Source organism: Polynucleobacter necessarius (genome assembly GCF_900095195.1).
Taxonomy (GTDB): Bacteria; Pseudomonadota; Gammaproteobacteria; order Burkholderiales; family Burkholderiaceae; genus Polynucleobacter; species Polynucleobacter necessarius_G.
Map to the genome: position 1 here is coordinate 1,133,882 of NZ_LT606950.1, position 57,266 is coordinate 1,191,147.

Genomic DNA, 57,266 nt, shown 5'->3' on the forward strand with positions numbered 1-57,266 from the left:
TCATTGATAGGGTCGAAGCCTGGGTTTTTATATAGCGCAGGATTAATTGCTTGCGCACTATTAATTGTGACCAGCAATGTGTACCCATCTTTTGGTGATCGCGCACACTCTGAGTGCCAATATTGCCACCTGCACCAGGTCGATTTTCAACCACAGCAGATGTCCCAATAGCATCCCCAAACGCTGGAGCGATTAAACGCGCGACAATATCATTGGTACCACCGGCGGCTTGGAGAACTACCAAAGCAATCAGTTTACTTGGATACGTTTGCCAAGACCACGGTCGAGAACAAAGCGCATGACAGAAATACCGCTTTAGCGGTTATTTTTTATACATAGTTGCCTCCGTTTATGAATATAAATGCTTTAAGCGTGCGCGTACATCTCCCACATGCTCCTTCAAGCCATACAATTCTTTTGAATCCATCATCGATACTTTGATCGTATTCACACGTCTCTCAATACCCTCAAGATCTTTAAAGTTACGATCCCTTAAATCAGGATTAATCGCATTTTCTCAATCTCTCTAAGTTCGGCATACACCTGCGCAAGCTTAAGTCGTAATAAAAAGTTTTTAGCGGAGGGAATATACGCAAACAATGGGATGAAGATTACTAACAGTGGAATAACAATTTTAACAAAACGCCCTACCCACAGGGCAGTCCAAAACGGAAGATGTCGATGTAAAAAAGATGGGCCATCTTTTAAATAAATCTCAGCATCAGTGTGCAGCGGGAAATCGATTCCCATGCTCGACGGAAATTCTCCAGGATTTTGCAGTCGAGAGTACGACTTCAAAATGTCATACGAGGCACTCAATAACAATGAAATCATGGCAGGACTAACATTATCTTGCGTTACCAAAGTTGCTGTTGGCGCAATCACCTGTATATCCTGACGTGGAACATCATGCCCAATACTGAGAAGGCCTCGCGGAACATTAACCTTTGATAGGTATGGTAAGTTTCGCGTGTAAGCATCTGCTTGATCAAAACTCATCAAACGAATACCCGGCACCTCATAAAACTTTTTTAAGATAGGTGTTTCAATGGCTGCAACAATAAATACGGCATCCAAATCTCCGCTACTCAGTTTGGCTAGCGCCTGATCAGGCTTCAATCTTTCTGCGCGAATCTCGCTTTCTGAAATACCGCTAATTTTTAATAACGAGTACTTAAGGGAGAGTACCGCTGCCCTCGTTGCCAATCGCTACACGCTTATTCTTTAGTTGATTTAATGCCTGAAGGTGGCCGCCATCATTTTTGAAGGCAGACTCGCGATACCAAACCCATAAGGTTTCATAAAACAGACCAGCAATGGATACTAAATTGGGATACTTTTCCATATCGCCAACACCACCTTGAACCATTGCAAACTTCACACCTGATTTTGGGTCGCCCAGTAACGCCAAATTATCAATGGTTCCACCTGTCGTTTTTACTTGTAATTCCACCCCATCCTGTATGAGCTCTTTCTTTAAACGCTCACCGAATTGGTAATATAACCCTGTTGGGAAACCAGTGGCCATTTAGATGGTTTTTGGCGGGGGTGGAACCAAAATCCAGAGAACCGCAAAGATCGAAATTAATAAAACACAAAAGCCAATCGCAATTGCATAAGGGTTGTAGATGTGTTTTTTTAGAGAATGCATATGACCTCTAGATTTTTCACATGGGACTTACATCGTCCCATCTTCTATTTATTACCGAACTTGGTTTACCAAAAGCTTCACTTGCGTCGCGCCAACCTGAACAGTTTGCATCGCAGATAAAAGGTCACCCACTTCCGCTTTTACCATACCTGTTTTGGATATTCTAGCTTCAATGGTCACTTCTGACAGCTTAGATATCAGATTGTTTGGATTCATCGCTAAAGCATCTGTCAGATTAAAACGTACCGGAAAATCCGTTGCGGGAACTTTTAATACTGCCACGGGCATCCGCTCGCCAGGCTGACGTGCAATAACCATCAACACATCACCTGGATGGATTTTAGATTTCAGATCGGATGACAGCTCAATGGTCCCACCAACACTCTTACCTAAAGGCATGGGGTTGACCGAGGAAGGGGGAGAACTTAAGCCACTTTTTGATTTCGCCTCTGCAATCGAACCCTCGATAGCACGAGCTTCCTCAGAGTTTGGCGGCAATTGTTGTGCAATTTTTTGCCAATTCTGCACCGCAGATTTGTAATTACCACCATTAAATGCTGCTGAGCCCGATAACCAGAGAGCCAATAAATTATTGGGGTCTAATTTCAGTGCTTGGTTTATCAACTGAAGCGGCTTACCTGAAAAATTACCATTCGCAACCGCAACCAAAGCATCTGCGTACTCAGCCAATAACTCTGGGGCATTATCGATAAATGTTCCAGCACGGCTATAGGCATTTGCAGCATCTGCGTAGCGCCCCAAAATTCGATAAGAACGGCCCAGCATTGCCCAACCCTGAAGGTTACTTGGGTCTTTCTCCATCTTTTGCGCAAAGTCAGACATCATCTGCTCAACGCCCGCCTGGGTCATCGGCTGTTGCTGTTTCTGTTGTGCAACGCGCGCAATATCACCCAAGTAAAAGTAAAGACCAGAGGATAGAAGAACTATAAAAATAGACAAGCCAATGATCACTTTTTTGGTTGAACCCATCACTGCTTTATCGTCTTCCTCATTCGTGTCTTGAAAAAGTCGTTGTCGCATTTCGGAGCGACTCATTTCGTACTCTTGAACATTAATTCTACCTGCGGCATGCTCAGCAGCCAACCTATCTAATTCATCACGATAAATCGCAGCATTCATCTGACGACGCGAAGTACCCCCTTCTTTGCCCAAGAAAATAAATGGTCTTAGCAATAAAACCAAAACCAAAACGAGCAATAGGAAGGCGGCAATGAAAAAACTAGCCATGCATTCCATCCCGCTCATTTTTATTGAGCATATTCAATAAGGCATCTATTTTTTGATTATCTTCAGCACTTAAGGTTTTAATTTGAGCAAGCGTGTTTCGGCGTCGCAAATATGAAAACAGAAAAGCAATTCCAATCAGCAGTATTACGAAGGGTCCGAGCCACAATAACCAAGTAATGGGCTTCACTGGTGGTCGATAGAGTACGAAATCCCCATAGCGTTCCACCATAAAAGCGCGAATTTGATCATCGCTCTTTCCCTCTTTAATCAGCTTCCGAATTTCTCTACGCAGATCATTCGCCAAATCTGACCGAGAGCCCGCTAAAGACTCATTTTGACAAACTAAGCAACGCATTTCTTCAGAGATACTAATTAAACGCTGCTCTGTTATTGGATCATCTACCAGTGGAGCGGCATCTTTTGCAAAAGCCGTATGCATGCAAAGTACAGAGGCAAGCGCTATCAAAATGCGTTTCATGATTTTTTAAGCTCTGACAACATTGGATAGATCTTTTGATTCAAAATCTCTAGCGTAATGGGGCCAATATGCTTGAACCGAATCACTCCAGTTTGATCAATCACATAGGTTTCGGGGACCCCATAAACACCATAATCGATACCTACGCGCCTATTTTCATCAAACGCGGAGAGCACATAAGGATTGCCTTGTCTATTTAGCATTGCTAGCGCATCTTCGCGCTTATCCTTGTAGTCCAAACCAATTAACGGTGCCTGCCCTGATTTGGCTAATTCAACCAATACCGGGTGCTCCTCACGGCATGCCACACACCAAGAAGCCCAAACATTCAAAATCCAAACCTGGCCTTTCATGCTGGCAGGCGAGAATGTTTTATTCGCTTGAGCCAACTGCGGAACCTCAAATGCTGGAGCAGCCTTATTAATCAGCGGTGAGGGCACTTCACGAGGGTCGCGATTGAGGCCAACAGCCAAAAAGCTAACCAACACTACAAACAGCACCAAGGGAATTAAAAATTTGGCTTTCATGAAACCGCCTTCTTTAATTTCATCCGATAACGCTTATCGGAAATAGCCAGAATACCGCCCAAAGCCATGAACAAACATCCGCCCCAAATCCAATCAACGAAGGGTTTGTAATAGACCCTGACTGCCCATGATCGATCGCCAAGCTCTTCACCGAGCGATACATAGATATCACGAGTCAATCCAGCATCAATTGCAGCCTCTGTCATCGGCATCGTCGATGAAAAATAGTTACGCTTTTCTGGGTAAAGAGTCGCTTGAGCATTGCCATTTTTCAACAATAAAAATGTGCCACGCATAGCTTCATAGTTCGGGCCTGGAACCTTAGAAACATCAATCAACTTGATTTGATACCCACCAACATTAACGGTGTCACCCGCAAGCATGCGCACATCTTTTTCTTCTTGGTAAGCGCCAACCATAGTAATGCCAATAACAAAAATGGCTATACCAAGATGAGCAAATTGCATACCCATAAATGAGCGGGTAGGTTTACCCTGCTTTACTTGTCGAAGAATTTGCAAGCATCCTGAGACAATGATCCAAAATGCTAATAAGAAACTTAATCCGGCCAGCCAAGTAAATTGCCCCATGATGAGCGGTATTGCGATTCCAGCGACCGCGGCTATAAAACCAGCGAGCCATAAGCGCTTGATGACAGAGCCTAAATCCGTATTTTTCCATTGGGCCAATGGACCTATCCCCATTAGCATTAAAAGCGGAACCATGATCGGAACAAACACACTATTAAAGTAAGGTGGCCCTACAGAAATTTTGCCAAGATGCAATGCGTCAATCAGTAGCGGGTAGAGAGTGCCCAGCAATACTGAACCCGCCGATACCACCAAGAAAACATTACCGAGCAAAATGAATATCTCTCTGGAACTTAAACTAAATTTACCCCCCAAGGTATTTTTGGGTGCGCGCCACGCATAGAGAACCAGCGAAGAACCCACAACAATTGTTAGCAAAATTAAGATAAAAATGCCGCGCCTGGGATCGGTAGCAAACGCATGTACTGAGGTCAACACACCAGAACGAACCAGAAATGTTCCCAATAAGGAAAAGGAGAACGCGGTAATCGCCAGCAAAACTGTCCAGCTTTTAAAGCCACCGCGCTTTTCAGTAACCGCCAAAGAATGTAGCAATGCCGTTCCGACCAACCAAGGAATGAACGAGGCATTTTCTACGGGGTCCCAAAACCACCAACCGCCCCAACCGAGTTCGCAATAAGCCCACCATGAGCCCAATGCGATACCGAGCGTTAAGAAAATCCAAGCGGCCGTAGTCCAAGGTCGCGACCAACGCGCCCAAGCAGCATCCAATCGCCCCGACAATAAGGAGGCGATAGCGAACGCAAACGCAACTGAGAAACCGACGTAACCCATATACAACATCGGCGGATGAAAAACCAATCCAGGATCTTGTAATAAAGGATTTAGTGATCGACCATCTTGAGCGGCCGGCAAAAGACGCTCAAACGGATTGGAAGTTGTTAAGATAAACAACAGCAGACCGTTAGTAACCAACCCGAGAACACCAATCACTCGGGCAACCATAAATTCATCTAATGCCTTGGAGAGTTGAGCAACCAGAATCGTCCAGGTGCTCAATAAGAAAATCCAGAGCAAGAGCGATCCCTCATGACCACCCCACACTGCACCCAAGCGATAAATTACTGGCAACTGCGAATTGGAGTGCTCGGCAACATAAAGGACTGAGAAATCATTAACGTAAAAACTCCACGCCAAAATGACAAATGCAAGCGCAATCAGCAAAAAAGAAACTTGGGCGGTTGGCCTTGCGATCACCAACAATTCACGACGACCATAATGCGCGCCGAGTAATGGCAATACCCCTTGAATCAATGCAATACAAAATGCCAATATCAGGGCGTAATGACCAAACTCAGGAATCATTTACCACTTTCATTTTTTGAGCTTACTCAAAAGCATGTTTCGCCTCAGGTGGCATGTAATTTTCATCGTGCTTAGCAAGAACTTCACTTGCTGTAAATTCACCGTTAGCATTCAAGCGTCCCTGAATAACTGCGCCCTTACCTTCCTTAAATAAGTCAGGCAAGATACCGGTATAAGAAACGGGAATGTCTTTTACAAGGTCGGTAATCACAAAATGTACGGTTAATCCATCGCGCTTTAATGAGCCATCTTTCACCATACCGCCAATTCGAAATGCCTGCCCCTGAGGTGCTTTACCAGCAGCCACGTCACTTGGCGTGACGTAAAGTGCAATATTGCTATTTAATGCATTCAGAATTAACGTTGCGGCAACCCCAATCACCACTAGGGCAGCAACAATAATCAATGCACGCTTATGTCTTGGCTTCACGGCTACTTTCCACATCAAACTGCTCAGCGATACGCTCTTGCTTTATTCTCTGAATAATCACTTTGTTGCGCATTCGTATGCTCAAAGGCTCAATCAATAAAACGAGTGCACAAACACCAAAACTGCTCCACACATAAAGTGCGTAGCCACCCATTGCAAAAAACTCTGCAGGACTATTCCACATCAGTTCTTTACCTCGTCCAATTGTCTCACCCAATCCGTATGTCCTTCACGCTCCAAAATAATGGTGCGTACTCGCATCAATCCGACTGCAATCGAATACATCCAGAAGCACAGGGCCATTAATAACATTCCTAGCAACATGGTCTGTGCCATAGCCGGTGCTTTTGTCAGCGATACGGAGGCGCCTTGATGGAGCGTATTCCACCATTTCACCGAGAAATAAATAATGGGCACATTCACGACGCCCACTAAAGCCAAAATAGCACCCGCCTTATCAGTACGACGTGGATTATCAATGGATGATTGGAGTGCGATAAATCCCAAGTAGAGAAACAGCAGAATGAGTTCGGAGGTAAGGCGCGCGTCCCATACCCACCAAGCGCCCCACATGGGCTTACCCCAAAACGCACCCGTCCATAGGGAAAGGAATGCCATCCATGCGCCAATCGGCGCTAGTGCCTGCGCCGTCATGGCCGATAATCGAGTGTTAAACACTAACCCAAAGCCCGCCCACATCGCCATCACCAAATAAATAAACATCGACATCCAAGATGCAGGCACGTGAATAAAGATAATGCGATAACCCTGTGCTTGAACAGCATCCACCGGGGCAACAAAAAAACTTACCCATAGGCCAGCAATACCGAAGGCAGCTGCCAACACCCAAAAAACAGGGATGAGTTTGCCCGCTACTGGATAAAAGGTGCTTGGGCTGGATAATTTAAACCAATTCACCGAACGATTTTTTGAAAATGTATTGTTATCTGTCATTCAATCGCAATCTTTACTGCCTGGGCACTGACCCAGGGTACAAATGCTAAAGCCAAAATCAATAAAGCGCCCAATACAGAAAAATGGCCACTGGCATCTAAACCCACACTAGTCGCGTACACTGCGCCTGCTCCAAAAATCAATACGGGAATATACAAAGGTAGTATTAATAAGCTTATCAACACGCTACCCCCGCGAACACCTAAAGTTAAGGCAGCGCCTATTGAACCCAGCAGCGATAAAACAGGTGTTCCCAATAACAAGGTTCCCATCAGCACATTCATAGCACTGCCATCTAAATCAAATTGAATGCCAATAATGGGTGCCAGTATGACTAGCGGAAGTCCACACACAATCCAGTGAGCAATGATTTTCCCAGCAATTAATAGTACGAAGGGTTGCGGCGATAGAAGCAACTGCTCTAGGGTGCCATCGGCGTAATCCGCAGCGAACATGCGATGCAACCCCAATAAAGTAGCTAGTAGAGCCGACACCCAAATGACTCCGGGGGCGATCTTACGTAGTAAAGCTGCGTCAGCTCCAATGCCAAGTGGAAACAAACTCGTTACGACAATAAAGAAAAATAAGGCAGTAAGCACTTCGCTCTTGCGGCGCATCACCAAGAGGAGATCTCGCTGAATCACAGCAAATAAAGCGCTCATAGATCCAGTTCTCGTAAGCCAGGCAGGTCAACAGGCTGATGGCTCGTCAATATCACCATACCTCCAACGGCAAGATGTCCCTCAATCAGCCCCTCTAACTCAGCAGAGGCATGAACATCCAATGCATTAAAAGGCTCATCCAAAATCCAAAGACGCGCACCACGTATCAACATACGCGCCATTAACACACGCCGTTTCTGCCCAGCAGATAAACAATGCACCGGCAAATACTCACGGCCACGCAAACCAAAACGTACTAAAGCAGCGATAGTAACCTCAAGAGGAAGTTGCACATCATCAATCGCCGCATACATTTGTAAATTCTCTAAAGCCGTTAACTCTTCTTTCAATGCATCGCGATGCCCCAAGAACAACAGCTCGCGATGATATGCCTTGATATCGGAAGAAATGGGTTGCTTACCCCAATGAATAGTGCCAAACTCCGGTTTCGATAGGCCAGACAAAAGACGTAACAGGCTTGTTTTACCAACTCCATTCTCGCCTCGCACATGCAAGCACTCGCCTGCATTAACCTCGAGATTCAAACCAGAAAATAAAGTGCGCTCGCCTCGCGCACAATTGAGTGCTTGAGCTTCAAGCTTTTGGCTGATCGGACTAAAGGAGGGAGAAATAGGGCTTGTCATCGGTGTTTTGGCATGAATCTAACCGCCAAACGCATTGGCCAAGAGCCCCCGAGGACTGTCAAACCAACGAAACCGGTTTTTTGAGAATATTCTCTTTAAATTCAATTGCTTACGAAATTATAGACCAGACGCTGACCAAACAAAAAAACCACCCGAAGGTGGTTTTCATGGACTTACTGCCCGCCTGGGAAATCTGACCACACTATTTGAGGTGGTTTGTGATTTCTGCAATACGTTGACCATACAGTCTGGCGGTCTCAAGGTCTCCGGGATTCACTTCATCCGCACTAGCATCAGATGGTGTTGTCATCATGGCACCCGAAGAGGATCCAACGTAATTCACATCGTCGCGTTTGGCGGTTTTTGAATTAGACGGCATTAAACCCGTTCCAACCCACAAGCCCGAATGTTGCATAGCCAGGGTGAAGAAATAATGCAAGGTGGAATGTTTATCGCCATTCATGGTTGCAGAATTAGTCAATCCGCCAAATACCTTATCTTTCCATTGCTGAGTAAACCATTGTTTTGAATTTGCATCAGCAAATTTTTTAAATTGCCCACTTACCGTTCCCATATACGTTGGTGAGCCAAACACAAATACCATCAAAACTGAACAACTTCCCCCTCGGTCATTGGGATGACCTTGATATTGCTACCCTTCATTGCCGCCTGGAATTCTGCCAAAGTACCTTTAGCCATTGGATTTGAGTTGTAGTGCATTGGGATCACCATCCTCGGCTTAATCCAAGTTTTCAATGCAAATGCCGCATCATCTGGAGCCATTGTGAAGTTGCCACCAATAGGAATTAATACCAAGTCTGGTTTGTAGTGTTCGCTGATAAATTTCATATCACTGAACAGGCCGGTGTCACCCATGTGCCAAATCTTGAAACTATTTTCCAACTCAATGATGTAACCCATCGCCTCACCGGCAGGATGAGCTTCCATTTTTTCTGTCGCAGGGTTTTTCCATACTAACAATGAGGAGTGCTCTGCTTGAACAGCAGTAACCTTGATACCAAGGCAGCGGGTTTACGCGACCTGTTTTGTTAAATCGCCAACCCAGATCGGCAGGCAAGATACCTAAAGTTGTTAACGGGGTCACCATGTCTGCAGGGCCATAGAGCTTAATGTTGTTGGACTTGGCAACAGTTGGTGCATCACCAATATGATCAGCATGTGCATGGGTTACCAAAAGGAGATCAATTGGGCCAATCGTGGTCAAGTCATTTTTGTATTGCGGTGGAGTCTTAGGGCCACCAGTAATCCAAGGGTCAATCAAAGTCATCTTGCCCTCAGGGGATTTGATCCGAAAGCCATCCTGGCCAAACCACAGAAGCTCTGTTTTTCCTTTTGCAGTGGCTGCAGCTGTAGATTGCGCTGACACATAAGCGCTTGAGGTTGCTAGAAATGCAAAGGAAAATGCGTAACTAATAGCACTTCTTAAAAATGTAGATTTCATATCCCCGTCTCCTGTAATTTATCTATTTAGTTGAAAAACGATTACTTCCAAAATAGCGAAATTTTTTGCGATGAATTCGCTTTTACGCTAATGAACCGTTGTTGACTGACGCCTTGATAGCTAGCGTCAATCACATACTTACCCGCATCAAGATTGATGAGCATGTAGGGACCATCTGCCTGAGCGTCAAATAAAAGTTGCCTCTTCCCATTCAGAATTTTGATTCTGACACCAAAAATCCAGACGCCTCTACCATTTTCAATTTGAGATAGCTCAAGCAATAAAGGCCATTGCTTTGCCTCAGCCAGGATCGCAACCGTCTCTTCCTCTCCAACCCCACCAGAGATATACGAGATTCCATTCGAGTGTTGGGTAGACGGAATTTGCGCCCAAGTAACCGCACCCAGCAAGAGGCAGGCTGCGGCGATTGACCATTTAATAAGTTTTTTCATTACTTGATTCTACTTGTCATAGTGCCGATAAAAAAGCCCCGCATCGCAGGGCTTCTGGCAAAGAGCGGGAAGCATTATGGGATCAGCACAATCGCTCCGGAGACTTGTCTAGCCTCTACTGAACGGTGCGCATCAGCGGCTTGCTCCAAGGGGAACTTTGCTCCGATCTCAATTTACCCGCCCTTTTGCAATCGCCCCAAAGACAGCCTTGACATTCTCTTGCAAAAGAGTATGCGTTGCATTGTGCGGGAAAACCGAAGGTCTGGTTAGGAACAAGCAACCCTTCTTATTCAAAATTTCAGGCTGAATCTCTGGAGCTGGCCCTGAAGCCGCACCAAAAAGCGCAACCGTACCAAACGGAGCAGCGCACTCCAAAGAACCTAAGAAGGTATCTTTTGCTACAGAATCACAGACAACATTTGCTTTTTTCCCGCCAGTCGCTTTGATAACTTCCTCAACCCAATTGGGTTGCGAATAATCTATGACGGCATCGCAACCAGCAGCCTTCGCTGCGACAACCTTAGCTTAGGAGCCCACGGTACCCACCACAAACGCACCAAGCGCTTTTGCTCAGCTGGCCAATATCTGACCCACGCCTCCAGCAGCTGCATGAACCAATACGATATCGCCAGCTTTTACCTTGTATGTTTTTTGAACTAAATATTGTGCTGTCATCGCTTTGAAGAAAGCGGCTGCCGCTACTTCATCAGAAATATTGCTAGGTACTGGGACAAATTTGTCTTCAGCAACATTGCGGGCACTTGCATATGCACCAATACCAGCATTCATGTACATGACGCGATCACCAATTTTTAAACCAGTAACACCTTCGCCTAGAGTATCAACTACGCCCACAGCCTCATGACCAAGTCCCGTTGAACTCTAAAGGGTAGACCCCAGAGCGTTGGTATATGTCGATGAAATTAAATCCAATTGCCGTTTGACGAAGCTGAACTTCACCCTTCGCTGGGGGTGGCAACTCTTCATCAACGATTTGGATACTAGAATGGTTGCATTCAATAAATCCGATTAATGGATAGGCCCTTGAAAGCGTTTTACTCTGATCATTTCGTTCTGCCGCTACCATCAGGGCATCGCTTTCCTATGGCAAAGTATTCACAACTGCGGGATTTGGTAGGCAAGCTTCCCAAGGTTGAGTTGCTTGAGGCCCCCCAGCCACGGATACCCAAATCCTGTTTGCTCACGATCCGAGTTATCTGCTGAAAGTCATTGAGGGCAAACTCAGTCCTGACGAACAAAAGGAAATTGGCTTTCCATGGAGTGAAAAAATGGTTGAACGGTCAAGACGCTCTGCCGGCGCAACAATCGCTGCTGCTAAAACGGCCATGCGAGAAGGTATCTCTGGAGATTTAGCAGGCGGCACGCACCATGCCTATCGCAATATTGGTAGTGGCTTCTGCGTATTTAATGACTCTGCAATTGCAGCGCGTAGCTTACAAAAAGAAATTAATGCCAAACTCAAGGTTGTTATTGTCGATCTCGATGTACACCAAGGCAACGGCACCGCGTCGATCCTGCAGCATGACTCCAGCATTTTTACGCTATCCATTCATGGCGAGAACGACTTTCCCTTTCAGAAAGAACATAGCGATCTCGATTTAGGTCTGGCTGATGGCTGTGATGACAAAACCTACCTAAAAGCACTAACAAATTCATTGGATCAACTGGAGTCACGTTTTCATCCAGACTTTGTTATTTACTTAGCGGGGGCAGATCCGCATGAGGGGGATCGCTTAGGTCGACTAAAAATCACTAAGGAGGGTATGAAATTGCGCGATGAAACAGTATTCCAATATGCGCTCGATCGACAGATCCCAGTAGCATTCTCCATGGCCGGCGGTTATGGCAAGGAAATGAAATCTACTGTTGAGATTCATTTCCAAACTATTCAGACCACCTTACATTTTCAAGGATGCTACTGAGGGCATGGTAACCTACCAAACCCTATCTCTTCTTAGAAGAGCTCTTACCAGACGTTAAATTTCCCACGCTTTCGACGCTTTTCTCAAAGTTCGCAAATGAATCTGCCATAGTAGCGCGAACTAATTCAAAATTTTGCAAAGCGTTATTAAACGATGTTTTAAAAATTGAGACGTAGGCTTCGCTACCCACTGGCGCGTTATCGGTCGCATCGTTTACAAAGTGGATAAATCCGCCTTTGAATCTTGAATCATGACTTCTGCAATATCGGATAACTCTTTATTGCCACTTTTTAATACATCGAGTAATTGCTGGTGATAATGCGCCACCTCTTTTGCGGCATCTTGAAGGACTTCTGCGTGCACATATTCAAATGCTGTCTTAGGGTCCTGAGTTTTCATGAGCTCGGAGACACGCTTCTGAATTAGCTCCGCAAAATCTTGAGCAGCTTTTTGATTGATTTGCGCAATGGCTTGAGCACTTCCCATAGCAACTCTACCAACCGCCCTGCTCGCATCTACTGCTTTTTGCTGATTATTAGATACAGACTCATTCAATGATTTTTTGCCCATAACAACCCCTTTCCAGATGAGATGTCGGGCTGGTATTGCCAGCCCCATGACATCAATCTACTCTCGTTATGAGGTGTTGCTATAGAGAAATACCAGTAGAGTCAAAATCATGACTCTACTGATTTATTTTGCAGGAGTGGATTTTTTGGGCAAGCTATTGAGAGTGCCCACAGCATTAAGCTGCTGATCCACTAAAAATAGTGCCCCGCCGTAATTTACTTGCAAGTCGTAGCCCGAGAGGCCAACGGTATAGAAGGTAATGCTGGGGTTAAATGAACGGATGGTTCCATCTGAACCCGCGGAGAAATTGGCTTCAACGTCTAGGCCGCCCTGCTCGCCATCAATTGAGGCCATCAAAAACTGATCGATTGCAGAGGTCGTTTTAAAGATGATGATTTGATATTGGGTCTGATAGCCTGCTCCTAAGCCTTCACCCGTTTTTACATCCTGCATAAAAACAGGCTCTTTTCGGCGCTTGTCATACAAAACACCTTCGCCACGTGCCACCCACCAATAAAACAGCATTCACATTGGTTGTATTAAAGACTGCGTACCAGCCGCTTTGTCGATTTCTTTTTTAACCTTGGGGGCCTGCTTAATCAATGCATCCAAACCGGTTTTGGCCATTTGAATAGTGGCTTCACGTTTTTGCATAATTTCTGCTTGCGTTAAGGGTTTGCCGTCTTTGCCGGTTGACTGACAGCCTGCTAGCACCAGAAGTACGCTGCCAAGAGCGACCGCAGTGCGAAGAAAAGTCATGAATATGGTGGTCATAAATGGGTTCTTTAGTGGCTACGTAAATTGTTCATTATGGTTATTTACCGTGATTATCCTGATTTCCAGCAGGCTCAGCATAATTATTGATTTTTTAGATTATTTACATCTAAATTATTCATTATACAAATAATTAGATAGTCCCTAGAATGGAATCCGTTGTCAAAACAATATTGAATAAATCAAATTCTATTAACCAACTTATTAGCGAAGGAGCACCATGTCCATCATTAACACTACCGTAGCCTCGTTTAAAACCGAAGCGTTCCATAACGGCAAATTTGTCACTGTTACCGATGAGAGCATCAAGGGTAAATGGTCCGTTTTCATTTTCATGCCAGCAGCATTCACATTTAACTGCCCAACCGAAATTGGAGACGCTGCTGATAACTATGCAGAATTCCAAAAGCTTGGCGCTGAAGTCTACATCGTGACAACCGATACACATTTCTCTCACAAAGTGTGGCACGAAACTTCACCAGCTGTTGGTAAGGCAAGGTTCCCATTGGTTGGCGATCCAACCCACACATTGACCAACGCATTTGGCGTACATATTCCAGAGGCTGGTTTGGCATTGCGTGGCACTTTTGTTATCAACCCAGAGGGCGTCATCAAAACTGCAGAAATTCACTCCAACGAAATCGCTCGTGACGTATCTGAAACATTGCGCAAACTCAAAGCTGCGCAATATACAGCCGCTCACCCAGGCGAAGTTTGCCCAGCAAAGTGGAAAGAAGGTGCTGCAACCTTAACCCCATCTTTGGACCTCGTAGGCAAGATCTAATAGATTCTCGCCTTACCCAATCAGACTCTCTTCGGAGAGTCTATTGGAGAAGACTGGATCCTGCCCAATAGACTCACAGAAATGAATGAAAAGGAAGTCATCATGTTAGATGCCAATATCAAAGCCCAATTAAAAACCTACTTCGAGAAAATCGTTTCACCTATTACGCTCACTGCAACATTGGATGAGAGTCCTGCCTCCGCCCAAATGCTCGAACTCTTAAATGAAGTGGCTGAGCGGTCAGACAAGATCACCGTTAAAACGGATGGAAATGCACAAAACGTACCAAGCTTTACTGTAAGCAAGAACGGCGAAGATTCATGCATTACGTTTGCTGGCTTGCTCATGGGCCATGAGATGACTTCGTTCATCTTAGCTATATTGCAAGCGAGCGGATATCCGCCTAGAATGGAACAGGGGATCATTGATCGCATACAAAAAAGTTGGATGGTAAGTTCCATTTTCAGACATTTATTTCTTTGTCTTGCCACAACTGCCCAGACGTTGTTCAAGCATTGAACCTAATGTCTGTCCTTAATCCAAATATTCAACATGAAATGATTGACGGCGCCCCCCTTCCAGGGCTTGGTTGATCAATATCAGATTATGGCTGTGCCAACCGTCATCCTGAATGGCGAATTTTGGCTCTGGTCGTATGAGTGTCGAGGAGATTATTGCCAAGTTAGATACTGGCAATACAGAAGAAGCTGCAAAGCTCAATGCCAAAGAGAGTTACGACATGTTGATTATCGGCGGCGGTCCAGCCGGTTCTGCGGCAGCAATCTATGCCGCTCGCAAAGGAATTCGCACGGGAATAGTGGCCGAGCGATTTGGTGGCCAAGTTATGGATACCTTGGGAATCGAAAACTTCATCTCTGTATCTCATACTGAATGGCCTAAGCTGGTTCAAGCATTGGAGCAGCACGTCAAAGACTACGAAGTAGACATCATGAATCTACAACGTGCTTAAGCCCTGCGTAAAACGAATAGCGGTATCGAGGTTGAAATAGCAAATGGCGGGGTATTAAAGAGCAAATCTGTCATCATCAGCACCGGTGCTCGTTGGAGAGAAATGAATGTTCCTGGTAAGCAAGAGTATCGCAACAAAGGAGAGTTGCCTATTGCCCACACTGCGATGGCCCTTTATTCAAGGGCAAGAGAGTCGCTGTGATTGGTGGTGGCAATTCTGGAGTAGAAGCTGCAATTGATTTAGCAGGCATTGTGAGTCATGTCACCCTGATCGAATTTGATAGCCATTTACGTGCGGACGCGGTGTTGCAATCAAAGTTATTTAGCCTGCCCAATGTCACGGTCATTAAGAGCGCATTAACCAAGGAGGTTTTAGGTGATGGCAGCAAAGTAAATGGCCTACGTTACGAGGATCGCACCACCAAAGCAGAGCACATAATTGAGCTTGAGGGAATCTTTGTCCAAATTGGCTTATTACCCAATACAGAATGGCTTAAAGACACCATCGATCTGTCGCCGCGTGGCGAGATCATTGTGGATGCAAAAGGCGAGACTTCTGTCCCTGGAATATTTGCCGCAGGCAACTGCACCACCGTACCCTACAAGCAAATTATTATTGCTATGGGCGAGGGTGCAAAAGCCTCACTCGGTGCATTTGATTACCCCATACGTCACTCGGTTCCGGAGGAAGAACCTAGCAAGATTGCTGCCTAATAAAACAGGAAAAGCAAACGTTATTGGAGCGCCCTAACGCTGCAATCAAGAACCCTAGAAAAATTTCTGGGGCTTTTGATTTCTCATGCTAGCGCTTATAAAAACTCAAAGTGACTTCGCCCAGATTAATACCAAATTTACTCATTTGGGCCTTATTGATTATCACTTTGGGGGTAACCAAATACATCCAATCGTCAAACTGCACATGGTAAATCGTGCCATCAACGGGAAGCGCTAAGGTATAAGCCCAATTGAGCGCATTACCTGCAGAGGCGCCATTAGATTCGCCCACGACATCATCCGCTTTCCCAATATATTTGCCGGGAGAAACCTCAGTCAATGTCCAGATACGCTTCTGCTTAGTGCCATCTGAATATTCAAAATTTCATCCAATGTACCAACTTTCTTGCCATCAATGGTTTTCCAATGGCATTGAATCAATACCGTGAACCGCTTGACAACCTCACCACTGCGATTGGTAAAGATTCCATAGGCATCAACCGTTCCAGAAAAATACTCACTCAAATCCAGAGCTGGTTTCTCATTGGCGTATTGCGATATGGTCGGACTCGAACATCCAAATAGCAGAATTGTCGATGCGAACAGTGTGATGAACTTAGCAATCAATTTACTCATGAACTACATACCTCTTGAAATATCGGTGGAGGGCAATGCATTCCCAACAATTGCTCTCGCAACTTTGGCGCACTGGTTTTAGGGTCTAACCAAATCCCAAAAAATGCCTTGGAAAAATCTGCTCCCGGAATTTGCGCAATAGCTTTACCATCGTAGTAGAACGTCGTTCCCTGCTTCGGAAGGTAGATTGCTGTAATGTTTTGACCAGGCTCAACATTGGGCAAAAATGAGGCTAATTCCTTGCCCCATATCTGAGCCTTGCTTTCGGGCACGCCCAATTTCTTCATCCCTTCGACTGTGCGTTCAGCAATAGCGTGTAAAGAAAAGTTTGGACGCATTGATGTGCTCTTTAATAATGCCGGTATAGGCGCGCCCGCAGTTCCCATGGAAGAGCTGACTTACGAACAATGGATGAATGTTGTCAATGCCAATTTATGTGGTGCATTTTTATGCTCACAAGAGGCGATGCAGATGATGAAAGCTCAATCCCCGCAAGGAGGTCGCATTATCAATAATGGTTCGATCTCTGCGCATGCACCTGGGCCAATGTCGGCACCCTACACCAGTACCAAGCATGCTATCTCAGGACTGACGAAATCGATTGCTTTAGATGGGCGGCCTTTCAATATTGCGTGCGGTCAAATTGGTATCGGCAACGCCGCTACTGAAATGACAGAACGTATGGCAGCCGGAATCATTCAAGCCGATCATTCCATCAAGGTTGAGCCCCGCATGGATGTGGATCATGTTGGTCAAGCGGTCCTGCACATGGCTCAGTTGCCACTCGAAAGCAATATTCTCAATATGACCATTATGGCTACAAAGATGCCATTTGTTGGTCGCGGTTAAAGCAGTTCGCTGATTTCGATTAAATTTTGATCGGGATCGCGAACATAGACTGAATTAATTTTTGCAGTCGCTCCCGTTCGAACGACAGGGCCCTCAACTATAGGCCAACGCTCCCGATCAAGAATGGCTATCACCTCGACTAGCGGGCGATCCGCGATAAAACAAAGATCCAATGATCCAGGCGTTGGAATGTTGGCCTTTGGCTCAAACTCCTTGCCTTTAATATGCAAGTTTATTTTTTGATTACCGAACTTAAAGGCTTTACGCTCTACCGGCGGAGTTCCACCAATAAAGGACTCAAGTTTCATTCCCAATACGCGAGTATAAAAATTAACGCAAGCCATCTCATCGGTTGTTGTTAATACCAAATGGTCTAAATGATCAATCATGTTCACCTCATCGAAGTTCATTAATCGAGGCTGGTGCTGGATGCAAATCACATGTTCGGCCTGCTTTAGCAACCTGCCCCGGAACAGCATGTCCAACAATAGTCGGCAACTCACGTGCCAATACCAACAATTTAGGGAGATCAATACCCGTGTCGTAACCCATTGCATCGAGCATATGAATCGCATCCTCACTGGAAATATTGCCGCTAGCGCCAGGTGCATACGGACAACCACCCAAACCGCCAAGCGAGCCATCAAACCGAACAATCCCTGCCTGCACAGCAGCCAACACATTGGCTAAGCCATACCTCTAGTATTGTGAAAATGCATTGTGAGCTGCGTTTGTGGAAATTTTTTCTGCAGCGATTCGGCAATACGTGTGACTTGGGCTGGGTTGGCCATGCCCGTGGTGTCACAAATGATCAGTCCTCGCACTCCCAAATTCACAAAACGTTGGGCAAACTGCTCCACCACTTCCTGCGAAACATCACCCTCCATCGGACATCCAAAACAAGTGGATAAGGAAACATTGATTGGCGCCCCACCATTGACATATTGAATAACTTCAGCCAAACCTGCAAAACTTTTTTCTCGTGTCATCCGAAGATTGGCAAGATTATGCGTTTCGGAAGTGGACATTACCAAATTGAACTCGTCTGCCTTTGACTCTAATGCGCGCTCTGCTCAGCGCAAATTGGGAACGAGAACGGTGTATTCAACGCCAGAAACTCGTCGTATTTTCCCCATGACTTCTTCCGCATCCCTCAGCATTGGAATAGCCTTTGGAGAGGTGAATGAAGCGACTTCAATTTTAGCAAAACCGCAGTCACTCAAACCATTAATCAGCCTAACCTTGTCTTCGGTAGGAATAAAGTTGGGCTCAATTTGAAAGCCGTCACGCGTTACTACGTCATTGAAATATATTCTAGTCATCATATTTTCTTATTGAGTAAATGCCACGCAACGGTCAAGGCATGGAGCTTTAAGAGTGGTTTAAGTTCACGCAGCAAGGTGATCATGCCGCCGGCATCATGGAAGTTCTCCATATAATGATCGCCTGATAGCTTAAGATCTAACAAGACAGGGGTTTCATCACCCATTTTGTCTAATGCATCGAGATCAATCTCTAGACCCATGCGACCCGCTATGGCAGCTAGGTGCACAATACCGTTAATAGCCAGTAAGACACGCATCGCATTCTCAAAAGCATCAGCAGTGAGAATCTTGTCAATCGTCAGACCATCCTTGGCCATCTGCACGGCCCTGGCGCCCGTCTCCTCTGCAACCCGAATACGATCAGCAGTCACTGCGGGCGGCGATGCACCACCTGGCACTGTCATTCCTAATGCTTCAGCAATACACGCCATCGTGCTGGCTGTTCCCATGACTGAACAGGTACCACACTGGCTACGAGTTGATCGTTCACTTCATCTTTTTCAACGTCATCAATTTCACCTGCGCGAAATTTTCCCCAATATCGACGACAGTCTGTACAGGCACCCACACGCTCAGAGCGATGTGATCCACATTATTTGCCCCTCCAACAAAAGAGCTATGAATTTGGCTATCGTTATAAGCAGTGGTTTGTGCCACTACATCAGCCAAGGCGCCCGTTGTTGATGGAGGCAACGGCGGCATTCTCCTAATAGCATCGGCTGGTTTTGCAAATTTCAGCCGATGTCTTTCAACCTACTGCCGAAACTGTGTGTATATATTTGGCATATTCTTCAAATCAAAAGGAAGATCGTGAGGATCCAACATGCTGGATTGCCAGAGATTGAGCACTTCAAATCCTGCTGCACCTAATTTTTTAATTTGCTCGACTTCTTCGGGGGCCTCTATTTGCTCGCACAAACTGCGGTCGAAGTTTTTCGAAGATTTCTAGAACATCCCCTTTAAATTCAACTAGCTCAGATCCCAATGCCTGAATCTGCGACCTCAAATCCTCAATCGATTCTTGCAAAAAGTTTCTTCGGTGCCGACTTACCCTCTCAAATCCCCACTGAGTTTTAGCCCCCAAGGCACTTTCGTGAATATAGATTGGCAATAACGATCCAGCATGCTGACAAGCCAACACCAATGCTGGATTATCTTCAATACGAAGATCATTTCTAAACCAATAAATGGCAGGAGTCATTAATTGTTAATTTCTGCGGAATTGATTATTGATTTACCATGGATTGGTATTACGCCCCTTTTATGTGATCCAGCTAGAGCTTGTCGCAGAATCTTATAAATATCAAAATCGAATTCCGCATCTCCAGACTCAGACAGCTCATAAAGTTCATCCTCATTAATGGCTGTTCCAAGATAACACCATTGATCCACAACAATCATCTCTCCGCCCTCTCTAATTGCGATCTGGCCTGAATATGGCCAAACCTGAACTTTAAAGAACTCTAGAGCAGTTTTTAATTGCAAGTTATGAAAGCTATCGGGGTTTGATTGATGCATGCGCCACCGCATTGCTTGACTTGGTATCCAAAGCAAGGTTTACCAATCACCCTCTTTTCAAACCCCAGAAGAGCCTCGCACAGATGATATTTCTTTGCAATTGCTTTTAAATATCGATGGGCCTCTCGCTTGCTATAAAAGAGTCCGTATAAGTTATCTTGCAGTCCAGGGGCCAATTGGTGATGCGTCACCAATGTAGGGACCAACACTTTAGCGTCACCCTCAACCAGACTCCAACCACAAAGATCCTTAGACCTTCGTAATTTAATATTCATACTGGGCATGCGCTCCTTAATCAGCCTAGACTCTAGTATCAGAGCACCCAATTCTCCACTAGTTTCAATCCAATCAATATCACGCACTTGCATAGAGAGCTTCATCTCTTTACGTTGAGTTAATGCCCCTTGAAAATGACCCATCACTCTACTACGCAAAGAAATGCTCTTACCGATATAAAGGGGGTTTTATTTTCTCCATAAAAAATGTAGCAACCAGGGCCATCGGGGATCGAATCAATGAGTTCTTTGTCAATATTTGGCGGCAAACTGGGATTTCCAACAAGGTGATCAATCGCCTCTACCAATCTCTTTTTTCCAAATTTTTCTGCGCAAACCTGCCAAAACTGATACAACAGGTCTGCGTCTCCAAGCGCTCGATGACGCGCATTGACCTGAAGTTTGTGCGCTTGAATAATGGTATCGAGATTATGGCAAGACTGCTCTGGAAAAAGCATTCTTGAAAGCTTTACAGTGCACAGCACCTTGGGCTTGAAATCAATGCCGATCCTTCTAAAGGAGGCCTTAATAAAGCCATAGTCAAATCGAGCATTATGGGCAACGAAGATTTTGCCCTCTAACTCACGTTTCAAATCTTCCGCAATCTCTTCAAAACTGGGCTGACGATCCACCATTTGAGGCGTGATGCCGGTAAGTCGTTAAATATTTTTCGGAATAAAGGTTTGCGGGTTAATTAGGCGTTCCCATGTATGAATTCCATTTTTTGAAAGCGTTTTTATGCCAATCTCAGTGATGCGATCACGATCAAAGTGAGAGCCCGTAGTTTCGATATCTACGAAAGCCAAATCAGAATATGGGGTGTTTTCCACAGAATTACGAAGTTTTATATGGGACGCCTAGAGATGAATCCCAATATTGACACAAGCAAAATAACTTTGCACATTCAATGGCTATTTAGGAGCTAAAACATTTAAGCTATAAATGTGTGAGGTACTCTAAAGACAAAACCCCCACCATTACTGATGAGGGTTTGTGCTTCTGGTGGGCCCACCAGGACTTGAACCTGGGACCAAAGGATTATGAGTCCTCTGCTCTAACCAACTGAGCTATAGGCCCGTTAGTCTTTGGTTCAACCTTCCTCAAGGAAGGTCTTGAGTTTATCGCTACGGCTTGGATGACGCATCTTGCGAAGAGCCTTCGCTTCAATCTGACGAATACGCTCACGAGTAACATCAAACTGTTTACCAACTTCTTCAAGAGTGTGGTCTGTGCTCATCTCAACACCGAAGCGCATCCGCAATACTTTTGCCTCGCGTGGCGTCAATGAATCCAAAACATCCTTCACCACATCGCGCATAGAGTCGTGCAATGCCGCTTCTGCTGGGGCCAAGGTGTTGCCATCCTCAATAAAGTCACCCAAATGGGAATCTTCATCATCGCCAATTGGCGTTTCCATAGAAATCGGCTCTTTCGCAATTTTCATGATCTTGCGAATCTTATCCTCAGGAATCTCCATCTTCAGCGCCAAGGTTGCAGCATCTGGCTCATGACCAGTTTCTTGCAGAATCTGACGGCTGATACGGTTCATCTTGTTGATGGTCTCAATCATGTGAACGGGGATGCGGATCGTACGTGCCTGATCAGCAATCGAGCGGGTAATTGCCTGACGGATCCACCATGTTGCATAGGTAGAGAACTTGTAACCACGACGGTATTCAAACTTATCTACCGCTTTCATCAAGCCGATATTGCCCTCTTGAATTAAGTCCAAGAACTGCAAACCACGATTGGTGTATTTCTTTGCAATCGAAATCACCAAGCGCAAGTTGGCTACGGTCATCTCACGCTTTGTTTCACGAGCCCGCTTCTCACCCGCAATCATTTGCTTGTTTACTTCTTTTAATTCCGGGAGCGGAATCACGACATTCTTTTGAAGATCAATTAATTTCTGTTGTAGCTCTTGAATTGCAGGTACATTGCGTTGCAAGAGAGCACTGTAAGGCTTGCTCTCTTTTAGCAACTTATCAGTCCACTCTAAATTCATGGACATCTTTGGGAAGTCTTTTAATACTTCATCACGATTCACGCCAACCTTATCCACTAACAAGCTAACAATGCCACGCTCTAGTTTCCATACTTGGTCTACTTGTGCGCGCATGGTGTCGCACAACTTCTCAACACTCTTCACAGTTAAGCGGAAACCGAGTAATTCAGCGCGAATGGCATTTTGTGCCTTGATGTAGGCGGGACTGTTATAACCATCCTTGTCAAAAGCGCGACGCATCTTATCAGCTTGGGTTCGTACGATGGCGAACTTTTGCAATGAGATTTGTTTCAACTCTTCAAGCTGTTTAGCATTTGCTGTTGCAGCGCCACCGCCGCCTTCGTCATCAGCCTTATCTTCGCCTTCATCGGCATCTTGGTCGATCTCTGGCTCATCGGGCCCAAGCTTGATGTCTTCCGCATTAGGATCGACAAGGCCATCAACAAATTGGTCGATCTCCAGCTCACCAGCAGCAATCTTGTCAACGTTACTGAGGATTTCCGCAATTGTTACTGGGCAAGCAGACAATGCCATCACCATATCTTTGAGGCCAGCCTCAATCTTCTTGGCAATAACGATTTCACCTTCACGCGTTAACAAATCAACAGTACCCATTTCGCGCATGTACATACGCACAGGGTCAGTAGTACGACCGAATTCAGAATCCACTGTTGAAAGAGCTGTTTCAGCCTCTTCCTCCGCTTCCTCTTCAGAAACTGCGGCTGCCGTGTTGTCTGACAAGATTAATGTTTCTGCGTCAGGAGCCTGTTCGTAAACCGTAATACCAATATCGTTTAACAAGCTAATCAGTGTTTCCAATGCATCAGCATCAGAAAGCTCATCTGACATCACGTCATTCATTTCGCCATGAGTCAGGTAACCCTTGGACATACCCATCTTGATCAATGTCTTCAGACGAGCACGACGCAATTCTTGTTGCTCTTCAGTACCCAACTGCTGAGCTGCGAACTCCTTTAAGAGCGCTTTTTCTTTCGCCTTACGCTCGCGAGCTTTTTGACGATCTGTTAATACCGGTTCAGGAGCATCTGCTGGGGCATCATCTGCCTTAGCTTTACGACCACGTTTTTTCTCTTCTTCAGGCGCCGCAACTACTTCTGCGACTTTACCTTTTTTGCCCTTTAAGTCTTTTGCGTCTTCAACCTTTACAGCAACCGCTTTGCCTTTTTTTACTGGCTCCACTTTTACTTCAGCTTTGGTGGCTTTCGCTGGCTTAGCCAACTCCTTAGCAACAACCTTTCCTTTTGGCGCAGGCTTCACAACTGCTTTGACAGTCTTAGCTGGAACTTTAGCTACTGCCTTTGCCTTTTGTACTAGCTTTGCAGTCACCTTAACGGATTTAGATGGTGTCTTTGCCTTTGGCGCTGGCTTTGCAGGAGCCTTGGCAACCACTTTTGTCTTTGGCGCAGGTTTGGCTGGTGCTTTCGCTTTTGTCACCGGCTTTGCAGGGGCCTTAGTTCTTGCAATAGGTTTGGCTGGAGCTTTAGCAACAGGCTTTGTCTTAGAAACCGGTTTTGCAGGCGCTTTTGCTTTTGCCTTAGCGACTGGCTTCGCAGGAGCTTTGGTTTTTGCAGCAGGCTTTGCAGGAGCTTTGGTTTTTGCAGCAGGCTTTGCAGGAGCTTTGGTTTTTGCAGCAGGCTTTGCAGGAGCCTTGGCAACGGTTTTTACTTTTGGAGCTGGTTTTTTGGTCTTGGAATTCGGCATTTATTAGCACTTACTCACATTACTGTTGTTGAACAGGACTGATCTGATTAAGCACAGCCCCGCAATTTACTTACCCTCTTACCCTGAATTTCAAGAAAATCAAGCGCAAGTGACTGAATTAATTCGTTTTTTTCTTGGGAAAAGAGGATTATAGTCGATTGCGACTTTTTAAGCCCCCAATTACCTAAAAATATGGGGTAATTTCAGCCGATTTCCAGGGATGTTTCAGTAAATTCTTAAGAGAATTTGAGTTTTTCGCCCAGTTCCCGATAGCGGGCTTTGTCTTGCTCAGTTACCGTGCTGCCCCCAATCTTTTGAGCAATTTCCGTCATTTCCTGTTTCAAGTTGGCAATCTCCAGCTTTTTAAATGCACCCTCTAGATCAGCCATTGCCACATCAAGATCCAGATCGGATCCCAAAATACGCTTTCGCAATACTTCATACATTGAAGCAAGATCACTGCGAGACAGTTGATCCTGGAATAACGCAAAAGCGCCAGCACCTACCGTTTCGGAATTGCTGTTGGCATCAGCAGACAATTCCACCTGATCACATTGCGCAAGCAAATCTTTCATCAAGGTAAGCGCATTAGCTGATCTCTGCTCTGCTGCCTTGAGCGCTAGGTTACGACGATGGCTGTCGAGCGCTTTACCTAAATGTGGAAACTGGATGAGCACTCGTAATAATTGTTCTGCTAAATCCATTGGCGCTTTTGGAGGCTCAATGTTTTGAGTTGCAACACGTTTGGCGGCCTGCCATGGCGCACCTTGTCTGTTACTAGTGTTGGCATGCGCTGTCTGTGCATTCATACCACTTTGCGATTTGACGGCTTTTGCTTGATAAGCCGCTTGAGGCGCAGGCACAACGGTTAAACCGCAAAATGCCTCAAGCTCTGCTGGTGTAGTGTTTGTGCGAATAGCGAGTTCACGAAGTATCTGGGTGCGTAGGGCAATCGGCGGCATCGACAGCAATAACGGCTTTGCGGCGTGATGGGTGTGGGCCCTGCCTTCTGGGGTGGTGAGGTCATGTCTATCGCTAGCCACTTTGAAGAAAAAACTCGAGATCGACATAGCCTCTTGAATAACTTTTTCAAAGGCTGTCTCGCCATACGCTCTGACATAACTATCGGGATCGTGTTCGGCAGGTAGGAATAAGAACCGAATTTCTTTATCGTCTGACATGAGCGGTAAGCATGCTTCAAGCGTACGTTGCGCAGCGCGCTGTCCCGCAGAGTCGCCATCAAATGAAAAAACGACCTTATCGGTTTGGCGCAAGAGCATGCGTACGTGGTTCGCAGTGCAAGCGGTGCCCAAAGTTGCTACTGCGTTTGGGAATCCCAATTGCGCCAGTGCAACCACATCCATGTAGCCCTCACAAACTAAGACATACTCTTTTGCACGAATCGCTTGGCGTGCCTCAAACAAACCGTAGAGAGTATTGCCTTTTGAAAAAAGCGGAGTCTCTGGAGAATTCAGATACTTTGGCTCACCTTGGTCTAAGATGCGACCCCCGAAGCCAATCGTTTGTCCCTTTGGATTACAAATCGGGAACATAATGCGATCTCGGAAACGGTCATAACGTTTCGCAGGAGCACCTTCAGCCTGCTCACCCTGAATCACCAGACCGCCTTCCACTAAGGCTTTCACCGCTTCGTCATTGGTATATGGCCCAAATACGGCCTCTAGACCCTGCCAGCCATCGGGGGCGTAACCAAGCGCGTAGCGTTTCGCAATCTCGCCAGTAAGGCCGCGCCCCTTTAAGTAACCAATTGCGCGCAGACTGTTTTTCAGTTGTTGGCGATACCAATCAGCTGCAGAACTCATCACTTCACTCAAAGCCATCGTCTGCTGTTTCTTGGCAATGTCATTAGCATTGCGCTCTTCACGCGGCACATCTAAACCAGCAGACTGCGCTAGCTCCTCAATTGCATCAACATAACCCAACCCGGAATATTCCATCAAAAAACTGATAGCCGATCCATGCGCGCCACATCCAAAGCAGTGATAGAACTGCTTGGTTGGCGAAACTGAAAATGACGGGGATTTTTCAGAATGAAAAGGGCACAAACCTTGATAGTTTGCACCTGCTTTTTTTAACTTTACGTGTTGCCCAACCACATCAACGATGTCAACCCGATTTAACAGATCGGCGATAAAGGATTGTGGGATGAGCGCCATAAAGCTAAGAGTATGCGAGGAGTTCTCTTATTTTGCGAGGGCAGCTTTTACCAAGCCGGATACCTTACCCATATCCGCCTTACCAACCAACTGACCCTTGAGAACACCAATCACTTTACCCATGCCTTGTGGGCCAGCTGCGCCAGTGGATGTCACCGCAGCTGCTACGGCAGCTTGTATTTCCGCATCTGACATTTGCGCCGGCATATACGCTTGCAAGATCACCATCTCGGCAGATTCCACAGCAACGAGATCATCGCGCCCAGCTTTTTTAAATTGGGAAATGGAATCTTTACGCTGCTTAATCATTTTTTCTATGGTGGAAATGATGGCAGCATCATCGATTACAATGCGATCATCCACTTCACGCTGTTTGATGGCAGCCAACAAAAGACGGATTGTGCCAAGTCGTGCAGTCTCTTTTGCACGCATAGCAGATTTCATATCTTCGGTAATTTGATCTTTCAGACTCATGGTGTGATCCTAGTTTTCTGATGTTGAATGTAGTCTAGCGACTAAAAAGCAAAAACCCGCTGCGTATCACCGTCAGCGGGTTTCAAAGCTTCTTCGGTGAAGAGAGCTTTAAATTTTTTAGTAAAGCTTCTTTGGCAACATTTGGCTGCGGATACGCTTATAGTGGCGCTTAGCTGCAGCAGCCTTTTTGCGCTTACGCTCAGCCGTTGGCTTCTCGTAAAACTCGCGGGCACGCAAGTCTGTCAAAAGACCATTTTTCTCAATGGTGCGCTTGAAACGGCGCAAAGCCACTTCAAATGGTTCGTTTTCGCGGAGGCGGACTGTAGTCATACTTATTTAACTCGTATATGCTCGATAGATATCGAAAAATTAACTGAATTGTAATTCTAGCACGACCAAGAAAAAAATGATTGTCTTAGGCATAGAAACCTCCTGTGACGAAACTGGGGTGGCTTTATACAACACAGCCCCCTGGGAAGCAGGAAAACCGGCATTTCAGGGTATTTTGGGCCAAGGGCTGCACTCTCAGATCGCCATGCACCGGGATTATGGCGGGGTGGTGCCCGAACTCGCTTCCAGAGACCATATTCGTCGCGTTTTACCCCTTTTGGACCAGTCTTTAGCCCAATCTGGCCTGAAATTGGCCAATATTGACGCGGTTGCCTTCACACAAGGACCTGGCTTGGCTGGAGCCCTCTTAGTCGGCAGTGCGTTTGCCAAATCTTTAGCCCAGGGTCTCAATTTACCCTCCATTGGGGTGCACCACCTTGAGGGGCACCTGTTATCCCCCCTGTTGGGTCAAACTGCGCCCCAATTTCCCTTTATCGCCCCCCTTGTGTCTGGTGGTCATACTCAGCTCATGAAAGTATCTGGCATTGGCCAATATGAACTATTGGGCGAGAGTTTGGATGATGCGGCGGGAGAGGCATTTGATAAAACCGCCAAATTACTCGGGTTGGATTATCCCGGTGGTGCCGCAATTTCTAAATTAGCCGAGCAGGGTAGATCGGGAGTATTTGATTTGCCAAGACCGATGCTTCATTCAGGCGATTTGGATTTTTCGTTTTCAGGATTGAAAACTGCGGTGCTGAATCAAGTAAAGAAATTTGAAGGATTAAACATTTCCGATCCTCAAGCGGTTGCTCAATTTCATGCAGATCTAGCACGAAGTTTTGTCGATGCAATTATTGCCGTCTTAGTTAGTAAGTCAGAAAAAGCGCTGAAGCAAACTGGCTGCAAACATCTGGTGCTTGCGGGTGGCGTTGGCGCAAATACGCAATTGCGTACCGCACTAAACGCCAGCGCTTTGCACAATCGCTTTGAGGTTCATTACCCACCCCTAGATCTGTGCACAGACAATGGCGTGATGATTGCCTTTGCTGGAGCACTACGCTTGTTAGCTAAAAATAATGGCGCCACGACTTCTGGCGCCTTCGACATTAAACCCCGCTGGGATTTGCAAAGTAATAATCTGATTTAGAGCTGATTAATGCCCTATTTTTGGTGGCTAATACGCGCAAATGCATGTGATTGCGAATAGATTCGAAGTTCTCCGCCTCGACCACAAAAACTGAATACGCTGATCTGCCTTGAGGTTGCCAGCGACGTCACGGACTAAATCCTCTACAAACTTTGGATTACTGTAGGAGTGCTCGGTAACCCATTTCTCATCCGGCCGATTGAGTAAACCCCAGAGTTCGCTAGAAGCTTCGCTCTCTGCTGCGGCAACTAAATCTTCTACGGTCATTTGCGTTTTGGAATCTAACGTGACAGTCATGGTGACATGTGAGCGTTGGTTGTGAGCGCCAAACTCAGAAATCTCTTTTGAGCAAAGGCAAAGACTCATTACTGGCACTTGCGCTCGCAAACCCAACTCTACTTCGGCACCACCGGAAGCATTTTGTTTGACATGCGCCATCCAAGTTACTTCGTAATCCATCAAACTTTCCACGCCTGAAACAGGGGCTGCTTTTTAACGAAGTGGGTATAGGTGAATTGAACATGACCTTCCTTAGCATCTAACAAAGGAAGCATTTCTTTTGCTAAGGCAACTACCGTGGCGCTATCAACCGCCTGATCTTGTTTTTGCAGGAGCGCCATGAAACGTGACATGTGCGTGCCCTTCACATGTGCAGTCCACCTTGGATGAGCGCGCATTGCCTATTGAGCAAGTCGGTATTCGTGGTGTGCGTCATCCGTTAATTATTCGTAGCGCAACCGGTAACTTTCCATCGGTCGGTACATTTGAGATGGATGTCGCCCTACCTGCACATCTGGCATAGCGCTTGCTTTGAGAAAGGCGGGGTTCATGTCATTCATAGCTCTATTTTCAAGCAAAACGATCTTATTTGCCTGAAATTACCGAATTTGCCATCAATACTGCCGGAAAACGCTTCTTAATCGAGTTGGTAATACCTTCGACATCCAGGCCACACTTGGTCATTAGTAATTGATAGTCGCCATGTTCAATGAATTCATCTGGAAGACCTAACTGCAGTAATGGCTTATAAATGCCCAATGATGAGAAGGCTTCAAGACAGGCGCTTCCGGCGCCACCAGCAATTGCACCATCTTCAATCGTCACAAAATAATCGTGCGTTTCCGCCAATGATTTAATGAGATCAACATCCAGCGGTTTTACAAAACGCATATTTGCAACTGTCACATCCACTCCCTCAGCAGCTTCTAATGCAGCGTATAACAAAGTACCGAACGCTAGAATTGCGACACGCTGTCCAGCAGGCGCGTTCGACTTGCGACGAATTTCCCCTTTACCTAACGGTAAAGTGCGCAACTCTGTGGATGGGGTAGCGCCTACACCAGAGCCGCGCGGATAACGAACGGCCGTTGGATGCGGTTGGTGAAATGCAGTAGTCAATAAATCTCGGCATTCCGCCTCATCCGCTGGCGTCATCACCAACATATTGGGAATACAACGCAAGAATGGAATATCGTATGCGCCCGCATGCGTTGCTCCGTCCGCACCCACTAAACCCGCGCGGTCGAGCGCAAACAAAACCGGTAAATCTTGCAGAGCCACATCATGAATCAATTGATCGTAAGCGCGCTGCAAGAATGTGGAATAGATCGCTACTACCGGCTTCATGCCCTCACACGCCATACCTGCCGCAAAGGTCACCGCATGCTGCTCAGCAATGCCAACGTCGTAATAGCGTTTCGGGAAATTTTTTTCAAACTCCACTAAGCCAGATCCCTCGCGCATTGCTGGAGTAATGCCAATGAGCATTGGATCAGCATGCGCCATGTCACAAAGCCATTCACCAAAAACTTGGGTGAAGGTTTTCTTGCTCGCCGCCGCTTTTTTCACACCCTCCTCTGGGTTGAATTTGCTGGGCCCGTGATACAACACAGGATCCGCTTCTGCTAACTCATATCCCTGCCCTTTTTTGGTTACAACATGCAAAAACTGCGGGCCGCGACCCTCTAATGCTAAGCGACGCACATTCTGTAACATTGGAATTAAGGCATCAAGATCATGGCCATCAATTGGGCCAAAGTAATTAAATCCAAACTCTTGGAAGATCGTGGAAGGTGACACCATGCCCTTAGCGTGATCCTCTAGACGCTTTGCAAACTCACGTAAGGGTGGTGCAATCGATAGTACGCTATCAATCCCTTTTTTAGTCGCTGAATAAATATTGCCGCTCAATAATCTCGCTAGATGTCGATTCAGCGCGCCCACCGCAGGAGAAATGGACATATCGTTGTCGTTCAAAATCACCACCAACGGTAGATCGTCATAGACGCCTGCATTGTTCATTGCCTCAAAGGCCATACCACCCGTCATCGCACTATCACCAATCACTGCGATCGCTACTTGTCGCTCACCCTTTGTCTGAAACGCGCGAGCCATACCCATCGCCGCAGAAATACTCGTCGATGAATGTCCTGTTCCAAAAGCATCAAATTCACTTTCCGCACGCTGAGGAAAGCCTGATAAACCTTTGAACTGTCGCAGAGTACTCATGCGCTCACGTCGACCAGTCAATATTTTATGAGGATAGCTTTGGTGTCCAACATCCCAAACAATACGATCTCGTGGTGTGTCAAAGACATAATGCAAGGCAATGGAGAGCTCTACCGTTCCCAAATTTGGGGATAAATGACCACCCGTTTTGGAGACAGAATCCAAAACAAATTCGCGCAACTCATCCGCAAGAGCAGGTAGCTCTTCGCGCGATAGTTTTTTGAGATCCTTAGGAGAGTGAACAGAAAGTAAAGTCATTGCATCTAAATTTGTGTCATTTACCTCGATTGACAACCAACAGGGCCAATTCTTTTAAGGCTTGTGCTTTTTCACCAAATCCATCAAGACTGCCAATGGCGGTTTCTTGCAACTCTTTTGCTTGTTTCTGCGCATAGTCTAACCCCAACAGGGTGACATAGGTTGGCTTGTTCGCGGCGGCATCTTTGCCTGCTGTTTTTCCAAGGGTTTGGCTATCGACCGTCGCATCCAATATGTCATCCACAATCTGAAATGCCAGGCCTAGTGCTGTGGAGTATTGATGCAATTGCAACATTTGAGTTGCATTGAGATTGGCGACAATTCCTCCAAGCTCTGCCGCGCGCGATAGCAAAGCACCGGTCTTCATCGCATGCATTTGCTGTAACCCAGCCAGATCCATTTTTTTGCCAACACTATATAGGTCGATCGCCTGGCCACCCGCCATACCTCGAGATCCTGAGGCTGATGCCAATGCACGAATCATGCGCAGTCGACTATTTGCATCACAGTCGGCATTCGCCAGCATTTCAAAAGCACGTGTTTGCAATGCATCGCCAACCAATAATGCAGTCGCCTCATCAAATGCTTTATGTACTGTTGGCCTACCACGACGAAAATCATCATCATCCATACAAGGAAGATCGTCGTGCACCAAGGAGTACGCATGAATGCATTCAATGGCGACCGCTGCACTATCAAATGCCTGGAAATGTTGATGGTTATTGCCTAAATGACCGGCTGCATAGACCAGTAATGGGCGTATGCGTTTGCCGCCACCTTGCGCTGCATAACGCATCGCTTCATGTAAACGGCTTGGTGTAGTTTGCGCAGAATCGAGTAACCGATCCAATGCTAGCTCGGTACGCTCAGAATGCTCAGAGAGCCAATCTTGAAAATGAAATACTGCACTCAAAATAATCCTTGATTAAGCCTCAAACACGCGTACTTGCTGCTCTACTTGTGCAAGAACGCCCTGACAATGTTTGAGCAAGGCTGCGCCGCGTTGATACGCCAATAAGGTTTCTTCCAAGGAAAATTTGCCAAACTCCATATCGGAAATGAGCTTTTCTAACTCTTTGACTGCTTGCTCATAACGAAGGTCTGGGTCGATCTGGACCTCAAGGCCATTTTTTTGACTCTCTGACTTTTTGGCTGGCATAAGCAATTCCTCGGTATTTCTCGCTCGAATAGCCCTACATATTAAAGCGAGAACCCCTTTTGGTGGGTACAACCCCCCCTTTTTTCTCCTTTCCAATATCGATCCGTCGATGGTTGGATTGGTTATTCCGCTTGGCTTCGGCTAACTTTTCGGGGGTGGGGAGAATGACTAATCTGGCTACCGCGCAGAAGCTTGCGCCGTCCAATCTACAACCGCCGGTTTCGGCATATTTTGACGTTGATTTGTATCAACGAGAAATTGAACTGCTTTTCAAGCAGGGGCCCGGCTATGTCGGTCATGAACTGATGGTGCCCGAAGTTGGCTCCTATCAAACGTTAAGCGCAGAAAATGAAGGTCGCATTTTAGTTCGCAACCAGTCGGGTGTCGAACTGCTTTCTAATGTCTGCCGTCACCGCCAAGCACTCATGCTCAATGGCAAAGGCAAGGCAGAGAACATTGTTTGCCCGTTACATCGTTGGACCCATGACTTGGGCGGTAATTTACTAGGAGCACCACACTTTGAAGATAAGCCCTGCTTAAATCCTGGCAAGTCTCCATTGCAAAATTGGCAGGGCTTGTTATTCGAGGGGCCGCGCGATGTTCGCGCTGATCTAGCGAAATTGGGCGTTGCTGATGACCTTCAATTTGATGGCTATGTTTTGGATCACGTTGAAGTGCATGATTGCAATTACAACTGGAAGACGTTTATCGAAGTCTATCTCGAGGACTACCACGTTGTGCCATTTCATCCAGGTCTAGGCAGATTTGTTTCCTGCGAAGATTTGCAGTGGGAATTTGGTGAATGGCATAGCGTACAAACAGTTGGTATTCACAAAGATCTCAAAACCCCAGGATCACCAACCTATCGCCACTGGCACGAAGCAGTCTTGCGCCAGTTTGACGGGCAAGCCCAGCGCCACGGCACTATTTGGCTCACCTACTACCCCAATGTGATGGTGGAGTGGTACCCAAGTGTATTGTGCGTCTCTACCTTGCATCCTCTGGGCGTCAACAAAATCGCAATATTGTGGAGTTTTACTACCCTGAAGAAATCGCTCTATTTGAACGCGAGTTTGTTGGGGCTGAACGCGCCGCCTACATGGAAACTTGCATTGAGGATGATGAGATCGCCGAGTGCATGGATCAAGAAAGAGCGGCGCTACTTGCCATAGGCGTCAATGAAGTTGGGCCATATCAGAGTCCGATGGAAGACGGCATGCAACATTTTCATGAATGGTACCGACGCGTCATGAACTTTCAGGGCGAATAATCTAGATTCGATATTGCGTTCTTATTCGCCACTAAAAAAGGAAGTGTTATGACTCCTCTAATTACCGCAAACCAGCTAGAAGAAATCTTCAACAGTGGCGAAGAGGTGTTGCTTTGTGATTGCCGCTTTGATTTAGTGGATCCACTTGCTGGCAAAAAGGCTTACGAAGAGAGTCATATTCCAGGTGCCATCTATGTCGACCTTGATCATGATTTATCTGGCCAAAAAAACGGTCGTAATGGTCGCCACCCCCTTCCCTCACCCGAAGACTGGGCGCAGACAAAAACACGCTTAGGCATCACACCCAACACACTGGTTGTTGCCTACGATAAACAAGGCTCCGTCTATGCCAGTCGCTTATGGTGGATGCTAAAAGCCACAGGCCACGCCAAGGTCCAAGTATTAGATGGAGGCCTTGATTCTTGGAATGGTCCAATGGGTACAGTGCTGCGCTTACCTAATCCCGCAGCAAAAGGCATTGAGCCTAGACCTTATGCAGGTCTTGTTTTAGTGGATGAGGTGGTGGGTAACTTACAAACCCAGAAATACACCATCATGGATGCTCGCGCCAATGATCGATTTCATGGCCAAAATGAAACACTCGATCCCGTAGGCGGCCATATCCCCGGCGCTCTCAATCGCTTTTTTAAAGACAATCTTTCGGCAACCGCATTCAAGTCCGCAGAACAACTCTTTCATGATTTTGTTGAACTATTAGGTCCCATCAAACCATCTGAGGTCATTCATCAATGCGGATCCAGTGTAACTGCTTGTCACAATCTTTTAGCAATGGAATTAGCTGGCCTTAAAGGCTCTCGACTCTATGCTGGCAGTTGGAGTGAATGGTGTTCAGACACCAGTAGGCCTATCGAAGCGTAACACCCAAAGAAGGATGCCTTACTTAAGGCTTAATGCAGCAGAGAAAGCAGGATCACAAATCCTACGCCGCAGGCAACCAATACCGTTTGACGCAGGGATTCCGCCCAATGTGGACGGCGGTGCATTTGTGGTATCAGATCACTCACTGCAATATAAATAAAACCACTCGAAGCAATCACTAGCAAATATGGCATGGCTGCGTGCGCTTTCTCGAGAAAGAAATACGCCAAGACTCCGCCAACTACCGCCGCCAATCCACAAATCAAGCTGTATAGCAATGCTCTAGCACGTGAAAAACCTGCATTGAGCAAGACGATGAAATCACCGATTTCTTGCGGAATCTCATGCGTAATGATGGCAATCGCGGTAAAGATGCCTACGTGATAGTCCGCCATAAAAGCTGCTGCAATCAATATGCCATCCACAAAATTGTGAATGCCATCACCCACCAAAATCATCCAACCACTACGCCCCGCATTTTCTGCATCATGCCCATGGTGATGGTGGTGGCCATCTCCTTCATGATGATGGTCATGACGCAACAGTGCTATTTTTTCCAGCAGAAAAAATCCAAGTAAACCCGCTAACAAAGTAGCAAATAGCAACTGGGGATTCGCACCAGGAATATTGAAAGCTTCTGGTAATGAGTGCAATAGGGCCGTTGCTAGCAGAATGCCTACCGACAAGCTGACCATGTTATTTACCATCTTGGACAACATCGCCAATGAACAACTGGCGGCCACCAACACACTAGCAGTACCTGCTAGTGCTGTAACCAAGAGAATGCTTTGTAATACTGACATTAATTAATTTCCGACTTCAGAACCAAAAGGAACGTTACTTTAGTGCGCCTCTTCCCAATTATCGCCAATCCCGACACTGACAACTAATGGCACCTTTAATTGCGCTACATTGCACATCAAATCCGGTAACTTTGCTTGCACAAGCACGATCTCATCGAGCGGCACATCCAATACCAACTCATCGTGGACTTGCAATAAGAGCTTGGTTTTTAATTGCTCCCGCTCAAGCCAACCCTCTACGGCAATCATAGCCAACTTAATCAGATCCGCTGCAGCACCTTGCATGGGCGCATTAATGGCAGCACGCTCCGCACCCTGTCGACGCGGGCCATTGGACCCCTTAATTTCAGGCAACCAAAGACGTCGACCAAACACCGTTTCGACATAGCCATTTTCTCTGGCCTCTAAGCGTATGCGCTCCATATATTGCGCCACACCGGGATAGCGATCAAAGTACTTTGCAATGTAGTTTTGCGCTGCTGAGCGCTCAATTCCCAAATTGCTCGCCAAGCCAAATACACTCATTCCATAAATTATGCCAAAGTTAATGACCTTGGCACAACGTCGCTGCTCAGAATTAACCTCACCCAATGGAATGCCAAAGATTTCCGCAGTTGTCGCTTGGTGTACATCTTTGCCTTCTCTGAACGCAGCCAAGAGATTTTCATCTTCGGCAATGTGCGCCATGATGCGTAATTCAATTTGTGAGTAGTCCGCTGACAATAACTTACAACCCTCAGCAGGAATAAATGCCTCACGAATACGACGCCCCTCTTCAGTACGGACGGGAATATTTTGTAAGTTTGGATCACTGGAGGCCAATCTTCCTGTAACGGCTGTCGCTTGGGAGAAGTTCGTATGTACGCGCCCGGTTCTGGGATCAGCCATACGAGGTAACTTCTCAATATAGGTCGACATTAGCTTGGCCAAGCTACGGTAGTCCAAAATCCGCGCTGGCAATGGATAATCCTCAGCCAACTTTTGCAAAACTTCTTCATCGGTTGATGGCGCACCCGATGGTGTTTTCTTAATCACTGGTAATTCTTGCTGCACAAACAGAATTTCGGCAATCTGCTTGGGTGACTGAATATTGAATGGCTGCCCAGCGAGCTGATGAATCTCGCCCTCCAACTCTAACAACCGTTTACCGACTTGCTGACCCTGTTGACCCAATAACGCCGAGTTGATTCGAATGCCGTTGCGTTCCATGATCCCCAGAACGCGCATGGCGGACATTTCGATCGTTTCATATACATAGCGCAGCCCAGGACTTTCCTGAATCTGTGGCCATAGCTCTAAATGAAGGCGCAAAGTAATGTCTGCATCCTCTGCTGCATAGTCTGTAGCAATCTTCAGATCCACCTGATCAAAGCCAATTTGATGAGCGCCTTTGCCGCAGACCTCTTCATAACGAATGGTCTTCATCCCCAAGTGGCGTTCAGCCAAACTGTCCATATTGTGCGAGAGATGCGACTCCAATACATAAGACTCCAGCAATGTATCGAATGCAACTCCACCAAATGTGATTCCATAATTAGCAAAGATATGAATGTCATACTTCAGGTTTTGACCCACCTTGAGATGCTTTTCACTTTCTAACCAGGGTCTTAATTTTTCAAGAACGACTTCGCGACGCAGCTGTTCTTCTCCATTGCGATGCGCAACAGGAATGTAACAAGCCTCTCCCGGCTTGACCGATAACGAAATACCAACCAACTCAGCCGCTAACGCATCAAGACTGGTTGTTTCGGTATCGACCGCAGTTAATTGGGCGCTTTCAATTTTTTTCAACCAACGATCTAAAGCAGCTTCATCCGTGATGCACTCATAGTGACGCTCAATCGCATCCTGCAACTTGCTCATCTCTTGAGATAGCGCTTTAGTCGGCGCACTTGCAACACTGCGCTTTTTATCGGCCCCAGACCCATCCAAATCCATAGTGGCGGGACTACTTACGAGGTCAAAATCAGGAGCCGCGGAAACAGTAGCATCTGAATTTGACAGCTGTTTTTCAACGTCGCGCAACCAAGTCTTAAATGCATAGCGCTCAAACAACTCTCTGAGAAGCGCCGTATCTTCAGACTTTGCATGCAAATCATCGAGGCCAGGTAAATGAGGCGATAAGTCGCAATCCGTTTTTACAGTAATGAGTTGACGGGCTTGTGGCAACCAATTAATTAAGGCGCGCAGATTTTCACCGACCACACCTTTTACTTGATCAGCATTAGCAATTAAGTTATCAAGATTGCCGAATTCAGCCAACCATTTATTTGCTGTCTTAGGCCCCGCTTTTGGAACTCCAGGAACATTGTCTACTGCGTCACCGATGATTGATAGGTAATCGACAATCAACTCTGGAGGCACGCCAAACTTTTCTTTGACGCCCTCAATGTCTAACTTCTCATTTGTCATCGTATTAATTAACGTGACAGACGAATTTACTAACTGAGCTAAATCTTTATCTCCAGTAGAAATGATGGTTTCCCAACCCGCTTGGGTTGCTTGAGATGCTAAGGTACCAATCACATCATCCGCCTCGACACCCGAAACCATTAACACTGGCCAACCCAATGCTTTGACCATGGCATGAATGGGCTCGATTTGCTTGACTAAATCCTCCGGCATTGGGGAGCGATGCGCCTTGTAATCGGAGTACATTTCATCGCGGAAGGTCTTGCCCTTGGCATCGAAAACACAGGCAATATGGTCGGCCTTGAGCTCGGACCGAGCCCGGCGCATCATATTAACCATGCCATAAATAGCCCCAGTGGGCTCTCCAGCCCCATTTCTGAGGTCTGGCATGGCGTGGAAGGCGCGATACAGGTAACTTGAGCCGTCCACCAACAAGAGTCTATATTTAGTCATACCGCAATCGTACAATCTAGTTAATAACTGCCTACAGGACTGGTTAAAAGAACCGCCCGAGAGTAGGCCAAAAAAGGTAAAATGATGCATGCTCTAACGAACTTAATCAGCCATACCTTCAGCCAAAGCCTTGCTTTTATGAGCGTTTTGATGATTTTTAGCGTATTTGGCACCACTTCGGCCATGGCTCAGAATACCAGCCAAGCGCTCAGCCAATCCGAACTGAACCGAATCAATAATCAACCGCTCTCTCCAACGGTAACCCCCGCCGGTGTAGTCGAAGGCCCCCAGTCACGTAAACCTAGCTTTCAACATAAAGAAGTCACTGGAACTGAGGTGACCGAATACAAAGACGCTAATAGCCCGACCTAAGTACAAGTCAAAACAAAATACACCACCTACGAAATGTCGCCACCGGATTCAGTTATGCCTGGTCCACCCTCTGGCGAAGGTTCTATGATTAGCGTTCCAAGTATTAGCATCCCTATTCAATAACATCATTGCAACTGTATGGCCGTATTCACGCCGATTGAACTGAGTGATATCGCAGAATGGATTTCACAAGATTTCAAGATTGGTGAAGCCACAGCTATTCGCGGCATCCATGGCGGCATCGAAAATTCCAATTTCTTTTTAGATACTTTGCAAGGTGGAACGAAACAGGAGTACGTTCTCACGATATTTGAACGGCTCTCTGCAGAACAGTTGCCCTACTACCTCGAGTTGATGCGCCACTTAGCAAATAAGGGAATCCCTGTTCCAAAACCGATTGAAAACCATCGTGGTGAAATTCTGTTTTTACTGAAGGGCAAACCTGCTGCAATCGTGACTAAACTTCCAGGCCTATCACGTATGCAGCCTGAGGCAAACCACTGCGCTATGGTTGGTGCCATGTTAGCCAAAATGCATTTAGCAGGTGGTGATTTTCAAAAGTCTCAAGAAAATCTGCGTAGCCTTGGTTGGTGGCAAAAAACAATTCCGCTGGTACTACCGCATTTAGATGCCACACAAAAAGATTTGCTCACGCATGAACTTGCTACGCAGGAAACCTTCTTTGCATCCAGAAACTATGATCTACTGCCACAAGGTGCAAGTCATTGCGATCTCTTTCGCGATAATGTTCTTTTTGATCCAAAAAATAATTCAGATACCAGCAATGATCAACTTGGTGGCTTCTTTGATTTCTACTTCGCTGGTACAGTAAAATGGCTATTTGATCTCGCAGTCACCGCAAACGATTGGTGTCTCGCTGAAAATAAACAAGATCTCGATCCTGGGCGACTGAATGCCCTGATGACTGCCTATCAATCTGTGCGCCTCTTGACCAAAGAGGAGCAAGTAAGTTGGCAGTTGATGCTGCGCGCTGCCGCACTGCGTTTCTGGGTATCCCGCTTATGGGACTTTTACCTGCCACGTGACGCAGAAATGCTAACCCCGCATGACCCAACCCATTTTGAACGTATTCTGCTTAGTCGACGTTGCTTATGAAACTCAACTCAGTCGCCCCAAAAGAAGGCTACACCTGGATTAGACAAGGCATTTGGCTCTTCAAGCAAAACCCCATCGGTTTTTTGATGTTGGTATTTATGTATGTTTTTGTAGCCCAACTTGCAGTCATCATTCCAGTCACCGGCGTCTTTGCAGCACTTCTCTTAACCCCAACCCTATCGGTTGGCTTCTTGACGGCATGTCGCCAGGCCATCCAAAAAGAACGTATTCGACCGCTGGTGTATTTAATAGCCCTGCAATCTGGCGAGGTGATTCGCAAACGGATGTTGCAATTGGGTCTGGTCTACGCAGCACTCATTTTGTTGCTCAGCTTTATTCTGAGCCTACTAGTAGATTTTGAAACACTGCTCCCACTGATGACGAATGATAAAGCTATCACACCAGAAGCGCTGCGCCAAGTTTACTTAGTACTTTTTTTTGGGGCAATTCTTTATATCCCCGTTGCCATGTTGATGTGGTTCTCACCCATTCTGGTTGCTTGGGCGGATATGTCTATTCCACAAGCACTCTTCTCAAGTTGGGTAGCCTGCTGGACTAATAAAGCTGCATTCTTTTATTACCTCGTCATCTGGAGCGCGATACTGATAGCCATTCCATTAACAATCGGTATGCTGTTTGATGCACTCAATTTTGGCCAAGCTGCTTCGTTCATTATTGCCCCCATTTCCATGGCGGGGCTAACCATCATGCATTGCTCTTTTTATGCCACTTGGAAGGCTTGCTTTACAGAAGACGAAATTATTCTGTAAGCCTTGCTACCCTGCTGCACCGCTCAATCAATCGCTGCAAGCTTTGCGATACTCAGCTGTAACCACTTCACTCCGTGACGCTTAAAGTTCACTTGCGCACGAGCATCCGCATCCACTCCTTCTAGCCTCGTAACACGACCCTCGCCAAACTTGGTGTGAAATACATTTTGACCGATTTTGAATGGGTAATCACCCCGCGGTGGCGAAGCCAATCGCTTAACTTCCATCGAGGCCGAACCTACCCGCTTCGCTGACCTTGGTCGCTCACTGCCAGAATCAAAAAAATCGTTTGACTCGCACTCCCGTTGACGCGTGTAGCCATCTTGCCAAGTTGAGTTAGCCCTTGAGCTGCCACCCCAACGCGCATCTTTTACTTTCGGGGTTAACCATTTCAATGAATCAGATGGCAACTCTTCTAAGAAACGTGATGGCATGTTGTAGCGCACTTGACCATGCAACATACGCGATTGTGTATGGGATAAATACAGGCGCTCTTTGGCGCGTGTGATTGCCACATACATCAAGCGCCGCTCTTCCTCAAGACCATTGTGCTCATTGATACTATTTTCATGAGGAAACAGCCCCTCTTCGAGACCAGTAATAAATACCGAGGTGAACTCCAAGCCTTTGGCTGAGTGCACCGTCATCAATTGCACAGCGTCTTGTCCCGCTTGTGCTTGATTGTCTCCCGCCTCTAACGAAGCATGCGCCAAGAAAGCAGCCAACGGGGAAATCTCCACCACTCCTGGACCGCCCTCATTTGGCAACATAGCGGCTACGGCATCTTGACCATAGCCATCCTCGGCAATGAAAGCGGTGGCTGCATTGATTAATTCTTGCAAGTTCTCTACGCGATCTTGCCCTTCACGCTCAGATAAGTAATGCTGAATCAATCCGCTGTGTTGAATCACGAATTCGACCGTCTCAGGAAGAGTATTGTGACGCGTTGCTTCACGCATGTGGTCCACTAGACGAATAAAGCCCCCGAGCGCTGCACCAGCTTTTCCCTCCAAAGACGACGCAGCGGTATAGAGAGAGCATTGCTGAATTCGAGCGGCATCTTGCAATGCCTCAATGGATCTTGCGCCTATACCGCGCGTTGGGAAATTGACAACACGAGAAAATGAGGTGTCATCGTTTGGATTTTCAAGCAAGCGAAGATATGCCAAAGCATGCTTAATTTCAGCGCGTTCGAAGAATCGCAAACCCCCATAAACACGATACGGAATGCCTGCGGAGAATAATGCGTGTTCAATAATGCGTGACTGAGCATTACTGCGATAGAGCAGTGCCACCTCAGTCTTTTTGATACCGCTATTAATGAGCGCTTTTATTTCATCTACCAGCCAAGCAGCCTCAGCATGATCACTAGGCGCCTCATAAATCCGAACTGGCTCCCCATGTCCGGCATCGGTTCGTAAATTTTTTCCAAGCCGCCCTGAATTATTCGCAATAAGGTGATTAGCGGTATCCAGAATATATCCGTGCGAACGATAGTTTCGCTCTAGTTTGACTAAGAGTGGATGAAATTGCTTTTCATAAAGACGCATGTTTTTGACATCTGCGCCACGAAATGCATAGATACTTTGGTCATCGTCGCCTACTGCAAACACTGAACTACTGCCCATACCACTCACATTGACTTTGCTTGCATCATGTCCAGAAAGCAGCTTAAGCCAAGCGTATTGCAAGGCATTGGTATCCTGGAACTCATCAATCAGGATGTGACGAAAGCGTTCTTGATAATGCATACGAATAGGTTCGCTATGTTTGAGTAATTCGTAGCTACGCAGCAAAAGTTCTGCAAAATCTATTACGCCCTCACGCTGACATTGTTCATCGTAAGCTGCGTAGAGCTGTGCCAGCTTTGCCTGAAAGTCATCACCGACTGATAAATCTTTAGCGCGCTGACCACGCTCTTTGGCATGGGCAATGAAATACTGTAATTGCTTGGGCGGATACTTTTCATCATCGACTTTCAGTCCTTTTAAAAGTCGCTTTATGACGGACAACTGATCTTGGGTATCCAAGATCTGAAAGGTCGATGGCAAGCCCGCCTCTTTATGGTGAGCGAGCAACAGTCGGTTACAAAGACCATGGAATGTTCCAATCCACATTCCCCGAGTGTTAATCGGCAACATAGCACTCAAGCGCACCATCATCTCTTTGGCGGCTTTATTGGTAAAGGTCACTGCTAAGACGCCGATTGGCGATACCTGACCAGTTTGGATCAGCCAAGCAATACGGGTTGTTAAAACACGGGTCTTACCACTACCAGCACCAGCCAAGATTAAGGCGGATTGGGCGTGGCCATTGGCAGCAACAGGCGGGAGGGTTACTGCCTCGCGCTGTTCGGGATTAAGGTTCGCGAGCAAGTCTGAGTACACCACCCCAATTATAATTTGCCTCTTATGCCAAACGCCTCAAATATTCCTAATTCACCAGCCACCAGTTCAATCGATGAACTAGCTAAATCCTATGAGCCAGCCCCAATAGAAGCCTATTGGGGTCCAGAGTGGGAACGCAGAGGCATTGCCGATGCCAGCATGGATGGGGGTAAGAGCGACTTCTCCATTCAATTGCCACCACCAAATGTCACTGGCACTCTACATATGGGGCATGCTTTCAACCAAACCATTATGGATGGATTGGTTCGCCATGCCCGCATGTCTGGAAAAAATACCTTGTGGGTTCCGGGAACGGATCATGCTGGGATCGCTACACAGATTGTTGTAGAGCGTCAGCTCGATGCGCAAAAAGTATCGCGCCATGATTTAGGTCGCGAAAAGTTTCTCGAAAAAATTTGGGAGTGGAAAGAAACTTCTGGCAATACCATCACCCGTCAAATTCGCCGTCTTGGTGCATCCATTGATTGGGGTAAAGAATATTTCACGATGGACAGCAAAATGTCCAAAGCCGTGGTTGAGGTGTTTGTTCGACTGCACGAACAAGGTTTAATCTATCGCGGCAAACGATTGGTAAATTGGGACCCCGTTCTGGGTACTGCCGTTTCTGATCTAGAAGTGGTGAGCGAAGAAGAAGATGGCTCTATGTGGCATATCCGCTATCCATTGGCGGATGGCTCTGGTCACCTCACAGTCGCCACCACTCGTCCTGAAACCTTGTTGGGTGACGTCGCGGTGATGGTGAACCCAGAAGATGAGCGCTACAAACACCTGATTGGTCAATCTGTTCATCTCCCCTTATGCGATCGTCAAATACCGATCATTGCAGATGAGTATGTGGATTTGAATTTTGGAACCGGGGTTGTAAAAGTCACCCCCGCACATGACTTTAACGACTACTCAGTTGGACAACGCCATCAATTACCGTTAATCAACATCCTTACCTTGGATGCCAAGATTAATGAAAATGCGCCTGCCGCTTATCAGGGCATGGAACGTTTTGCTGCGCGCAAACAGATCGTTGCTGACCTAGATGCCGCTGGTCTACTCGAAAAAGTACAACCACATAAATTAATGGTGCCACGTGGTGATCGTACGCAAACGATTATTGAGCCCATGCTGACTGACCAGTGGTTTGTGGCGATGTCTAAGCCAAGTACAGATAATCAATATCAACCAGGCTCTTCTATTGCCGGCGCAGCGTTAGATGCTGTTACTAAAGGCGATATCAAGTTAGTCCCCAAAAACTGGATCAATACTTACACCCAATGGCTGAAAAACATTCAGGACTGGTGCATCTCTCGTCAGCTTTGGTGGGGACATCAAATTCCCGCATGGTACGGGGATGATGGGCAGATTTTTGTGGCACGCTCGGAGGAAGAAGCCAAAGCTGCGGCAACTGGCTATGCTGGCCAACTCCATCGCGATCCAGATGTACTCGATACTTGGTTTAGCTCGGCACTGGTACCATTTAGTTCCTTAGGCTGGCCTGACAAGATAGCTGCTCTAGATCACTTTTTGCCATCCTCGGTATTGGTGACAGGCTTTGACATCATCTTCTTTTGGGTGGCACGCATGGTCATGATGACTTGCCACTTCACAGGTAAAGTGCCGTTTCATACCGTCTATGTTCATGGATTGGTGCGTGATGCAGAAGGTCAGAAAATGAGCAAATCCAAAGGTAACACCTTGGATCCAATTGATCTGATTGATGGCATCAAGATTGAAGAGTTGGTAGAGAAACGCACTACTGGCCTCATGAACCCAAAGCAAGCGGAAAGCATTAGCAAGAAAACCAAAAAAGAATTTCCGGAAGGCATTCCTGCTTTTGGCACCGATGCACTGCGTTTTACATTTGCATCGCTTGCGTCATTAGGCCGCAATATCAATTTTGATCAAAAACGTTGCGAAGGCTATCGTAATTTCTGCAACAAACTGTGGAATGCTACCCGCTTTGTTCTCATGAACTGCCCCGGTGGAGATGAAGACAATGGTTTAGCCCCCTGCGACAACCAATATGGCCCAGAAGGTTATTTGGATTTCTCACCGGCAGATCGCTGGATTGTGTCTCAACTGCAACGCACCGAGGCTGAGGTTGCTAAAGGCTTCCAAAACTATCGCTTTGATAACATTGCCAGCAACATCTATCAATTTGCATGGGACGAATACTGCGACTGGTATCTCGAGCTCGCCAAAGTTCAACTGCAAACAGGTACGCCCGCCCAGCAGCGCGCTACCCGCCGAACATTATTACGCGTCTTGGAAACCATTTTGCGTCTTGCTCATCCACTTATTCCATTTATCACCGAAACATTGTGGCAAACGGTTGGACCAAAGTCTGGCAAAGAGCTCGCTAAACAAGCTAAACAAACAATCGCCTTGCAACCCTATCCTGTTTCTCAACCCGAAAAGATCGATGAGCAGAGCGAAGTGTGGGTTGCACAAGTAAAAGCGATTGTGGATGCCTGCAGAAACTTACGCGGTGAGATGCAAGTCCCTCCTGGCCAAAAAGTTCCCCTCTGGATTTATGGCCCAGATGCCTTCTTACAAAAAGCAACGCCCCACCTACTTGCTCTGGCTAAATTGAGCGAAGTCAAAATCTATAGCGATGAATCTGCTCTAGAAAAAGATGCGCCTGGTGCGCCAATTGCTTTAGTTGGTGATATCAAGCTACTCTTGAAGATCGAGGTGGACATTGCAGCAGAGCGCGTTCGCTTTGTCAAGGAAATTGAGCGCCTAGCAAATGAAATTACCAAAGCAAAGGGTAAATTGAGCAATGAAAGCTTTGTGGCTCGCGCCCCAGCAGAGGTGGTAGCTCAAGAAAAACAACGCCTTGCAGGATTCGAGCAAAATCATGAGAAGCTTGTTGCACAATTAGAGCGTCTTAAATAAAGATTGGATTATTGATGCCATTAACCACGAAAGCCGTTACCAAAGCCGTCTTCCCTGTTGCTGGTCTAGGCACGCGCTTTTTGCCTGCTACGAAAGCAAGCCCCAAAGAGATGCTCAATGTGGTTGATAAGCCCCTGATTCAATATGCTGTTGAAGAGGCTATTGCGGCTGGCATTACTGAAATGATCTTTGTTACTGGGCGTAGCAAACGTGCCATTGAGGATCATTTTGATAAAGCGTATGAGCTCGAAGCCGAACTGGAAGCCAAAAATAAACAGGCCTTGCTGGAGATAGTGCGTAGCGTAAAACCCAGTCACGTAGATTGTGTTTATGTTCGCCAACCCGAAGTGCTTGGACTTGGCCATGCTGTATTGTGCGCAGAGAAATTAGTCCGCGACGAGCCTTTCGCCATCATCTTAGCGGATGACTTATTAGATGGTCAGCCACCTGTGCTCAAGCAGATGCTCAATGTTTTTAATGAACATAATGGTTCGGTCATTGCAGTTGAGAAAATTGATCCGGCCAAAAGTAGTTCATACGGAATCGTTGCCGGTACCGAAGCTGCTAAAGGGATTCATCGCCTCAATGGCATTGTGGAAAAACCGCAACCAAAAGATGCGCCATCAAACCTAGCGGTCGTTGGTCGTTACGTTCTCTCGTCCGACATCTTCAGGCACATTCGCAACCTTAAGCCAGGCGCTGGGGGTGAGATACAGCTGACTGACGCAATTGCCACCTTGCTGAAAGAGGAACCCGTCTTTGCCTATGAGTACGATGGCGTGCGCTACGACTGTGGTAGCAAACTTGGCTATCTCAAAGCATCCGTTGAATTTGCTTTACGCCACCCCGAGGTATCGGGCGATTTCGCTGCTTACCTGAAAAGTCGTTCCCTCACTTAAATTACTAGCGAGATAAAATAAAAAGGCGGGTATCTCTCTCGCCTTTTTGTTTGCACTTCAGATCTCACTCAGCTGTATTGTTTATCTTCTTTTTAGAAAGAAAACCAACACATCACCTTCAGTGGTGCTAGCAATCAGTTCGTTGCCAGTCTGCTTCGCGAACGCAGGAAAATCTCGAGCAGCCCCGGAATCGGTTGCTTTAATTTTGAGAACCTCACCGGATTGCATGGTTGCCAACGCTTTTTTGGTCCGCAAAATTGGCAAAGGGCAATTCATTCCAATCGCATCGACTTCGGCATTGAAAGTAATATTCGCTACTTCGCTCATTTACTTGCAACCCAATCTTTTACGCCAGCTAAGGCAGCGCTCAATTTAGCAGGATCATTACCACCAGCCATTGCCATTTCTGGTTTTCCGCCCCCTTTACCACCCACCTGTTGGGCGACAAAGTTCACAAGTTCATCAGCCTTTATCTTGCCAACCGAATCCGCAGTCACGCCAGCAATTAGACTGACCTTATCACCCTGAACTGAGGCTAATACGATGGCGGCTGTTTTGAGCTTAGCTTTCAACGCGTCCATCGTCTCACGCAATACGCCAGCATCAGCGGTATCAAGACGAGCAGCCAATACTTTCAAGCCATTAACGTCAATAGCTTGTCCAGCCAGTTCATCGCCTTGGCTTGCCGCTAATTTTGAGTTCACCTTCTCCAACTCGCGTTCTGCTTGGCGCAGACTCTCTTGCAATTGCACAACCCGATTTACTAAGTCTCCAGGATGCGTTTTGAGAATCGCTGCGGCCTTATTGATTCGATCTTCTAAGCCTTGCAAAAATTGGAAAGCATTGTTACCAGTAACTGCCTCAACACGGCGAATGCCTGCCGCAACACCGCCCTCGGAGACAATCTTCAAACTACCGATATCACCAGTACGTGACACATGAGTGCCACCACATAATTCTTTCGAGCTACCAATCTCCAGAACCCGTACTTCGTCGCCGTATTTCTCGCCAAATAGCATCATCGCCCCCGTCTTTTGAGCATCCTCAAGGGACATTACCTTTCCAGAGGTTGTGGTATTAACCAAAATCTCAGCGTTAACAATATCTTCGATGCGACGAATTTGTTCAGCAGTAATAGGGGCATTATACGTAAAGTCAAAACGGGTCTTAGTTGCATCAACCAGCGAGCCCTTTTGCTGCACATGATCCCCCAGTACTTCACGTAAGGCTTTATGCAAGATATGGGTAGCACTGTGGTTGCGCATGGTCTCGGTTCTTTGCTGAACGTCAACCAAAGCATTCAAGGAATCACCAACTTTCAGTTCGCCTTCAATAAGCTCACCCTGATGACCAAACACATCCGCCTGAATCTTGAAGGTGTCTTCTACAGCAAATCGAACGGTTTCATTGCGTAACTCGCCTTTGTCGCCAACTTGACCGCCAGACTCCGCATAAAAAGGAGTGTTATCCAACACAACTACTGCGGCGTCGCCAGCCTTCACCACAGCCACTTCAGAGCCATCCACATACAGCGCAGTCACTTTAGCGCCCTCATGCTTTAAGGTGTCATAACCATGAAATTGGGTAGGCTTGCCTTTGTACTCTAGGCCTTGTGCCACCTTAAATTTCCCCGCAGCTCGCGCCTGATCGCGTTGCTTTTGCATTGCCACTTCAAAACCATCGGCATCCACTGTCACGCCGCGTTCGCGACACACGTCCGCAGTTAAATCCAATGGGAAGCCAAAAGTGTCATGCAAGCGGAATGCTGTTTCGCCATCCACCATTTTTGCGCCACCTGCTAATGCGCCGTCCAAAATTTCCATGCCATTTGCAATGGTCTGAAAAAAACGCTTTTCTTCCTGTTTTAGAATTTCACTCACTTTATCTTGTGCAGCACGCAACTCTGGATACGCATCGCCCATTTCTTTTACAAGCGCAGGCACTAACCGATAGAAGAATGGTTTGCGCGCTCCCAACTTATAGCCATGACGAATCGCACGGCGTGCAATACGACGCAAAACACAACCTCTTCCTGCGTTACCAGGGATCACACCGTCTACAACAATAAAACTGCAGGCGCGAATATGGTCTGCAATCACCTTCAGCGATGGGCTATCAGGATCACAATCCCCGCCACCAGCAGCTTCCACGGCATCCTTGGAAGCCTTGAGTAAATTGACGAAGAGATCGATCTCGTAATTGGAATGGACGTTTTGCAGGACGGCTGCAATTCGCTCAAGGCCCATGCCGGTATCGACGCTGGGCTTGGGTAACAAATGCATCACCCCAGCTTCATCGCGATTAAATTGCATGAACACGTTATTCCAGATTTCGATAAAACGATCGCCATCCCCTTCTGGGCTGCCGGGAGGGCCGCCAGGAATATGATCACCGTGATCATAAAAAATTTCGGTACAAGGTCCACATGGCCCCGTGTCGCCCATCATCCAAAAATTATCGGATGCGTAGCGAGCGCCTTTGTTATCTCCAATTCGAATAATGCGACCAGCCGGAACGCCGATCTGATCCTTCCAAATTGCATAGGCCTCATCATCTTCTGCGTAGACCGTAACCAGAAGCTTTTCTTTCGGCAATTTAAATACTTGGGTTAATAGATCCCATGCGTATTGAATGGCATCCCTTTTGAAATAGTCGCCAAACGAGAAGTTGCCCAACATTTCGAAAAAGGTGTGGTGACGCGTGGTATAGCCTACGTTATCCAAATCATTGTGCTTGCCACCCGCACGAATACATTTTTGGGCAGTGGTTGCTCGGGTGTAAGGGCGCTTATCAAAGCCCAAAAATACGTCCTTAAATTGGTTCATACCCGCGTTTGTAAAGAGCAAAGTTGGGTCATCTCCAGGAACTACAGGGCTGGAGGGGATAATTTGGTGGCCCTTTTGGGCAAAGAAATCCAGGTAAGCCTGGCGAATTTGGGAGACTTTCATGCTAATAATTATCGCATTGGCACTACACTAGGGCAAACGCTAAACCACTAGACCCTAACCTAGCTTACAATCCCACAACATCAATAAAAATCGGCATTTAAGCCGACAAGCAAGGAGAGCAACTTGAAAATTCGCAATCAACGGGATTTTGGGGCAGGGATCATGTATATGGTCATTGGCCTCTTCTCCACTATTGTGGCCACCCAATACCCAATGGGAACTGCCGCCAAAATGGGTCCTGGTTACTTCCCCTTCTATTTAGGCATCTTAATGTTCCTATTAGGACTGCTTGTAGCAGTTAAGGCATTTGGAGCCAAAGCTGCCATTGAAAGCATTCCTAAATTCAATTGGAGAATCATGGCTCAGATTACGGGTGCAGTGGTCTTGTACGGCCTACTGCTTCCTCGTTTTGGATTTTTGATAGCGGTTGTGGTTTTGGTTTTTGTTGCAGCAAGTGCAAGCAGAGAATTCACCTGGAAAGGCACAGCTATTAATGCTGCATTTTTGGTGACATTCACTTATTCAGTATTTGTGGTGGGTCTGAAACTTCAGTTCCCCCAACTTCCAGCGTTTTTACAACAATAAAAGACGAGACAAAAAATGGATTTATTTACTAACTTAGGTCTCGGCTTTGAGACCGCATTTACCCTACAAAATCTCTTATATTGCTTAATCGGCTGCATCCTAGGAACCTTGATTGGCGTCCTTCCTGGCCTTGGCCCTATCGCTACGATTGCAATGCTATTACCAGCCACGTATGCACTACCCCCCATTGCTGCATTAATTATGTTGGCGGGTATTTACTACGGCTCACAGTACGGCGGCTCTACCACCGCTATTTTGCTCAATATTCCCGGGGAGACGTCGTCAGTTGTGACAGCAATTGATGGCTATCAAATGGCCCGTAATGGTCGAGCTGGGGTTGCGTTATTTACAGCTGGTTCAGCCTCATTTTTTGCCGGGTGTGTAGCTACTTTGGTTTTAGCAGCCTTTGCTGCCCCATTGTCGCAATTAGCATTTAAATTTGGGCCTGCAGAATATTTTTCATTAATGGTTTTGGGTCTTATTGGTGCGGTGGTCTTAGCATCAGGCTCATTAATCAAAGCAATCGGAATGATCATCCTTGGCCTCTTGATGGGCTTAATTGGTACCGATGTGAACTCGGGTGTGTCTCGTTATGCGTTTGACATCCCAGAATTAAGTGACGGTATCGGCTTCGTTGCAGTAGCAATGGGTGTTTTTGGTTTTGCCGAAATCATGAGCAACCTTGAAAAGCAAAGCGACGATGAAGGCTTTCTCAACAAGTTGACTAGCATGGTCCCAAGTAAGAATGATGTGAAACGCATGATTCCATCGATCCTGCGCGGCACAACCATTGGCTCCATTCTGGGAATTCTGCCGGGCGGCGGCGCGGCTCTTGCAGCGTTTGGTGCGTACTCTGTTGAAAAAAAATCCTCAAGGCATAGCGCTGAATTTAGTAAGGGTGCGATTGAGGGTGTCGCAGGTCCTGAAGCTGCTAACAATGCTGCGGCACAAACCTCATTCATCCCCTTGCTGACTCTAGGTATTCCACCAAATGCTGTTATGGCATTGATGGTGGGTGCGATGGCGATTCATAACATCCAGCCAGGCCCACAAGTGATGACTAGCAACCCAGCCCTATTCTGGGGTCTGATTGCTTCCATGTGGATTGGTAACGTCATGCTGATTCTCTTGAACTTGCCCCTGATTGGTATTTGGGTCAAGCTTTTGAAGATTCCATATCGCTTCTTGTACCCAGCCATTTTGGTGTTCTGCTGCATCGGCGTCTATACCGTGAACAACACCGTATTCGATGTTTACGTAACCGCTGGCTTTGGCTTAATTGGCTACCTCTTCTTTAAACTGGGTTGCGAACCCCCTCCATTACTTTTGGGTTTCGTACTCGGACCCATGATGGAAGAGAACTTCCGTCGTGCTTTATTGCTGTCTCGCGGCGATTTCTCAATCCTTGTCACTCGCCCACTATCACTGGGATTGCTCATCGCGGCAGCCTTGTTGGTTGTGATTGTGGCTCTTCCAGCTGTGAAAAAGACCCGCGAAGAGGCGTTCGTCGAAGACTGATTGCCATAAACCAAAACAGATCGAGCCCGCAGCAGTTTGCGGGCTTTTTCTTTATGGCTTGAGGGTTTTCTCTACAATGTGGCTATGTCCCAAGATAGCAAATCAACTAAGTCAGCCGCTGGGGCGGTTGCCGAACCATCCAATTTTCTGCGCCAAATCATTGATCAAGATTTGGCGAGCGGCAAATTCTCACAGCGCACCAATTTAGCGGGTGAACCCATTCCATCCATCATCACGCGTTTCCCGCCAGAACCAAATGGCTATTTGCATATTGGTCACGCCAAGAGTATTTGCTTGAACTTTGGTTTAGCCGCGGATTACAACCAGCAAGTGGGCGGTGCACGTTGCAATATGCGTCTTGATGACACCAATCCCGTTAAAGAGGATGTGGAATATGCCGACAGTATTTTGGATGCTATCAAATGGCTTGGCTTTGATTGGGGAACACATCTTTATCACGCAAGTGACTACTTCGACAAACTCTATGAGTTTGCTGAAATTTTGATTCAGAATGGCAAGGCATACGTCGATAGTCAAAGCGCCGATGATATTCATACTAATCGTGGCAACTTTGGCCAACCAGGAAAAAACAGCCCGTATCGTGATCGCAGCCCAGAGGAGAATCTGGCCCTCTTTCGTGAAATGCGTGACGGTAAATTCAAGGATGGTGAACATGTTCTGCGCTTAAAGATCGATATGGCTCACCCGAATATCGTGATGCGCGATCCTGTGGTGTACCGTATACGCCACACCGATCATCACCGCACAGGCAGCAAATGGTGCATTTACCCCCTGTATGACTTTACCCATTGCATCTCGGATGCCTTGGAAAACGTATCGCACTCTATCTGCACACTCGAATTTGAAAATAATCGCCTCTTGTATGACTGGATCGTGAATGCGTTGAGAGAGCTAGGCGTCTTTAAGGAGCCTGTTCCGCATCAGTATGAGTTTGCTCGCCTCAACTTGACCTACGCCATCGCCAGTAAGCGCAAACTTTTGCAATTGGTAAAAGAGAAACATGTTGATGGCTGGGATGATCCTCGCATGCCAACCATTGTTGGCATTCGTCGCCGCGGTTACACACCCGAGAGCATTCGTTTATTTTGCGAGCGTATTGGCGTTTCTAAAGCTGATAGCTGGATTGACATGAGCACTTTAGATCAAGCCTTACGCGATGATCTTGAAACAAAGGCGCCACGCGCAACTGCAGTATTAAAACCGCTCAAACTGGCGGTTCAAAATTTTGATGCTACCGCCAAAGAACCCTGCTCAGCTCCACGTCATCCGCAACATCCTGAGTGGGGCAACCGCGAATTTCATTTCACGCGCGAACTGTGGATTGAAGCGGATGACTTTATGAAAGAGCCGATCAAAGGTTTCTTTAGGCTTTATCCACCGATCGGCGATCAACCCGGCAGTCGCGTACGTCTGCGCCATGGTTTTGTAGTGGAATGTACCGGCTTTGAAACTGACGCTCAAGGTAATGTGACTCAAGTGAACGTGACACACTTCCCAGATAGCAAAAGCGGTACTCCTGGCTCTAATAATTACAAGGTGAAGGGTAATATTCACTGGATCAGCGCTGCAGAGGCCATCCCCACGGAAGTGCGCCTCTATGATCATCTATTCACCGACCCCCACCCAGATAGTGGCGATAAGAACTTCTTGGATTCCATCAATCCGAACTCCAAAGAAGTGATTACTGCCTACTTAGAGCCTTGTATGAGCGATGTAAAAGCAGAAGATCGCTTTCAGTTTGAGCGTCACGGCTATTTTGTTGCTGACACGAGAGACTCGAAACCTGGCAAACCGGTTTTCAACCGAACCGTTGGGCTTAAAGATTCTTGGAAATAGTCTTTAAAAAATCTGCTACGCTCGGATAGCGAAGTGGAGTTTTTAATTCGTGCAATCGAGTATTCGTGACTCGTCTAGATTCCCGCATAAAAGACCTTAGCATTGGGCTGACTAATTTTTGCAATTCCCTTGCTGGCATGCGGGGCGGTTTATCCAGGCCAAATGCACTAGCGACCTCATCAAAGTAATCCCCCATCTTGGTCTCGCTACCATCGCAGGCGTTGATGACTCTTTGAGGTTTGCCGTGATAAACCGCGGCACATACTAAGCGCGCTAAATCGTCGCTGTGAATATGATTGGAATAAGCATCTTCTTCAGGCAATAGTGCTGGGGTTTTAGACTGCAAGCGATCAATCGGTAATCGATCGAGTGCGTAGATCCCCGGTACTCGCAAAATAGTCACCGTCACTCCATGAGCTGGCCCCCACAATCGTAGAGTCCGCTCTGCATCCACCCTTCTCTGTGCCCTCTCGCTTTGCGGGTTCATCGGCGTTACCTCACTCACCCTAGCGCCACGATGATCGCCATAGACACCCGTAGTACTGATATAAATCAGACGCCTGACGATACCAGAGCCTTGGGCTAAAATTCGCAATAGGTTGCGGGTTCGGCAATCACGATTTCCTTGGTTTTGAGGTGGTGCCAAATGGATTACGGTTTGGGCTAATCCACCAAGACGCCATAACGACTCTGGATGATCCAGATCTCCAAGAATTGGAATCGCGCCGGCCTCCCTCAACTCCTGAAAACGATTTTGCGAAGAGGCTAGCGCAAAAACGCGGTGACTTCGGAAAAGCTGTTTTGCCACCCGAAGACCAATATCGCCGCAGCCAATGATCAGGATTGAAGGTTTACCAAAAGATTGCATAAGTAACATCGTAACGATTTATTGAAAGGAATGAGAGTGTCTTATCAGGTCACGCTCAAAACGAGTGGCAAACAATTCTCTGTAAGTCAGGATGAAACCGTTTTGGAAGCCGCCCTTCGTCATGGCATTAACCTTCCTTATGGCTGTAAAAATGGTGCGTGCGGATCCTGCAAGGGTAAAGTTCTTGAGGGTCAAATTACCCACGGTCAGCATAGCGAAAATGCTCTCAGCAAGGCCGATGAAACTGCGGGAGGCATTTTATTTTGCTGCTCCCATCCCCAGACCGATCTTGTCGTCGAAGCACGTGAAGTTCAAGGCGCCGGGGATATTGCGATTCGCAAGGTGCCGTGTCGCGTAAACACCATCCTCAAACCGAGCAACGATGTTGCTATCCTAAAACTTCAACTACCCGCCGCAGAACGCTTTCAGTTTTTAGCTGGCCAGTACATCGAATTTCTCCTAAAAGATGGACAACGGCGCGCTTACTCAATTGCTAACCCACCCGAGCAAGAGGGTCCGCTGGAACTTCACATTCGTCATCTACCCGGCGGCTTATTTACCGACTTTGTTTTTGGTGCAGTTTCGCCAGCCCTGGAAGAAAAAGATATTTTGCGTTTTGAGGGTCCACTAGGTAACTTCTTCCTGAGAGAAGACTCCAAAAAACCGATCATTTTCTTGGCTGCTGGCACAGGTTTTGCACCGATTAAATCGATCATTGAGCAAATGCAGGCAAAAAAAATCACTCGTTCGATAGAGCTATATTGGGGTGGTCGCTGTCCAAGCGACCTCTATCTTAATGAATTATGTAAACGCTGGGAACAAGAAATTCCAGACTTCAAGTACATCCCCGTAATTTCCGATGGACTTCCTGAAGATGTTTGGCAGGGTAGAACGGGTTTTGTCCATCAAGCGGTTATTGAAGACCATCCTGACCTTAAGGACTTTCAGGTCTACGCTTGCGGTGCACCGGTTATGGTGAACGCCGCTAGAAATGAATTTTCATCTAAATGTCATCTTCCCGAGGAAGAATTCTTTGCCGACTCATTTACCAGCGCAGCAGATTTAGTTGCAAGCTAACACGCATAAAGCTTGATAATAGAAACCAGAATAACCCCTAATTACCTTAACAGAGCATGAATACGCCACCCCCTATCGACACCCACTCAGTCATGTTTATCACCCAACGTCCAGATGTTGTGATGGTTGAGGGGAGTGGCTCGTGGTTAACCGATAACAATGGCAAACGGTATTTGGATTTCTTGCAAGGCTGGGCGGTTAATTGTTTAGGTCATGGTAATCCTGGAATGATTACAGCGCTCAATGCACAAGCCAAGAAACTAATTAACCCAAGTCCTGCGTTTTACAACGAACCAATGATTGGTTTGTCCAATCTGTTGACTGCCAATAGCTGCTTTAACAAAGTGTTTTTTGCGAATAGCGGAGCAGAAGCAAATGAGGGCGCCATTAAGTTAGCGCGCAAATGGGGTCAGCTCAATAAAAATGGTGCGTTTGAAATCATTACCTTTGATCATAGCTTTCATGGTCGCACCCTAGCGACGATGAGTGCCTCTGGAAAGCAAAACTGGGACACCATGTTTGCTCCACAAGTGCCGGGTTTTCCAAAGGCGGATTTAAACGACTTGGAGTCGGTTAAAAAACTCGTCACCGATAAAACGGTTGCAGTGATGCTTGAGCCCGTTCAAGGCGAAGGCGGCGTGATTCCGACAACCAAAGAATTTATGCGCGAACTCCGTCAGTTCACCAAGGAAAATAATATCCTGCTGATTGCTGATGAGGTCCAGGCAGGCTGTGGTCGTACTGGCACTTTATTCGCCTATCAACAATACGGTATTGAGCCTGACATCATGACTTTAGGAAAAGGTATTGGAGGAGGCGTCCCATTAGCAGCGTTGCTCGCCACCGATACTGTTGCTTGCTTTGTTCCTGGAGATCAAGGCGGAACTTATAACGGCAACCCTCTAATGACTGCCGTAGGTATTAGCGTAATTGAGCAATTACTTGCCCCTGGCTTTTTGGAGAATGTAAAAGCAAAAGGTGAGCTACTCAAATCGGAACTCCTCAAACTCAGCGCTGAATTCAATCTTGAGGGTGAGCGCGGAGAAGGTTTATTGCGCGTTCTGATGTTGGGCAAAGATATTGGTCCCAAGCTCGTTGAGCTAGCGCGTGAGCGGGGTCCAGAAGGGTTGCTGCTGAATTCTCCAAGACTCAACCTACTGCGTTTTATGCCAGCCCTCAACATAGCTGATGACGAGATTCATCAGATGTGCAATATGCTGCGCGAACTATTGAAGCAAACTGCTTAAACAATTCTCTGAAGAGTTCCCTATCCACCTAAATAGGCTGCACGCACTCTCGGGTCTTGTAGCAACTCCTGACCTGAGCCAGCGAGTGTGGTGAGCCCACCTTCCATCACATAGACACGATCTGCCATTTGCAATGCAAGGCGAGCATTTTGCTCGATCAAAAGAATGGTCATGCCATTTTTTGAGAGGTTACCAATCACCTCAAATATCGTTTCCACCATGATCGGGGATAAGCCCATCGATGGCTCATCCAGCAGTAAAAGCTTGGGCTCAGCCATCATGGCTCTACCCATGGCAACCATTTGCTGTTCACCACCTGATAAGGTGCCAG

At 46.7% G+C, this 57,266-nt stretch carries 54 protein-coding genes, 1 tRNA gene and 11 pseudogenes (2 of these 66 running past the window's edge); 18 read left to right on the forward strand and 48 right to left on the reverse strand.

Going from position 1 to position 57,266, the window contains the following annotated elements:
• From BQ1619_RS09305 to BQ1619_RS10720, 18 genes and pseudogenes are all read right to left on the reverse strand, one after another.
• Positions 1–77 (reverse strand): annotated as a pseudogene (locus tag BQ1619_RS09305) (tripartite tricarboxylate transporter substrate-binding protein) (it extends 925 nt beyond the left edge of the window).
• A 415-nt stretch (positions 78–492) separates the two neighbouring features.
• Positions 493–1,206 (reverse strand): TAXI family TRAP transporter solute-binding subunit, encoded by a 714-nt coding sequence (locus tag BQ1619_RS06400; RefSeq protein WP_269460084.1) that lies wholly within the window; start codon positions 1,204–1,206, stop codon positions 493–495.
• On the reverse strand, positions 1,175–1,528 hold the full coding sequence (locus tag BQ1619_RS10340; protein WP_269460085.1) for a TAXI family TRAP transporter solute-binding subunit: 354 nt from the start codon (positions 1,526–1,528) through the stop codon (positions 1,175–1,177). Before BQ1619_RS10340 ends, BQ1619_RS06400 begins: the two co-directional genes overlap by 32 nt.
• Before the next feature lie 174 nt (positions 1,529–1,702).
• Positions 1,703–2,899, reverse strand: a complete 1,197-nt coding sequence (gene ccmI / locus BQ1619_RS06405) for a c-type cytochrome biogenesis protein CcmI (protein WP_114662925.1) — start codon at positions 2,897–2,899, stop codon at positions 1,703–1,705.
• The gene (locus tag BQ1619_RS06410) at positions 2,892–3,377 is read right to left on the reverse strand and encodes a cytochrome c-type biogenesis protein (protein WP_174222101.1); all 486 of its coding nucleotides are present in this window, start codon (positions 3,375–3,377) and stop codon (positions 2,892–2,894) included. The genes ccmI and BQ1619_RS06410 overlap by 8 nt, the downstream gene beginning before the upstream one ends.
• The gene (locus tag BQ1619_RS06415; RefSeq protein WP_114662929.1) at positions 3,374–3,904 is read right to left on the reverse strand and encodes a DsbE family thiol:disulfide interchange protein; all 531 of its coding nucleotides are present in this window, start codon (positions 3,902–3,904) and stop codon (positions 3,374–3,376) included. The genes BQ1619_RS06410 and BQ1619_RS06415 overlap by 4 nt, the downstream gene beginning before the upstream one ends.
• The gene (locus tag BQ1619_RS06420; RefSeq protein ID WP_114662930.1) at positions 3,901–5,820 is read right to left on the reverse strand and encodes a heme lyase CcmF/NrfE family subunit; all 1,920 of its coding nucleotides are present in this window, start codon (positions 5,818–5,820) and stop codon (positions 3,901–3,903) included. The genes BQ1619_RS06415 and BQ1619_RS06420 overlap by 4 nt, the downstream gene beginning before the upstream one ends.
• Positions 5,817–6,250 (reverse strand): annotated as a pseudogene (gene ccmE / locus BQ1619_RS06425) (cytochrome c maturation protein CcmE). The gene BQ1619_RS06420 and the pseudogene ccmE overlap by 4 nt, the downstream one beginning before the upstream one ends.
• Entirely contained in the window at positions 6,234–6,467 is a 234-nt protein-coding gene (gene ccmD, locus BQ1619_RS06430) for a heme exporter protein CcmD (RefSeq protein ID WP_231968566.1), read from the reverse strand. The pseudogene ccmE and the gene ccmD overlap by 17 nt, the downstream one beginning before the upstream one ends.
• Complete coding sequence (gene ccmC, locus BQ1619_RS06435) at positions 6,434–7,204, reverse strand: heme ABC transporter permease CcmC (protein ID WP_114662933.1); 771 nt, start codon at positions 7,202–7,204, stop codon at positions 6,434–6,436. Before ccmC ends, ccmD begins: the two co-directional genes overlap by 34 nt.
• Positions 7,201–7,866 (reverse strand): heme exporter protein CcmB, encoded by a 666-nt coding sequence (gene ccmB, locus BQ1619_RS06440; protein ID WP_114662935.1) that lies wholly within the window; start codon positions 7,864–7,866, stop codon positions 7,201–7,203. Before ccmB ends, ccmC begins: the two co-directional genes overlap by 4 nt.
• Positions 7,863–8,510, reverse strand: a complete 648-nt coding sequence (gene ccmA, locus BQ1619_RS06445) for a cytochrome c biogenesis heme-transporting ATPase CcmA (protein ID WP_114662936.1) — start codon at positions 8,508–8,510, stop codon at positions 7,863–7,865. The genes ccmB and ccmA overlap by 4 nt, the downstream gene beginning before the upstream one ends.
• Positions 8,511–8,712: 202 nt before the next feature.
• Positions 8,713–9,105, reverse strand: a pseudogene (locus tag BQ1619_RS06450) (flavodoxin family protein); the annotation flags it as partial.
• A gap of 8 nt (positions 9,106–9,113) precedes the next feature.
• Entirely contained in the window at positions 9,114–9,491 is a 378-nt protein-coding gene (locus BQ1619_RS10345; protein ID WP_269460086.1) for an MBL fold metallo-hydrolase, read from the reverse strand.
• A complete protein-coding gene (locus tag BQ1619_RS10350; protein ID WP_269460087.1) occupies positions 9,436–9,972 on the reverse strand; it encodes an MBL fold metallo-hydrolase in 537 nt (178 codons plus the stop codon). The genes BQ1619_RS10345 and BQ1619_RS10350 overlap by 56 nt, the downstream gene beginning before the upstream one ends.
• A 41-nt stretch (positions 9,973–10,013) precedes the next feature.
• A complete protein-coding gene (locus tag BQ1619_RS06460) occupies positions 10,014–10,424 on the reverse strand; it encodes a carboxypeptidase regulatory-like domain-containing protein (protein WP_114662938.1) in 411 nt (136 codons plus the stop codon).
• Positions 10,425–10,592: 168 nt separating this feature from the next.
• Positions 10,593–10,907 carry a zinc-binding dehydrogenase gene (locus BQ1619_RS10715; protein WP_415066273.1) on the reverse strand — a complete coding sequence of 105 codons (315 nt, stop codon included), beginning with the start codon at positions 10,905–10,907 and terminating at the stop codon, positions 10,593–10,595.
• A gap of 87 nt (positions 10,908–10,994) precedes the next feature.
• A complete protein-coding gene (locus BQ1619_RS10720) occupies positions 10,995–11,279 on the reverse strand; it encodes an MDR/zinc-dependent alcohol dehydrogenase-like family protein (RefSeq protein WP_415066117.1) in 285 nt (94 codons plus the stop codon).
• Positions 11,280–11,468: 189 nt separating this feature from the next.
• Between BQ1619_RS10720 and BQ1619_RS06470 the strand changes: the two are divergent.
• Positions 11,469–12,367, forward strand: a pseudogene (locus BQ1619_RS06470) (histone deacetylase family protein).
• A gap of 213 nt (positions 12,368–12,580) precedes the next feature.
• On the opposite strand, the gene BQ1619_RS06475 reads toward BQ1619_RS06470, so the two are convergent.
• The 3 genes from BQ1619_RS06475 to BQ1619_RS10000 all read right to left on the reverse strand — a co-directional run bounded on the left by BQ1619_RS06475 (position 12,581) and on the right by BQ1619_RS10000 (position 13,711).
• Positions 12,581–12,937 (reverse strand): phasin family protein, encoded by a 357-nt coding sequence (locus BQ1619_RS06475; RefSeq protein WP_231968567.1) that lies wholly within the window; start codon positions 12,935–12,937, stop codon positions 12,581–12,583.
• Between the two features lie 123 nt (positions 12,938–13,060).
• Positions 13,061–13,462 carry a lipid-binding SYLF domain-containing protein gene (locus BQ1619_RS09995; RefSeq protein WP_231968568.1) on the reverse strand — a complete coding sequence of 134 codons (402 nt, stop codon included), beginning with the start codon at positions 13,460–13,462 and terminating at the stop codon, positions 13,061–13,063.
• Positions 13,463–13,711 carry a hypothetical protein gene (locus tag BQ1619_RS10000; RefSeq protein WP_231968569.1) on the reverse strand — a complete coding sequence of 83 codons (249 nt, stop codon included), beginning with the start codon at positions 13,709–13,711 and terminating at the stop codon, positions 13,463–13,465. It abuts the gene before it with no gap.
• 220 nt (positions 13,712–13,931) lie between these two features.
• Here BQ1619_RS10000 and ahpC point away from each other — a divergent pair, with 220 nt between their 5' ends.
• Together ahpC and ahpF are read left to right on the forward strand one after the other, a co-directional pair.
• Positions 13,932–14,495, forward strand: a complete 564-nt coding sequence (gene ahpC, locus BQ1619_RS06485; protein WP_114662940.1) for an alkyl hydroperoxide reductase subunit C — start codon at positions 13,932–13,934, stop codon at positions 14,493–14,495.
• Between the two features lie 102 nt (positions 14,496–14,597).
• A pseudogene (ahpF, locus tag BQ1619_RS06490) lies at positions 14,598–16,178 on the forward strand (alkyl hydroperoxide reductase subunit F).
• An 88-nt stretch (positions 16,179–16,266) separates the two neighbouring features.
• Here the strand turns inward: ahpF and BQ1619_RS06495 are convergent.
• Positions 16,267–16,814, reverse strand: a pseudogene (locus BQ1619_RS06495) (DUF3833 domain-containing protein).
• A complete protein-coding gene (locus BQ1619_RS06500) occupies positions 16,811–17,200 on the reverse strand; it encodes a chalcone isomerase family protein (RefSeq protein ID WP_331851900.1) in 390 nt (129 codons plus the stop codon). The pseudogene BQ1619_RS06495 and the gene BQ1619_RS06500 overlap by 4 nt, the downstream one beginning before the upstream one ends.
• On the opposite strand from BQ1619_RS06500, the pseudogene BQ1619_RS06505 reads away from it, so the two are divergent.
• Positions 17,142–17,663: pseudogene (locus BQ1619_RS06505) on the forward strand (SDR family oxidoreductase); the annotation flags it as partial. The gene BQ1619_RS06500 and the pseudogene BQ1619_RS06505 overlap by 59 nt on opposite strands.
• Here the strand turns inward: BQ1619_RS06505 and BQ1619_RS06510 are convergent.
• From BQ1619_RS06510 to rpsU, 14 genes and pseudogenes are all read right to left on the reverse strand, one after another.
• The gene (locus tag BQ1619_RS06510) at positions 17,660–18,052 is read right to left on the reverse strand and encodes a VOC family protein (RefSeq protein ID WP_114663561.1); all 393 of its coding nucleotides are present in this window, start codon (positions 18,050–18,052) and stop codon (positions 17,660–17,662) included. The pseudogene BQ1619_RS06505 and the gene BQ1619_RS06510 overlap by 4 nt on opposite strands.
• Before the next feature lie 7 nt (positions 18,053–18,059).
• Positions 18,060–18,985 (reverse strand): annotated as a pseudogene (locus BQ1619_RS06515) (hydroxymethylglutaryl-CoA lyase).
• A gap of 2 nt (positions 18,986–18,987) precedes the next feature.
• Positions 18,988–19,577: pseudogene (locus BQ1619_RS06520) on the reverse strand (dihydroxy-acid dehydratase domain-containing protein); the annotation flags it as partial.
• Entirely contained in the window at positions 19,475–19,690 is a 216-nt protein-coding gene (locus tag BQ1619_RS08725) for a hypothetical protein (protein ID WP_162784615.1), read from the reverse strand. The gene BQ1619_RS08725 and the pseudogene BQ1619_RS06520, both read right to left, overlap by 103 nt.
• Positions 19,691–19,741: 51 nt before the next feature.
• Positions 19,742–19,906 (reverse strand): hypothetical protein, encoded by a 165-nt coding sequence (locus BQ1619_RS08730; RefSeq protein ID WP_162784553.1) that lies wholly within the window; start codon positions 19,904–19,906, stop codon positions 19,742–19,744.
• Positions 19,863–20,189 (reverse strand): deoxyribodipyrimidine photo-lyase, encoded by a 327-nt coding sequence (locus tag BQ1619_RS10725; RefSeq protein ID WP_114662942.1) that lies wholly within the window; start codon positions 20,187–20,189, stop codon positions 19,863–19,865. Before BQ1619_RS10725 ends, BQ1619_RS08730 begins: the two co-directional genes overlap by 44 nt.
• Complete coding sequence (locus tag BQ1619_RS10005; RefSeq protein ID WP_231968571.1) at positions 20,189–20,473, reverse strand: hypothetical protein; 285 nt, start codon at positions 20,471–20,473, stop codon at positions 20,189–20,191. The genes BQ1619_RS10725 and BQ1619_RS10005 overlap by 1 nt, the downstream gene beginning before the upstream one ends.
• Positions 20,464–20,925, reverse strand: coding sequence for a hypothetical protein (locus tag BQ1619_RS10010; protein WP_231968572.1), 462 nt, complete (start codon positions 20,923–20,925; stop codon positions 20,464–20,466). The genes BQ1619_RS10005 and BQ1619_RS10010 overlap by 10 nt, the downstream gene beginning before the upstream one ends.
• Positions 20,925–21,416, reverse strand: a complete 492-nt coding sequence (locus BQ1619_RS10015; protein WP_231968573.1) for a 3'-5' exonuclease — start codon at positions 21,414–21,416, stop codon at positions 20,925–20,927. The genes BQ1619_RS10010 and BQ1619_RS10015 overlap by 1 nt, the downstream gene beginning before the upstream one ends.
• A 365-nt stretch (positions 21,417–21,781) precedes the next feature.
• Positions 21,782–21,858: transfer RNA gene (locus BQ1619_RS06535), tRNA-Ile, on the reverse strand.
• A 13-nt stretch (positions 21,859–21,871) separates the two neighbouring features.
• Positions 21,872–24,508 (reverse strand): RNA polymerase sigma factor RpoD, encoded by a 2,637-nt coding sequence (rpoD, locus tag BQ1619_RS06540; protein ID WP_114662944.1) that lies wholly within the window; start codon positions 24,506–24,508, stop codon positions 21,872–21,874.
• 236 nt (positions 24,509–24,744) lie between these two features.
• A complete protein-coding gene (dnaG, locus tag BQ1619_RS06545; RefSeq protein WP_114662946.1) occupies positions 24,745–26,685 on the reverse strand; it encodes a DNA primase in 1,941 nt (646 codons plus the stop codon).
• Between the two features lie 27 nt (positions 26,686–26,712).
• On the reverse strand, positions 26,713–27,159 hold the full coding sequence (locus BQ1619_RS06550; RefSeq protein ID WP_114662948.1) for a GatB/YqeY domain-containing protein: 447 nt from the start codon (positions 27,157–27,159) through the stop codon (positions 26,713–26,715).
• 117 nt (positions 27,160–27,276) lie between these two features.
• Complete coding sequence (gene rpsU / locus BQ1619_RS06555) at positions 27,277–27,489, reverse strand: 30S ribosomal protein S21 (RefSeq protein ID WP_011903537.1); 213 nt, start codon at positions 27,487–27,489, stop codon at positions 27,277–27,279.
• Positions 27,490–27,565: 76 nt separating this feature from the next.
• Here rpsU and tsaD point away from each other — a divergent pair, with 76 nt between their 5' ends.
• A complete protein-coding gene (gene tsaD / locus BQ1619_RS06560) occupies positions 27,566–28,639 on the forward strand; it encodes a tRNA (adenosine(37)-N6)-threonylcarbamoyltransferase complex transferase subunit TsaD (protein WP_114662950.1) in 1,074 nt (357 codons plus the stop codon).
• Positions 28,640–28,666: 27 nt separating this feature from the next.
• Here the strand turns inward: tsaD and BQ1619_RS10020 are convergent.
• A pseudogene (locus tag BQ1619_RS10020) lies at positions 28,667–29,316 on the reverse strand (GTP cyclohydrolase, FolE2/MptA family).
• On the opposite strand from BQ1619_RS10020, the gene BQ1619_RS10030 reads away from it, so the two are divergent.
• Positions 29,265–29,441 (forward strand): GTP cyclohydrolase, FolE2/MptA family, encoded by a 177-nt coding sequence (locus tag BQ1619_RS10030; protein ID WP_231968574.1) that lies wholly within the window; start codon positions 29,265–29,267, stop codon positions 29,439–29,441. The pseudogene BQ1619_RS10020 and the gene BQ1619_RS10030 sit on opposite strands and share 52 nt — an antisense overlap.
• Before the next feature lie 62 nt (positions 29,442–29,503).
• Here BQ1619_RS10030 and dxs read toward each other — a convergent pair whose 3' ends face one another.
• Genes dxs through xseB form a run of 3 tightly spaced genes read right to left on the reverse strand, consistent with a single transcriptional unit; the run spans position 29,504 to position 32,564 of the window.
• Positions 29,504–31,405 carry a 1-deoxy-D-xylulose-5-phosphate synthase gene (gene dxs / locus BQ1619_RS06575; protein WP_114663563.1) on the reverse strand — a complete coding sequence of 634 codons (1,902 nt, stop codon included), beginning with the start codon at positions 31,403–31,405 and terminating at the stop codon, positions 29,504–29,506.
• A 16-nt stretch (positions 31,406–31,421) separates the two neighbouring features.
• Positions 31,422–32,318 carry a polyprenyl synthetase family protein gene (locus tag BQ1619_RS06580; RefSeq protein WP_114662952.1) on the reverse strand — a complete coding sequence of 299 codons (897 nt, stop codon included), beginning with the start codon at positions 32,316–32,318 and terminating at the stop codon, positions 31,422–31,424.
• Positions 32,319–32,330: 12 nt separating this feature from the next.
• Positions 32,331–32,564: an exodeoxyribonuclease VII small subunit gene (gene xseB / locus BQ1619_RS06585; RefSeq protein WP_114662954.1), complete on the reverse strand. Its 234-nt coding sequence runs from the start codon at positions 32,562–32,564 to the stop codon at positions 32,331–32,333.
• A gap of 164 nt (positions 32,565–32,728) precedes the next feature.
• Here xseB and BQ1619_RS06590 point away from each other — a divergent pair.
• Together BQ1619_RS06590 and BQ1619_RS06595 are read left to right on the forward strand one after the other, a co-directional pair.
• A pseudogene (locus BQ1619_RS06590) lies at positions 32,729–33,834 on the forward strand (aromatic ring-hydroxylating oxygenase subunit alpha).
• Positions 33,835–33,882: 48 nt separating this feature from the next.
• Positions 33,883–34,713, forward strand: coding sequence for a sulfurtransferase (locus tag BQ1619_RS06595; protein WP_114662956.1), 831 nt, complete (start codon positions 33,883–33,885; stop codon positions 34,711–34,713).
• Between the two features lie 29 nt (positions 34,714–34,742).
• Here the strand turns inward: BQ1619_RS06595 and BQ1619_RS06600 are convergent, their stop codons facing one another.
• Positions 34,743–35,516 carry a ZIP family metal transporter gene (locus tag BQ1619_RS06600; protein WP_114662958.1) on the reverse strand — a complete coding sequence of 258 codons (774 nt, stop codon included), beginning with the start codon at positions 35,514–35,516 and terminating at the stop codon, positions 34,743–34,745.
• A 39-nt stretch (positions 35,517–35,555) separates the two neighbouring features.
• Entirely contained in the window at positions 35,556–38,381 is a 2,826-nt protein-coding gene (polA, locus tag BQ1619_RS06605; RefSeq protein ID WP_114662960.1) for a DNA polymerase I, read from the reverse strand.
• A gap of 81 nt (positions 38,382–38,462) precedes the next feature.
• Here polA and BQ1619_RS06610 point away from each other — a divergent pair, with 81 nt between their 5' ends.
• The 3 genes from BQ1619_RS06610 to BQ1619_RS06620 all read left to right on the forward strand — a co-directional run bounded on the left by BQ1619_RS06610 (position 38,463) and on the right by BQ1619_RS06620 (position 40,639).
• Positions 38,463–38,753 carry a hypothetical protein gene (locus BQ1619_RS06610; RefSeq protein ID WP_231968575.1) on the forward strand — a complete coding sequence of 97 codons (291 nt, stop codon included), beginning with the start codon at positions 38,463–38,465 and terminating at the stop codon, positions 38,751–38,753.
• Positions 38,754–38,891: 138 nt separating this feature from the next.
• The gene (locus tag BQ1619_RS06615) at positions 38,892–39,869 is read left to right on the forward strand and encodes a homoserine kinase (RefSeq protein WP_114662962.1); all 978 of its coding nucleotides are present in this window, start codon (positions 38,892–38,894) and stop codon (positions 39,867–39,869) included.
• A complete protein-coding gene (locus BQ1619_RS06620; RefSeq protein ID WP_114662965.1) occupies positions 39,866–40,639 on the forward strand; it encodes a BPSS1780 family membrane protein in 774 nt (257 codons plus the stop codon). The genes BQ1619_RS06615 and BQ1619_RS06620 overlap by 4 nt, the downstream gene beginning before the upstream one ends.
• A gap of 23 nt (positions 40,640–40,662) precedes the next feature.
• Here the strand turns inward: BQ1619_RS06620 and BQ1619_RS06625 are convergent, their stop codons facing one another.
• Positions 40,663–43,026 carry a UvrD-helicase domain-containing protein gene (locus tag BQ1619_RS06625; RefSeq protein WP_114663565.1) on the reverse strand — a complete coding sequence of 788 codons (2,364 nt, stop codon included), beginning with the start codon at positions 43,024–43,026 and terminating at the stop codon, positions 40,663–40,665.
• A gap of 24 nt (positions 43,027–43,050) precedes the next feature.
• Here BQ1619_RS06625 and BQ1619_RS06630 point away from each other — a divergent pair, with 24 nt between their 5' ends.
• On the forward strand, positions 43,051–45,936 hold the full coding sequence (locus BQ1619_RS06630) for a valine--tRNA ligase (RefSeq protein ID WP_114662967.1): 2,886 nt from the start codon (positions 43,051–43,053) through the stop codon (positions 45,934–45,936).
• A gap of 14 nt (positions 45,937–45,950) precedes the next feature.
• Positions 45,951–46,835, forward strand: coding sequence for a UTP--glucose-1-phosphate uridylyltransferase GalU (gene galU, locus BQ1619_RS06635; protein ID WP_114662970.1), 885 nt, complete (start codon positions 45,951–45,953; stop codon positions 46,833–46,835).
• An 81-nt stretch (positions 46,836–46,916) separates the two neighbouring features.
• Here galU and BQ1619_RS06640 read toward each other — a convergent pair whose 3' ends face one another.
• Both BQ1619_RS06640 and alaS read right to left on the reverse strand, forming a co-directional pair.
• On the reverse strand, positions 46,917–47,144 hold the full coding sequence (locus BQ1619_RS06640; protein WP_114663567.1) for a sulfurtransferase TusA family protein: 228 nt from the start codon (positions 47,142–47,144) through the stop codon (positions 46,917–46,919).
• A 14-nt stretch (positions 47,145–47,158) separates the two neighbouring features.
• On the reverse strand, positions 47,159–49,783 hold the full coding sequence (gene alaS / locus BQ1619_RS06645) for an alanine--tRNA ligase (RefSeq protein WP_114662971.1): 2,625 nt from the start codon (positions 49,781–49,783) through the stop codon (positions 47,159–47,161).
• Between the two features lie 123 nt (positions 49,784–49,906).
• Here alaS and BQ1619_RS06650 point away from each other — a divergent pair, with 123 nt between their 5' ends.
• From BQ1619_RS06650 to BQ1619_RS06660, 3 genes are all read left to right on the forward strand, one after another.
• Positions 49,907–50,368: a tripartite tricarboxylate transporter TctB family protein gene (locus tag BQ1619_RS06650; RefSeq protein WP_114662972.1), complete on the forward strand. Its 462-nt coding sequence runs from the start codon at positions 49,907–49,909 to the stop codon at positions 50,366–50,368.
• 15 nt (positions 50,369–50,383) lie between these two features.
• Positions 50,384–51,886, forward strand: a complete 1,503-nt coding sequence (locus BQ1619_RS06655; protein ID WP_114662973.1) for a tripartite tricarboxylate transporter permease — start codon at positions 50,384–50,386, stop codon at positions 51,884–51,886.
• Between the two features lie 84 nt (positions 51,887–51,970).
• Positions 51,971–53,743, forward strand: coding sequence for a glutamine--tRNA ligase/YqeY domain fusion protein (locus BQ1619_RS06660; RefSeq protein ID WP_114662974.1), 1,773 nt, complete (start codon positions 51,971–51,973; stop codon positions 53,741–53,743).
• Here the strand turns inward: BQ1619_RS06660 and BQ1619_RS06665 are convergent.
• Positions 53,724–54,620 (reverse strand): SDR family oxidoreductase, encoded by an 897-nt coding sequence (locus BQ1619_RS06665; protein ID WP_231968576.1) that lies wholly within the window; start codon positions 54,618–54,620, stop codon positions 53,724–53,726. The two genes, BQ1619_RS06660 and BQ1619_RS06665, sit on opposite strands and share 20 nt — an antisense overlap.
• A gap of 27 nt (positions 54,621–54,647) precedes the next feature.
• On the opposite strand from BQ1619_RS06665, the gene BQ1619_RS06670 reads away from it, so the two are divergent.
• Entirely contained in the window at positions 54,648–55,688 is a 1,041-nt protein-coding gene (locus tag BQ1619_RS06670) for a CDP-6-deoxy-delta-3,4-glucoseen reductase (RefSeq protein WP_114662976.1), read from the forward strand.
• Between the two features lie 56 nt (positions 55,689–55,744).
• Positions 55,745–56,935, forward strand: a complete 1,191-nt coding sequence (locus tag BQ1619_RS06675; protein ID WP_114662977.1) for an acetylornithine transaminase — start codon at positions 55,745–55,747, stop codon at positions 56,933–56,935.
• A 20-nt stretch (positions 56,936–56,955) separates the two neighbouring features.
• Here the strand turns inward: BQ1619_RS06675 and BQ1619_RS06680 are convergent, their stop codons facing one another.
• On the reverse strand, positions 56,956–57,266 hold the final stretch of the coding sequence (locus BQ1619_RS06680; protein ID WP_114662978.1) for an ABC transporter ATP-binding protein. 406 nt of this gene lie beyond the right edge of the window; 311 of the gene's 717 nt are visible here — the last part of the coding sequence; its start codon lies off the right edge, out of view; the stop codon is at positions 56,956–56,958.

Bases quoted from the DNA above. Each gene is read 5' to 3' on its own strand.
- BQ1619_RS10725 (WP_114662942.1), bottom strand. From the start codon at position 20,189: ATGACTCCTGCCATTTATTGGTTTAGAAATGATCTTCGTATTGAAGAT.
- xseB (WP_114662954.1), bottom strand. From the start codon at position 32,564: ATGCCAGCCAAAAAGTCAGAGAGTCAAAAAAATGGCCTTGAGGTCCAG.
- BQ1619_RS06510 (WP_114663561.1), bottom strand. From the start codon at position 18,052: ATGATTGATCATTTAGACCATTTGGTATTAACAACAACCGATGAGATG.
- ahpC (WP_114662940.1), top strand. From the start codon at position 13,932: ATGTCCATCATTAACACTACCGTAGCCTCGTTTAAAACCGAAGCGTTC.
- dxs (WP_114663563.1), bottom strand. From the start codon at position 31,405: ATGACTTTACTTTCTGTTCACTCTCCTAAGGATCTCAAAAAACTATCG.
- BQ1619_RS10340 (WP_269460085.1), bottom strand. From the start codon at position 1,528: ATGGCCACTGGTTTCCCAACAGGGTTATATTACCAATTCGGTGAGCGT.
- rpsU (WP_011903537.1), bottom strand. From the start codon at position 27,489: ATGACTACAGTCCGCCTCCGCGAAAACGAACCATTTGAAGTGGCTTTG.
- ccmI (WP_114662925.1), bottom strand. From the start codon at position 2,899: ATGGCTAGTTTTTTCATTGCCGCCTTCCTATTGCTCGTTTTGGTTTTG.
- BQ1619_RS06675 (WP_114662977.1), top strand. From the start codon at position 55,745: ATGAATACGCCACCCCCTATCGACACCCACTCAGTCATGTTTATCACC.
- BQ1619_RS06620 (WP_114662965.1), top strand. From the start codon at position 39,866: ATGAAACTCAACTCAGTCGCCCCAAAAGAAGGCTACACCTGGATTAGA.
- dnaG (WP_114662946.1), bottom strand. From the start codon at position 26,685: ATGGCGCTCATCCCACAATCCTTTATCGCCGATCTGTTAAATCGGGTT.
- alaS (WP_114662971.1), bottom strand. From the start codon at position 49,783: ATGAAAGTCTCCCAAATTCGCCAGGCTTACCTGGATTTCTTTGCCCAA.
- ccmA (WP_114662936.1), bottom strand. From the start codon at position 8,510: ATGACAAGCCCTATTTCTCCCTCCTTTAGTCCGATCAGCCAAAAGCTT.
- BQ1619_RS06420 (WP_114662930.1), bottom strand. From the start codon at position 5,820: ATGATTCCTGAGTTTGGTCATTACGCCCTGATATTGGCATTTTGTATT.
- ccmB (WP_114662935.1), bottom strand. From the start codon at position 7,866: ATGAGCGCTTTATTTGCTGTGATTCAGCGAGATCTCCTCTTGGTGATG.
- BQ1619_RS10350 (WP_269460087.1), bottom strand. From the start codon at position 9,972: ATGAAATCTACATTTTTAAGAAGTGCTATTAGTTACGCATTTTCCTTT.
- galU (WP_114662970.1), top strand. From the start codon at position 45,951: ATGCCATTAACCACGAAAGCCGTTACCAAAGCCGTCTTCCCTGTTGCT.
- BQ1619_RS10015 (WP_231968573.1), bottom strand. From the start codon at position 21,416: ATGGTGGATCGTCAGCCCAGTTTTGAAGAGATTGCGGAAGATTTGAAA.
- BQ1619_RS06500 (WP_331851900.1), bottom strand. From the start codon at position 17,200: ATGGGAACTGCGGGCGCGCCTATACCGGCATTATTAAAGAGCACATCA.
- BQ1619_RS10010 (WP_231968572.1), bottom strand. From the start codon at position 20,925: ATGGGTCATTTTCAAGGGGCATTAACTCAACGTAAAGAGATGAAGCTC.
- BQ1619_RS06475 (WP_231968567.1), bottom strand. From the start codon at position 12,937: ATGGGCAAAAAATCATTGAATGAGTCTGTATCTAATAATCAGCAAAAA.
- BQ1619_RS06615 (WP_114662962.1), top strand. From the start codon at position 38,892: ATGGCCGTATTCACGCCGATTGAACTGAGTGATATCGCAGAATGGATT.
- BQ1619_RS06550 (WP_114662948.1), bottom strand. From the start codon at position 27,159: ATGAGTCTGAAAGATCAAATTACCGAAGATATGAAATCTGCTATGCGT.
- tsaD (WP_114662950.1), top strand. From the start codon at position 27,566: ATGATTGTCTTAGGCATAGAAACCTCCTGTGACGAAACTGGGGTGGCT.
- BQ1619_RS09995 (WP_231968568.1), bottom strand. From the start codon at position 13,462: ATGCTGTTTTATTGGTGGGTGGCACGTGGCGAAGGTGTTTTGTATGAC.
- BQ1619_RS10000 (WP_231968569.1), bottom strand. From the start codon at position 13,711: ATGACCACCATATTCATGACTTTTCTTCGCACTGCGGTCGCTCTTGGC.
- rpoD (WP_114662944.1), bottom strand. From the start codon at position 24,508: ATGCCGAATTCCAAGACCAAAAAACCAGCTCCAAAAGTAAAAACCGTT.
- BQ1619_RS06410 (WP_174222101.1), bottom strand. From the start codon at position 3,377: ATGAAACGCATTTTGATAGCGCTTGCCTCTGTACTTTGCATGCATACG.
- BQ1619_RS06655 (WP_114662973.1), top strand. From the start codon at position 50,384: ATGGATTTATTTACTAACTTAGGTCTCGGCTTTGAGACCGCATTTACC.
- polA (WP_114662960.1), bottom strand. From the start codon at position 38,381: ATGACTAAATATAGACTCTTGTTGGTGGACGGCTCAAGTTACCTGTAT.
- BQ1619_RS06610 (WP_231968575.1), top strand. From the start codon at position 38,463: ATGATGCATGCTCTAACGAACTTAATCAGCCATACCTTCAGCCAAAGC.
- BQ1619_RS08725 (WP_162784615.1), bottom strand. From the start codon at position 19,690: ATGCCGCCGTTGCCTCCATCAACAACGGGCGCCTTGGCTGATGTAGTG.
- BQ1619_RS06595 (WP_114662956.1), top strand. From the start codon at position 33,883: ATGACTCCTCTAATTACCGCAAACCAGCTAGAAGAAATCTTCAACAGT.
- BQ1619_RS06660 (WP_114662974.1), top strand. From the start codon at position 51,971: ATGTCCCAAGATAGCAAATCAACTAAGTCAGCCGCTGGGGCGGTTGCC.
- ccmC (WP_114662933.1), bottom strand. From the start codon at position 7,204: ATGACAGATAACAATACATTTTCAAAAAATCGTTCGGTGAATTGGTTT.
- BQ1619_RS06415 (WP_114662929.1), bottom strand. From the start codon at position 3,904: ATGAAAGCCAAATTTTTAATTCCCTTGGTGCTGTTTGTAGTGTTGGTT.
- BQ1619_RS06600 (WP_114662958.1), bottom strand. From the start codon at position 35,516: ATGTCAGTATTACAAAGCATTCTCTTGGTTACAGCACTAGCAGGTACT.
- BQ1619_RS06630 (WP_114662967.1), top strand. From the start codon at position 43,051: ATGCCAAACGCCTCAAATATTCCTAATTCACCAGCCACCAGTTCAATC.
- BQ1619_RS06665 (WP_231968576.1), bottom strand. From the start codon at position 54,620: ATGTTACTTATGCAATCTTTTGGTAAACCTTCAATCCTGATCATTGGC.
- BQ1619_RS06460 (WP_114662938.1), bottom strand. From the start codon at position 10,424: ATGAAAAAACTTATTAAATGGTCAATCGCCGCAGCCTGCCTCTTGCTG.